40 protein-coding genes and 2 pseudogenes (1 of these 42 only partly in view) are annotated in these 43,188 nt (G+C 55.8%); 20 read left to right on the top strand and 22 right to left on the bottom strand.

Translation table 11 applies throughout. The annotated features are described in order from the left end of the window. Nucleotides 1-190 precede the first annotated feature (190 nt). On the bottom strand, nucleotides 191-442 hold the full coding sequence (locus MELB17_RS25640; protein ID WP_007350673.1) for a hypothetical protein: 252 nt from the start codon (nucleotides 440-442) through the stop codon (nucleotides 191-193). Here MELB17_RS25640 and MELB17_RS23830 point away from each other — a divergent pair. Beyond that, nucleotides 403-834: an energy transducer TonB gene (locus tag MELB17_RS23830; protein WP_050774928.1), complete on the top strand. Its 432-nt coding sequence runs from the start codon at nucleotides 403-405 to the stop codon at nucleotides 832-834. The genes MELB17_RS25640 and MELB17_RS23830 overlap by 40 nt on opposite strands. 118 nt (nucleotides 835-952) lie before the next feature. Beyond that, the gene (locus MELB17_RS12795) at nucleotides 953-3,148 is read left to right on the top strand and encodes a TonB-dependent receptor family protein (protein ID WP_007350671.1); all 2,196 of its coding nucleotides are present in this window, start codon (nucleotides 953-955) and stop codon (nucleotides 3,146-3,148) included. Between the two features lie 390 nt (nucleotides 3,149-3,538). On the opposite strand, the pseudogene rimO reads toward MELB17_RS12795, so the two are convergent. Further along, nucleotides 3,539-3,883: pseudogene (gene rimO, locus MELB17_RS23825) on the bottom strand (30S ribosomal protein S12 methylthiotransferase RimO); the annotation flags it as partial. A 237-nt stretch (nucleotides 3,884-4,120) separates the two neighbouring features. On the opposite strand from rimO, the gene MELB17_RS12785 reads away from it, so the two are divergent. The 9 genes from MELB17_RS12785 to lnt all read left to right on the top strand — a co-directional run bounded on the left by MELB17_RS12785 (nucleotide 4,121) and on the right by lnt (nucleotide 13,219). Continuing rightward, nucleotides 4,121-4,528, top strand: a complete 408-nt coding sequence (locus MELB17_RS12785; protein ID WP_083796386.1) for a PilZ domain-containing protein — start codon at nucleotides 4,121-4,123, stop codon at nucleotides 4,526-4,528. A 99-nt stretch (nucleotides 4,529-4,627) separates the two neighbouring features. After that, nucleotides 4,628-5,659 carry a nucleoid-associated protein gene (locus MELB17_RS12780; RefSeq protein ID WP_007350668.1) on the top strand — a complete coding sequence of 344 codons (1,032 nt, stop codon included), beginning with the start codon at nucleotides 4,628-4,630 and terminating at the stop codon, nucleotides 5,657-5,659. A 193-nt stretch (nucleotides 5,660-5,852) separates the two neighbouring features. Continuing rightward, entirely contained in the window at nucleotides 5,853-6,131 is a 279-nt protein-coding gene (locus MELB17_RS12775) for a hypothetical protein (RefSeq protein ID WP_007350667.1), read from the top strand. Then, a complete protein-coding gene (locus tag MELB17_RS12770) occupies nucleotides 6,128-7,744 on the top strand; it encodes an NAD(P)/FAD-dependent oxidoreductase (RefSeq protein WP_007350666.1) in 1,617 nt (538 codons plus the stop codon). Before MELB17_RS12775 ends, MELB17_RS12770 begins: the two co-directional genes overlap by 4 nt. 170 nt (nucleotides 7,745-7,914) lie before the next feature. Continuing rightward, the gene (gene miaB, locus MELB17_RS12765) at nucleotides 7,915-9,261 is read left to right on the top strand and encodes a tRNA (N6-isopentenyl adenosine(37)-C2)-methylthiotransferase MiaB (protein ID WP_007350665.1); all 1,347 of its coding nucleotides are present in this window, start codon (nucleotides 7,915-7,917) and stop codon (nucleotides 9,259-9,261) included. Nucleotides 9,262-9,339: 78 nt separating this feature from the next. Beyond that, nucleotides 9,340-10,335 carry a PhoH family protein gene (locus MELB17_RS12760; protein WP_007350664.1) on the top strand — a complete coding sequence of 332 codons (996 nt, stop codon included), beginning with the start codon at nucleotides 9,340-9,342 and terminating at the stop codon, nucleotides 10,333-10,335. Next, nucleotides 10,332-10,808: an rRNA maturation RNase YbeY gene (ybeY, locus tag MELB17_RS12755; protein WP_007350663.1), complete on the top strand. Its 477-nt coding sequence runs from the start codon at nucleotides 10,332-10,334 to the stop codon at nucleotides 10,806-10,808. The genes MELB17_RS12760 and ybeY overlap by 4 nt, the downstream gene beginning before the upstream one ends. Continuing rightward, the gene (locus MELB17_RS12750; RefSeq protein WP_007350662.1) at nucleotides 10,805-11,656 is read left to right on the top strand and encodes an HlyC/CorC family transporter; all 852 of its coding nucleotides are present in this window, start codon (nucleotides 10,805-10,807) and stop codon (nucleotides 11,654-11,656) included. Before ybeY ends, MELB17_RS12750 begins: the two co-directional genes overlap by 4 nt. Next, nucleotides 11,657-13,219 (top strand): apolipoprotein N-acyltransferase, encoded by a 1,563-nt coding sequence (gene lnt / locus MELB17_RS12745; protein ID WP_007350661.1) that lies wholly within the window; start codon nucleotides 11,657-11,659, stop codon nucleotides 13,217-13,219. An 11-nt stretch (nucleotides 13,220-13,230) separates the two neighbouring features. On the opposite strand, the gene MELB17_RS12740 is transcribed toward lnt, so the two are convergent. After that, nucleotides 13,231-13,779 carry a zinc ribbon-containing protein gene (locus MELB17_RS12740; RefSeq protein WP_036184684.1) on the bottom strand — a complete coding sequence of 183 codons (549 nt, stop codon included), beginning with the start codon at nucleotides 13,777-13,779 and terminating at the stop codon, nucleotides 13,231-13,233. Nucleotides 13,780-14,080: 301 nt separating this feature from the next. Here MELB17_RS12740 and leuS point away from each other — a divergent pair, with 301 nt between their 5' ends. The 4 genes from leuS (at nucleotide 14,081) to MELB17_RS12720 (ending at nucleotide 18,683) form a co-directional block, all read left to right on the top strand. Then, complete coding sequence (gene leuS / locus MELB17_RS12735; protein WP_007350659.1) at nucleotides 14,081-16,669, top strand: leucine--tRNA ligase; 2,589 nt, start codon at nucleotides 14,081-14,083, stop codon at nucleotides 16,667-16,669. Nucleotide 16,670: 1 nt separating this feature from the next. Further along, the gene (gene lptE / locus MELB17_RS12730; protein ID WP_007350658.1) at nucleotides 16,671-17,309 is read left to right on the top strand and encodes an LPS assembly lipoprotein LptE; all 639 of its coding nucleotides are present in this window, start codon (nucleotides 16,671-16,673) and stop codon (nucleotides 17,307-17,309) included. Then, a complete protein-coding gene (holA, locus tag MELB17_RS12725) occupies nucleotides 17,306-18,310 on the top strand; it encodes a DNA polymerase III subunit delta (protein WP_007350657.1) in 1,005 nt (334 codons plus the stop codon). The genes lptE and holA overlap by 4 nt, the downstream gene beginning before the upstream one ends. Before the next feature lie 109 nt (nucleotides 18,311-18,419). Continuing rightward, the gene (locus tag MELB17_RS12720) at nucleotides 18,420-18,683 is read left to right on the top strand and encodes a hypothetical protein (RefSeq protein WP_007350656.1); all 264 of its coding nucleotides are present in this window, start codon (nucleotides 18,420-18,422) and stop codon (nucleotides 18,681-18,683) included. Between the two features lie 85 nt (nucleotides 18,684-18,768). Here MELB17_RS12720 and MELB17_RS12715 read toward each other — a convergent pair whose 3' ends face one another. The 9 genes from MELB17_RS12715 to bioB all read right to left on the bottom strand — a co-directional run bounded on the left by MELB17_RS12715 (nucleotide 18,769) and on the right by bioB (nucleotide 28,341). After that, nucleotides 18,769-20,565, bottom strand: coding sequence for an acyl-CoA dehydrogenase C-terminal domain-containing protein (locus tag MELB17_RS12715; protein WP_007350655.1), 1,797 nt, complete (start codon nucleotides 20,563-20,565; stop codon nucleotides 18,769-18,771). A 210-nt stretch (nucleotides 20,566-20,775) separates the two neighbouring features. Continuing rightward, entirely contained in the window at nucleotides 20,776-22,575 is a 1,800-nt protein-coding gene (locus tag MELB17_RS12710) for an acyl-CoA dehydrogenase C-terminal domain-containing protein (protein WP_007350654.1), read from the bottom strand. 316 nt (nucleotides 22,576-22,891) lie between these two features. Further along, nucleotides 22,892-23,419 carry a putative metalloprotease CJM1_0395 family protein gene (locus MELB17_RS12705; protein WP_007350653.1) on the bottom strand — a complete coding sequence of 176 codons (528 nt, stop codon included), beginning with the start codon at nucleotides 23,417-23,419 and terminating at the stop codon, nucleotides 22,892-22,894. A 38-nt stretch (nucleotides 23,420-23,457) separates the two neighbouring features. After that, nucleotides 23,458-23,718, bottom strand: coding sequence for a hypothetical protein (locus tag MELB17_RS12700; RefSeq protein WP_007350652.1), 261 nt, complete (start codon nucleotides 23,716-23,718; stop codon nucleotides 23,458-23,460). A 50-nt stretch (nucleotides 23,719-23,768) separates the two neighbouring features. After that, entirely contained in the window at nucleotides 23,769-24,461 is a 693-nt protein-coding gene (gene bioD / locus MELB17_RS12695; protein WP_007350651.1) for a dethiobiotin synthase, read from the bottom strand. A 26-nt stretch (nucleotides 24,462-24,487) separates the two neighbouring features. Further along, nucleotides 24,488-25,336, bottom strand: a complete 849-nt coding sequence (gene bioC / locus MELB17_RS12690) for a malonyl-ACP O-methyltransferase BioC (RefSeq protein ID WP_007350650.1) — start codon at nucleotides 25,334-25,336, stop codon at nucleotides 24,488-24,490. Next, nucleotides 25,323-26,063, bottom strand: a complete 741-nt coding sequence (locus MELB17_RS12685) for an alpha/beta fold hydrolase (protein ID WP_007350649.1) — start codon at nucleotides 26,061-26,063, stop codon at nucleotides 25,323-25,325. The genes bioC and MELB17_RS12685 overlap by 14 nt, the downstream gene beginning before the upstream one ends. Further along, nucleotides 26,063-27,259, bottom strand: a complete 1,197-nt coding sequence (gene bioF / locus MELB17_RS12680; RefSeq protein ID WP_007350648.1) for an 8-amino-7-oxononanoate synthase — start codon at nucleotides 27,257-27,259, stop codon at nucleotides 26,063-26,065. The genes MELB17_RS12685 and bioF overlap by 1 nt, the downstream gene beginning before the upstream one ends. A gap of 17 nt (nucleotides 27,260-27,276) precedes the next feature. Continuing rightward, nucleotides 27,277-28,341 carry a biotin synthase BioB gene (bioB, locus tag MELB17_RS12675; RefSeq protein ID WP_007350647.1) on the bottom strand — a complete coding sequence of 355 codons (1,065 nt, stop codon included), beginning with the start codon at nucleotides 28,339-28,341 and terminating at the stop codon, nucleotides 27,277-27,279. Between the two features lie 49 nt (nucleotides 28,342-28,390). Here bioB and MELB17_RS12670 point away from each other — a divergent pair, with 49 nt between their 5' ends. Continuing rightward, the gene (locus MELB17_RS12670) at nucleotides 28,391-29,149 is read left to right on the top strand and encodes a ComF family protein (protein WP_007350646.1); all 759 of its coding nucleotides are present in this window, start codon (nucleotides 28,391-28,393) and stop codon (nucleotides 29,147-29,149) included. On the opposite strand, the pseudogene MELB17_RS12665 reads toward MELB17_RS12670, so the two are convergent. Continuing rightward, nucleotides 29,146-29,676, bottom strand: a pseudogene (locus MELB17_RS12665) (NAD(P)/FAD-dependent oxidoreductase); the annotation flags it as partial. The gene MELB17_RS12670 and the pseudogene MELB17_RS12665 sit on opposite strands and share 4 nt — an antisense overlap. Before the next feature lie 5 nt (nucleotides 29,677-29,681). Between MELB17_RS12665 and MELB17_RS12660 the strand changes: the two are divergent. The 4 genes from MELB17_RS12660 to cmoB are packed head-to-tail and all read left to right on the top strand — an operon-like array spanning nucleotide 29,682 to nucleotide 32,954. Then, complete coding sequence (locus MELB17_RS12660) at nucleotides 29,682-30,779, top strand: serine/threonine protein kinase (RefSeq protein WP_007350644.1); 1,098 nt, start codon at nucleotides 29,682-29,684, stop codon at nucleotides 30,777-30,779. Nucleotides 30,780-30,833: 54 nt separating this feature from the next. Further along, nucleotides 30,834-31,214, top strand: a complete 381-nt coding sequence (locus MELB17_RS12655; protein ID WP_007350643.1) for a hypothetical protein — start codon at nucleotides 30,834-30,836, stop codon at nucleotides 31,212-31,214. Next, entirely contained in the window at nucleotides 31,207-31,962 is a 756-nt protein-coding gene (gene cmoA, locus MELB17_RS12650) for a carboxy-S-adenosyl-L-methionine synthase CmoA (protein ID WP_007350642.1), read from the top strand. The genes MELB17_RS12655 and cmoA overlap by 8 nt, the downstream gene beginning before the upstream one ends. Then, on the top strand, nucleotides 31,959-32,954 hold the full coding sequence (cmoB, locus tag MELB17_RS12645; RefSeq protein ID WP_007350641.1) for a tRNA 5-methoxyuridine(34)/uridine 5-oxyacetic acid(34) synthase CmoB: 996 nt from the start codon (nucleotides 31,959-31,961) through the stop codon (nucleotides 32,952-32,954). Before cmoA ends, cmoB begins: the two co-directional genes overlap by 4 nt. 44 nt (nucleotides 32,955-32,998) lie before the next feature. Here cmoB and MELB17_RS12640 read toward each other — a convergent pair whose 3' ends face one another. The 9 genes from MELB17_RS12640 to MELB17_RS12600 all read right to left on the bottom strand — a co-directional run. Further along, on the bottom strand, nucleotides 32,999-34,294 hold the full coding sequence (locus tag MELB17_RS12640) for an adenylosuccinate synthase (RefSeq protein WP_007350640.1): 1,296 nt from the start codon (nucleotides 34,292-34,294) through the stop codon (nucleotides 32,999-33,001). Between the two features lie 86 nt (nucleotides 34,295-34,380). After that, entirely contained in the window at nucleotides 34,381-35,562 is a 1,182-nt protein-coding gene (locus MELB17_RS12635) for an ATP phosphoribosyltransferase regulatory subunit (protein ID WP_007350639.1), read from the bottom strand. Nucleotides 35,563-35,692: 130 nt separating this feature from the next. After that, the gene (gene hflC, locus MELB17_RS12630; RefSeq protein WP_007350638.1) at nucleotides 35,693-36,568 is read right to left on the bottom strand and encodes a protease modulator HflC; all 876 of its coding nucleotides are present in this window, start codon (nucleotides 36,566-36,568) and stop codon (nucleotides 35,693-35,695) included. A gap of 2 nt (nucleotides 36,569-36,570) precedes the next feature. Continuing rightward, nucleotides 36,571-37,758 (bottom strand): FtsH protease activity modulator HflK, encoded by a 1,188-nt coding sequence (gene hflK, locus MELB17_RS12625; protein ID WP_007350637.1) that lies wholly within the window; start codon nucleotides 37,756-37,758, stop codon nucleotides 36,571-36,573. Nucleotides 37,759-37,836: 78 nt separating this feature from the next. Then, the gene (hflX, locus tag MELB17_RS12620) at nucleotides 37,837-39,135 is read right to left on the bottom strand and encodes a ribosome rescue GTPase HflX (protein WP_007350636.1); all 1,299 of its coding nucleotides are present in this window, start codon (nucleotides 39,133-39,135) and stop codon (nucleotides 37,837-37,839) included. Nucleotides 39,136-39,266: 131 nt separating this feature from the next. Beyond that, a complete protein-coding gene (gene hfq, locus MELB17_RS12615; protein ID WP_007350635.1) occupies nucleotides 39,267-39,524 on the bottom strand; it encodes an RNA chaperone Hfq in 258 nt (85 codons plus the stop codon). 36 nt (nucleotides 39,525-39,560) lie between these two features. Further along, nucleotides 39,561-40,619, bottom strand: coding sequence for a tRNA (adenosine(37)-N6)-dimethylallyltransferase MiaA (miaA, locus tag MELB17_RS12610; RefSeq protein ID WP_007350634.1), 1,059 nt, complete (start codon nucleotides 40,617-40,619; stop codon nucleotides 39,561-39,563). Then, the gene (gene mutL, locus MELB17_RS12605; protein WP_007350633.1) at nucleotides 40,619-42,511 is read right to left on the bottom strand and encodes a DNA mismatch repair endonuclease MutL; all 1,893 of its coding nucleotides are present in this window, start codon (nucleotides 42,509-42,511) and stop codon (nucleotides 40,619-40,621) included. Before mutL ends, miaA begins: the two co-directional genes overlap by 1 nt. Before the next feature lie 44 nt (nucleotides 42,512-42,555). Further along, a protein-coding gene (locus tag MELB17_RS12600; protein ID WP_007350632.1) for an N-acetylmuramoyl-L-alanine amidase crosses the window boundary here: on the bottom strand, nucleotides 42,556-43,188 show its 3' portion. 738 nt of this gene lie beyond the right edge of the window; the window shows 633 of its 1,371 coding nt (coding positions 739-1,371); its start codon lies off the right edge, out of view; the stop codon is at nucleotides 42,556-42,558.

The following is a 43,188-nucleotide window of genomic DNA, read 5'->3' as shown; positions in this document are numbered from 1 at the left end:
GGTACAACCGCTGATCATGCTCCCGAAGGCAAAGACCCAGCCAACCAGACGCGCTCGATTCGCATTTCACTGGCCGACCAGGCACCCGAACCGGAATCGGCCGCGCAACCAGTCGGCAAACCGGCTCCAAGGCCAGAACCGAAACAACAGCCCGAACCTTCACCCAAAAAACCGGCGCCTACACCAAACGCTAAACCCGACCCGATGCCAGAGCCAGAGCCAGAGCCAGAGCCAGAGCCAGAGCCAGAGCCAGAGCCAGAGCCAGAGCCAGAGCCAGAGCCAGAGCCAGAGCCAGAGCCAGAGCCAGAGCCAGAGCCAGAGCCAGAGCCAGAGCCAGAGCCAGAGCCAGAGCCAGAGCCAGAGCCAGAGCCAGAGCCAGAGCCAGAGCCAGAGCCAGAAAGCGTGGCGACTGCGGCGGATAATGCAAGTAAACCAATTGCACAAACCAGCGCCAGAACAGATCAAGAAGCGGTTACTTCCCAACCCGAAAAAGCGGCAACGTCAGCCAAATCCACAAAGAAACAGCTCCGCGCGGGGGCCTCGCAGAAGACGGACAATTACCTCTCAAAACTGATGCGCCACCTGAGCGCCTACCGGGACTATCCGCGCCGTGCCCGACGACTGGGCCTGCAGGGAACGCCCGTGGTGATGTTCGAGTTTGATCGGGCAGGTCAACTCCTGAGCTATCGCCTGTTAGAAGGCTCACCCCACCGCATATTGGATGACGCAGCCCTGAATATGCTAAAACAAGCGTCGCCGTTTCCGCCAGTACCGGATGATATGACCAGCGAGACTTTTCGTTTTCAATTGCCGGTCGCATTCCAGCTCCGTTAAACACATCGTAAAAAAACTGCACTCCCCAAGCCAATAAATGATAATTATTACTTGTTGTTTATGATTATCATTTGTATAGTTGCCCCCTGAAATAAACCCGTTGTAACTGGAGAGCAACATGCCTACCCGATTTGCCCGAAACCTACTGGCACTGGCGGTCATTTCCGTCTCTGTGCCGGCCATGGCTCAAGAGCAGAGGCTCAACGAACTGGTCATCATCGGCGACGAAGCTTCGGCTTCCGAACTGCCCGGTTCGGCCCACGTGGTTTCCAACGAAAAGCTGGAAGAAATGAAATACACCGACGTCCAGCGTGCGCTGCGGCAGGTGCCAGGTATCTATATACAAGAAGAAGAAGGTTACGGTCTGCGCCCGAATATTGGTATTCGTGGTTCCGGAGCCGGTCGCAGTGACAAAATTACGCTCATGGAGGACAGCGTGCTGATGGCACCGGCTCCCTACGCCGGCCCCGCAGCGTACTACTTCCCGTCCTTTGGCCGGATACACGGTATTGAAGTGCTGAAAGGTCCAGATCTGCTACGCTACGGCCCAGCAACCGTGGGTGGTGCTCTGAATCTTCGCTCAACGCCGATTCCGGCCAAAGCCAGTGGCCAAGTGACCGCTGAAATCGGCGAAGACAGCAGCAAACGCATCCATGCCTGGTACGGTGCCAGCAGCGAACAAGCCGGATGGTTGATCGAGACCCATCAATTGGAGAACGATGGTTTCAAGGATATTCGGGACTCGGATCGTGAAAGCGGTGTCGACAAACAGGATTTCGTCGCCAAACTCCGCCTGAACAGCCCTCTGAGCGCAGAGATTTATCACCAGTTGGACCTCAAGGTCGATTACAGCGAAGAGTTGAGTAACGAAACCTACCTTGGCCTCACCGACGAAGATTTCGCAAACGATCCCAACCAGCGTTATTTCTCCTCGGAACGGGACAACATGGATACCCAGCGTACCGGCTTCATGGCGCGGCACCTGGTTGAGCTGAACCCGGACCTGACACTGACCACGACTGCCTACTACAACACCTTTAAACGTAACTGGTTCAAGGTCGACCAGATGGGCGGTACCAGCATCGCCAACCTGATCGAGAATGCCAACAATGGCGATGCCACCGCCATTGCACAGCTTCGGGGTGAAACTGCAGCGGACCTGACACTGAAAAACAACAACCGTGAATACTTCTCACGAGGCATTGACTTCAAGACGGACTGGTCCACCAATTTTGCCGACATGGCGCACAACGTTACTTTCGGGCTGCGTTATCACGAAGACGAAGTTGACCGCTTCCAGCCCGTCGATAATTTTACTCAGTCTATTGGCAGCGGAGGGCGCCCCACTCTCGAATTCGTCAGCACCACTCAGCCTACAGGCGGTAACAACCGGGTAGAAGAAGCCGAGGCCTGGAGCGCCTTTATGGCTGACCGTGTGGCAGTGACCGACCGCCTGGAGATTACTGGTTTGCTACGTTATGAGGATTTCGACACTCAGGCCACCCGCTTTGCTGACGTGGATCGCACTACCGAACAGACAGGCGCTGGGGCCCGCAACAGCACCACGGAATTGTTGCCCGGCATTGGCGCAACCTACGACCTTGGCCGGGGAGTTACCCTGCTCGGTGGCGTTCACCGTGGTCTGAGCCCCGCTGGTGCCAGTGACACAGATGTCGACCCGGAAATCAGCGTTAACTACGAAATTGGTGCTCGTCTGCGTCGCGGCGCCCTCTACGGCGAGGCCATCGCGTTCTTCAGCGACTTCAGCAACACGGTACAGAACTGCTCTATTGCCAATCCCTGCGACGGCTCCCAGACATCAGGGTCGGTGAGCAAGGGCGAATCCCGCATCGCTGGCCTTGAGACCCTGGTGGGCTACGAAATACCGCTGGCTGCTGGCCTCACCCTGCCGGTTTCCGCCACCTGGACTTACACCGATGCAGAAATCACTGAAGACAGTGATGACGGTTCAGTACTCAACGGTGACAACCTGGCGTACCTGCCAGAGCATGTATTCAACGTTCGCGCCGGTGTGAAAAACGGCAATCTGTGGGACGTCTATCTGAACGTGGCCTACGTTGAGGACATGTGCATCGACAATGAGTGCGAGCGCAGCGGTGACAATACTTTCCGCAAAACCGAGCAGTACACCGTGGCCGACCTCTCCGGCAGCTATCGTGTTGCAGAAGGCGCACGAGTTTTCGCCCGAGTGGACAACTTGTTTGACGATCAGAAAATCGTCGCCCGCTCACCGGCCGGCGCACGCCCCAACCTGCCCCGGACGGCCTTCGTGGGTATGAGCGTCGATTTCTGATGTCTCAGGGGGATAAATCCCGTCTTTTGGTGGGTTAAATCAGCAATCATTCGACCCGGTCCTTGACCGGGTTTTTTTGGAACCCTTCACACCATTCCAGCCTCCAGACTGGCGGCCATCGACAGACCAGGTTCCTCACATTGGTCAATGAAGGCAATCTGATAGACAGGCACACATGACCCTACTTTAACGATCAAGACCCGGGCCGCTGTGCTGAGCAGCCTAGGGCGCAGTCGACTTACTTCACGTCACAAAGAGGCCGTAGCAGGCCCGGCCAGACCTTGCGCTGTTTCATGCTGTCGTCTTCGACCAGTTCGACTCCACTCGCAATTGACTCAGCGCCTGCATTTTGGTTTTAGTCAGGCGCTCTTGCCAGAAACCGGTGCACCGCACCACTTCTTCACACGCATGAAGGTTCGATACCACCAGCACGCCGGGATGGGTTTCGCGAATTTTGTCCGCTTCAAGGCCCATACACCCGGTGACAATGACTTTGCCATTTTCACTGATAGCTTCACCAATGGCGTCCAGAGATTCCTGTTTCGCCGCATCAATAAAACCGCAAGTGTTCACCACCACAATATCGGCGTCTTTGTAGGTTGGCACTACGTCATATCCGTCCAACCTCAGCTGGGTCAGAATACGCTCGGAGTCTACCAAGGCCTTGGGGCAACCCAGACTGATAAAACCAACTTTGCCGTTACTGGCCTTTGTGTTTTCGGTCTTTTCTATCATAGAGCGGTTCGTAATTCCTGGTGCCGGGCGTATCAGCGCAAATAAATGGAAGCGGTATTTTACACCAGTCGGGCGCGCCGCTACAGCAAAAGCCGAAACCTGTTCCATCTACAATGGATCATTTCAAGTGAAAATTTGTGAACATCCATCCGGAAAAAAGCAAATAATCTGCCACACTGTAAAACAAACGAATTCCAACCATATAATCATCAGACTGATTGAGCCCGACCACTGCCTATGAAATCCACATCTGCACAGCCGAGTCTACGCGATCAACAACGGGTTGACGTTACGGCCGATATCGTTCTTGAAAGACCAGATGGTTGCCAGTGCAATTGCACAACGGCAAACCTGTCGCGTTCAGGTGTGATGGTATCGTGCGATCAATCGACGGCGAACTTGCTGGCCCAAGGCAACCGGGCACTGACGCCGGGAAACCCCATGCCGGTGAAAGCCCGTTTTTCCGTGCCCATGCAACCGGCACAGCCGGTCATTATCGCCGCAGGTAATATTGTGCATTTTCGACGAATTGCCCAAGACCGGTTTCAGGTTGGCATTCAATTTGAAGAATTTGAAGGCGGTGGATGCGCTTGTGTTGACCAGTATGTACGCAGTCTTCTCAATGAACGCGGCAAATCTGCCTGAAAGCCCCGAACTCCCCGCCAAAACCATTACAATACCTTGCCGCCTGAGCTGCAATCAGACTCGGCATTATTCGTTCAACCATCAGGGAGCCGCTATTCCATGGCAATCAAATATCTTCGCACCGCTTTCGCCAGCCAATATCAGCCGGGGCAACCTGCACGCTTGCGCAGCGGCGAAGCTCTGGAAGAGCCCGGTGGGGATTACGAAGCCCTGCACAAACAGATGAAGCGTCTGTTCAACGCCAAACCCGGAAAGAAATTCGGCCGTTTCTCTGACGATATCAGCGAAAGCCCTTTCAGTAGCTGGCTGAAAGATTACCTGGAAGGCAAACAGGGCTTTGCGGCCATGAGCAGCCGGCTGTTCGATCAATGGCAGGAACTGCTCAGCGGCTGTCAGGAAGAGCATCACGGCCATTTGATGCTGGTGCACGAGGCCCTAGCGGATACAGAGGTTGCGTACTTGCTGGTTGTAGAGGCCGACAGCGCCATGCGATTTGATGGCAACCAGGCGTTAGACGCTACCGACATTCTCAGCCTTTCACGGTTGAGCCTGGCGCTGCGAATCGAGCTTACCGACTGGCAGCGTGATGGCGGTGCCAGCAGCGACAGCGACAGCAACTATCTGACGCTGGTACACGCCCGCGGCACCGCTGAGCCGGGTGAGCTGTTTATTCGTCTTTGCGGTTTTACCAATCAGGTAGATGTAGAAAAAGAGACCCTGACGTTTCTGGACGCGGTGGAAGCTTTCGCAAAAAACGAGCAGCCAGATAAAGCCGGCGAAGTGCGCAGCCGCGCCTATGAGTTTTGCAAGGAGCAGCACGCTCTGGGGGAGCCGGTGGCCATCGAGGCGTTATCGGGTTATCTCGATGAAGACCAACCTGAGCGTTTTCGCGAGTTCGCCAGTAAAACGGCTGAGTTGCCCGCAAGCGGCGTGCTGCATCCGGATCATCGTAAGGTGAAGAAGCTGGTGCGAATTGGGGGATCGGGTGGTGGTATGAGCGTGTCCTTTTCGTCGGATTTGATGAATCAGGCGGTTTATTATGACCGCGACAAGGATTCTTTGACGATTACTCGTTTGCCTAAGGTTTTGCGGGAGCAGTTGCAGCGTTATCTTGATACTCGCGCGGAGTAAATTGGCTTGGGTTGGGTGGCTAAATCTCGGGACTGAGCTTTGGTGGGTGGCCACGCGGCCGACATGACTTTGTGGTTGCGGCCTAATGTTTTTTTAGAATAGGTCTGTTCGATTTTTTCTTTTTTAGGAAGTAGGCCTGTTTCATTTATACTTGTTTTACTTTTTTTGAGCTGTTTATTAGCGGGCTTTTATTATGAATATCGATAAGGCAAAAAAGCGGATCGCGAAGCTGGTAAAGAAGGGCTTTGATGGCTATCCGTTGATTTCGTTGGAATACTTTGGAGAAACGCCGGATTCCGCTACGAAAGTTGTTATTTCATTTGTTGCGGAGGAAAACGCAGAGCCTCAGAAGCAGGCATTTTCGAGCGATACTGACGCCCGGAAAAACGATGCGATTCAATCGACTCTGGTGAAGATTATTGAGCGATCTGACGTTAGAACGGTGGTTGAAGTTGAGGGTGTTTCAAAATGATACGGCTGACGAATATTCAACTGGTGCTTGATCACGATGATCAGGCGATGACCAGCGCTGTATTGGATCGTTTATCAATCACGGCCGAAGATCTGGTCAGCATTCACGTGCATAAGCGCGGATACGATGCCCGTAAAAAAACCAATATCATGCTTATTTACACGCTCGATGTTGAGACGACCCATAACGAATCCCTGATCGAAAAATTTGCTGAACATCAGTTGATTAAGGCAACTCCGGATATGAGCTATCAGTTCGTAGCGAACGCCCCGGCAGATTGTCAGGAACGCCCGGTTGTCATCGGTTTTGGGCCCTGTGGTCTGTTGGCCGGACTGGTGCTGGCGCAGATGGGTTATAAGCCCATTATTCTGGATCGCGGCAAAGAGGTGCGTGAGCGTACGAAAGACACCTTTGGTTTTTGGCGCAAGAAAATCCTTAATACCGAATCCAATGTGCAGTTTGGGGAAGGCGGCGCCGGAACATTCTCTGACGGTAAGCTTTACAGCCAGGTGAAAGACCCGAATCACTACGGTCGTAAGGTATTAACCGAATTTGTGGCGTCCGGAGCGCCGGACGAGATCATGTTTGTCAGCAAGCCGCATATAGGTACTTTTCGGCTGGTAACTATGGTTGAGCAGATGCGTGCGAAAATCATCGAACTGGGGGGCGATATACGTTTCAGCGCCCGCGTTGACGGTGTGCAAATCGACAACGGCCAGATTACCGGTGTGGTATTAGCCGATGGCGAAGTGATCAATTCCAGACACATCGCGTTGGCGATTGGTCACAGTGCCCGCGATACTTTCCAGATGCTCTACGATAACAAGGTGTATATCGAGGCCAAGCCGTTTTCTGTTGGTTTCCGCATCGAGCACCCACAATCCGTCATTGATAAAGCGCGTTTTGGCAAAAATGTGGGCAACCCGATTCTGGGTGCCGCCGACTATAAGCTGGTTCATCACTGTAAAAGTGGGCGCTCTGTATACAGCTTTTGTATGTGCCCGGGTGGCACTGTAGTGGCTGCCGCCTCGGAGGAGCATGGCGTGGTGACCAATGGTATGAGCCAGTATTCCCGTGCCGAGCGTAATGCCAACAGTGCGATTGTAGTGGGTATTGATCCGTCAGATTACCCTGGCAATCCATTGGCAGGGATCGATTTCCAGCGAGCACTCGAACGTAATGCCTACGTGTTAGGTGGCTCCAACTACGATGCTCCGGCGCAGAAAGTCGGTAGCTTTTTAAAGGGAACGCCCTCCGAGACGGTCGGCAGTGTCGTGCCCTCTTTCCAACCCGGCATCAAACTGACCGACTTGTCGAAAGCTCTGCCTGATTTTTGCATCGAGGCTATCCGCGAAGCCATTCCGGTTTTCAACAGAAAAATTAAAGGCTTTGCTTTGGAAGATGCGCTATTGACCGGTGTGGAAACCCGAACGTCTGCACCTATCTGTATAAAGCGCGGTAAAGATTTTCAGAGCATCAACACCCAAGGCTTGTACCCCGCCGGTGAAGGCGCGGGCTATGCCGGTGGCATTCTGTCGGCGGCCATAGACGGCATTAAAGTCGCCGAAGCTATGGCGCTCAGTATCAACAGAAGGCATGAGAAGTCCGCATAAAAACGCCGGAGCCACACCATTGCAAATCTGGCAGATTACCGAGACAACGCTGGTTGCGGAATGATCGCGCCGTTATAATGTACAGTTGATCTTTTCAAAATGTTTCCGAAAGCTTCTTGCCCGAAAATCCTGACTGCGGGCACCCAATACATCCAGTTGCGTTGAGACCCATGGCCAAAAAGTTATTCATCAAAACCCACGGCTGCCAGATGAACGAATACGATTCATCTCGCATGGCTGATCTGTTAAAAGTCGGTGAAGCGGTTGAAATGACCGACAGCCCGGAAGACGCCGATATTCTATTGCTGAATACCTGCTCCATTCGCGAAAAAGCCCAGGAAAAGGTGTTTCACCAATTGGGTCGCTGGAAAAATCTGAAAAAGAACAAACCGGGGCTGATCATCGGCGTTGGCGGTTGCGTGGCCAGTCAGGAAGGCCAGGCGATTATTGACCGTGCGCCCTTTGTAGATATGGTCTTCGGCCCGCAAACCCTGCACCGTTTGCCGGCCATGATTACCGAGGTACGGGCGAAGGGTAACGGCGTTGGCGTGGTCGATGTCAGCTTCCCGGAAATTGAAAAATTCGACAACCTGCCAGAACCCGGCGCCGATGGCCCGTCTGCATTTGTGTCGATTATGGAAGGCTGCAGCAAGTACTGCACATTCTGCGTGGTGCCCTACACCCGCGGTGAAGAAGTCAGCCGACCGGCGGACGATGTGATTGCGGAAGTGGCTCATCTGGCCTCACAGAACGTGCGCGAAATTAACCTTCTGGGCCAGAACGTGAACGCCTACCGTGGCGACACTCACGATGGCGATGTGATGGACTTGGCGGAGCTGATCACGCTGATTGCTACCATTGATGGCATCGACCGCATTCGCTACACCACCTCACACCCGGTGGAATTCACCGATGCGTTGATTGATGTGTACGAGCAGGTACCAGAACTGGTTAGCCACCTGCACCTGCCGGTGCAAAGCGGCTCTGATCGCATACTCTCAGCCATGAAGCGCGGCCATACGGCTTTGGAGTACAAATCCAAACTTCGCCGCCTGCGCAAGATTCGACCGGACATCAGTTTTTCATCGGACTTCATCATTGGTTTCCCCGGTGAAACCGAGAAAGATTTTGAAGACACTATGAAGCTGATCAACGACATTGGTTTCGATATGTCGTTCAGCTTCATTTACAGCGCACGCCCCGGCACTCCGGCGTCAGATTTGCCAGATGATACGGAGATGGCGGTGAAGAAGCAGCGTCTGAAGATTCTGCAGGATCGTATCAACCAAACGGTTATGGACATCAGCCGCAAAATGGTGGGCACCACGCAGCGCATTTTGGTGACCGGTCTTTCCAAAAAGGATCCGGGCGAGTTTTCAGGCCGCACGGAGAACAACCGCATCGTCAATTTCCGCCATGAGAATTCAGCGGCTATCGGGCATTTTATAGATGTTGAGATTGTAGAGGCTTATTCGAATTCCTTGCGTGGTTTGCCGGTGGATTCGGAATTGTATTAAAAGAATTCACCCATCACCGATAGCAACAAAATCAAAAAATGCTCCCTAAAAGAACCACGGGAGTAAAACGGAGAAAACTTGGACACCAACGATTCCAGACAATTTGATTTGTACCCGATTGATCAGCGCCGTTTAACGACCCTTTGCGGCCAGTTTGATGAAAATCTGAAACAGGTTGAGCGTCGCTTGCAGGTTTCTATCAGCCGCCGCGGGCATCACTTCCGCGTTCAGGGTGCGACCGAAAATGTGGCAGCCGCCACTGAGGTTGTGCGGCACATGTATCGGGAAACAGAAGCCACCGAGGATCTGACGCCAGACACCGTGCATCTGTATATTCGCGAAACCGGTTTTGAACGGTTGCCGGAAGAGGTACCGTTTGACGGTGCCGTAACCATTATCAAAACCCCGAAGCTAACCGCCAAACCTCGTGGTGCCAACCAGCAGCGATATGTGCACAATATTCGCACCCACGACATAAACTTTGGCATTGGGCCAGCGGGTACGGGTAAAACCTGGCTAGCGGTTGCCTGCGCAGTGGAAGCATTAAAAGACGAGCAAGTTAAACGCATACTGCTGGTGCGCCCGGCGGTGGAAGCGGGTGAAAAACTGGGTTTCCTGCCCGGCGACCTGGCGCAGAAGGTCGACCCATACCTGCGCCCGCTGTACGACGCTCTTTACGAGATGCTGGGTTTTGAACACGTAACGCGTTTGATTGAAAAAAGCGTGATCGAGATTGCACCGCTGGCGTTCATGCGCGGGCGCACACTGAACAACTCGTTCATCATTCTGGACGAAAGCCAAAACACCACCCGCGAGCAGATGAAGATGTTCCTGACCCGCATCGGCTTTGGCTCTACCGCGGTAATTACCGGGGACACGACTCAGATTGACCTACCCCGCGGCCAGAATTCAGGGCTAATTCACGCCGCCACGGTGCTGAATAATGTCGCCGGGATAAGTTTTATTCGTTTTGAATCCAAAGACGTGGTTCGCCACCCGCTGGTTCAGCGTATCGTTGAAGCTTACGGTGCTATTAACGATGGCAACGATCGCAACGACAGCAACGAGCGGTGAACTTCGTTACGCTGGACTTACAGTTAGTCAGCGACGCGGCGAACATCCCGTCGGAAGACCAATTCCGGCAGTGGTCGCAGTTGGCCTGGCAGGGCGATGAGCCAACCGAAGTGACCATTCGTATCGTTGACGAATCTGAAATGCAGGCCTTGAATTTCCAGTACCGCGGAAAAGACAAACCGACGAACGTCTTGTCATTTCCATTTGAAGCGCCCGCCGGTATACAGATTCTATTAGCGGGTGATCTGGTTATTTGTGCTCCAATAGTTGCACAAGAAGCCCGGGAACAGTACAAAGACACTCACGCCCATTGGGCGCATATGATTATTCATGGCATGCTGCATCTGCAGAGCTACGACCACATCGACGATAACGAGGCAGAGGAAATGGAAGGCCTCGAAATACGTCTGCTGGCGCAGATCGGCATTACCAATCCTTACGACCACGCAGAGGTAACCGAAAAAGACTCATGAGCGATGATCACTCGAGTCACAGCCAGGGTAGCAGTAACAAATCTTGGCTGGAGCGTATATCACAGGCCTTTTCCAGCGGGCCAGAGTCTGTAGAAGACGTGCTGGAAATTCTGCGCGATGCCGAAGCCCAAGAAATCATCGACACCGATGCCATGAGCATCATCGAAGGTGCGATGCAGGTTCTGGACATGCGCGTTGAAGAAATCATGATTCCTCGCTCGCAAATGATTACGGTAAAAGCGAACCAGGACCCCCGTGAATTCCTTGGTGAAATCATCTCCTCCGCCCACAGCCGTTTTCCGGTGATTGGCGATAACCCGGATGACGTCATTGGCGTGCTGCTGGCCAAAGACCTGTTGCCACTGGCGATGGATGGCGAGCTGGACTGGAATCATATCCGCGAAATTCTGCGACCGCCCAATTTTGTGCCCGAGAGCAAGCGCTTGAACCAGCTGCTCAAGGAATTTAAAGAAAATCGTAACCATATGGCGATGGTGGTTGACGAGTACGGCGGTACCGCCGGGCTGGTCACCATCGAGGACGTCTTGGAGCAGATTGTGGGCGAGATCGAAGACGAGCACGATTTCGACGAAGAAACCCACATCAAAACCCACGGCGATGATAGCTGGGCGGTGAAAGCCGTGACCCCCATTGATGACTTTAATGAAGCCTTCAGCGCCAGTTTTGACGAAGAAGAATTCGACACCATTGGCGGCCTGGTTCTCAAGGAATTCGGACACCTGCCAAGGCGCGGTGAAACGGTTGAATTCGGTGGCTTGCGTTTTACCATTGCCAACGCCGACAACCGTGTTATTCGCTTATTACAGGTTACCCGCAGTGAGTTGTAAGTGAATAACATTAGCAACCAACACCCCGCCAGCATTCCCTCTGCCGTCACCCGCTCCCTGTCAGCCAACCGCTGGTTAGGAGCCGCGCTGCTGTTGATTGCCGGCGGGCTGCAAACCCTGACCTTTGCGCCCTACTATTTATGGTGGCTGGGTCCTGTTTCCATATTGCTGATTCTGTTGGTGTGCGTGCCTCTGGCGTCCAGCCAGCTGTTCCGCGCCGGTTGGCTTACCGGCTTTGGACTATTCGCCAGCGGCGCCAGCTGGGTATACGTCAGCATCAGCCAGTACGGCAATACCAGTCAGTGGATCGCCATTGTGCTGACCGCGCTGTTTGTGGCTGGCCTGGCTCTGTTTCATGCCCTGGCGTTCTGGTTCTGGGGCAAGCTCGCGCGTTCCAGCGCGGTGCGCCGGCTGTTGCTATTCCCGGCTATATGGCTTTTGGGCGACTGGCTACGGGGATGGGTGCTCACAGGCTTTCCCTGGCTGTATCTGGGCACCGCGCACACCGACGGGCCGCTGGCTGGGTTAGCGCCCCTAGGCGGAGTGCATCTGGTCACTCTCGCCATAATAACGACCGCCGTTGCCGCCTATGGCGCGCTCTGGCTGATACTACAAACGCGGCACACTTTTGCTGCCACCGTGGTGGTCGCGGGGCTACTCCCCTGGTTGATCGCCCCTGCCCTGAATCGCACTGACTGGACGACTCTGGCACAAGAGCCCACATCAGTGGCCGCCATGCAGGGCAATATTCCCCAACAGATCAAGTGGGATCCGGAGTTTCTGAAAGACCAGATTGTGGCGTATCTGGGCATGACCGAAGACTACTGGAACACCGACATTATTCTTTGGCCGGAAACCGCCATTCCTATCCCCCAGGATAAAGCCGGCAAAATCATTGACCATATCAACGAACGTCTGGGCGAGAACAGCACACTGATTACGGGCATACCCTGGTACGGCTTCAGTGAGCGCTCGGAAGGCTTTACCTACCACAACAGCATTACCGCACTGGGCGCCGGCGAAGGCATTTATCACAAACAGAAACTGGTGCCATTTGGTGAGTACGTGCCGCTGGAGAAATATCTGCGGGGACTGATCGGTTTTTTTGATTTGCCCATGTCTAGTTTCACGCCAGGCCCGAAAAACCAATCGGCTCTGACTGCGAATGGGCTGCGGGTAATGCCGTTTATCTGCTACGAAGTGGCCTATCCGGATTTTTTGGCACGCAACGCGTTGAACACGGATCTGCTGCTGACTATCAGCAATGACGGCTGGTTTGGTGATTCCATCGGGCCGTTGCAGCACCTGCAACTGGCCCGAATGCGAGCTTTGGAAACCGGACGCTACATGCTGCGCGGCACCAATAACGGCGTCACCGCGATCATCAACAATAAAGGCCAGATAACCGAACGCATTCCGCAGTTCGAACGTGCTGTTATGACCGGCGAGATCTACGGCGCCAGCGGCAGCACGCCTTATATGGTGACGTCATCTTGGCCGGTACTGACGTTTGCGCTCATCCTGATTGTGTTTGTCCGCGAGCGGGTTATACCGAAGCTCTAACAGGCCACAAATCAACTTACCTTAATTGGCCAGCGACTGGTCACCCGCTCGTAATAGTGCGACCCGCAGGCTTCGCAGGGCTGCAGATGGCTGGTGGAGGTAAGGCATAACATGTGCTCGCAGTTCAGGCAGCGGAACATGCCTGCGGTGGCCACTTCACCGGAGATATACTGCCCGGCCTCGTGGCTTTCCAGCTTCTGGCGCAGTGCCAGCGTATCAACCATCGTTTGATCAGCAACCGACAACAGGCGTTCGGTCAGCCGTTGCTCCAGTAACGACAGATCCAGTTGCAGCCATTCCGCCAGGCCTTCTCCGGTCTCTCCCACAAAGTCCAGTAAATGCTCCAGATCCCGCTGCAGGTAAGCCCCCAACAAGCTCAGCTCATCTCGAGTCATTTCCTGCAGTTCATGTTCGGCTTCGATCGCTTTGTCGATCTCCTCTTCCAAGGTTTCCATCGAGGTTTCCTGCACCGTACGAAGGCGGCTCTGCACCTGCTCAAGCATGCGATCGTAGGCCTCAAGGGCTTTTCCAGATAGCTGATTACGTTCGGGGTCGGTCATGGGCGTTTCCTTCCGGTTTGCTAATAACTTTTTGGGGGGGGCAAGGCACTTCAAAACACACCGAAAATGCAACATTGCCGCCAGTTTCGGTGTTAAATCACTGCCGGTTAATTCCATCATGGCACACATTATTAAAGTTGGCGCGCCTCCCGCAGTAACGGCAGGTCGCCCAAATGCGACACCACCAAAGCCATAGCGGGCGCGGAACTCAAGCAGACTACCTGTTACCGCTCGTGTGCGTTAGAATAACCGCCCGCTGCGAACATCATATTGATATAGGGTAACTTTGGTAATGGCAGGTATGGACGAGCAATACAATCCCCGTGACGTAGAACAGACCGCCCGCGATTTCTGGGCTGATAACAACACGTTTACGGTGAAGGAAGAACCGGGCAAACCAAAGTACTACTGCCTGTCCATGTTCCCCTACCCCAGCGGCAAACTGCACATGGGCCACGTTCGCAACTACACCATCGGCGACGTAATCTCCCGCTACCAGCGCATGCTGGGGAAAAACGTCATGCAGCCTATGGGCTGGGACGCCTTCGGCCTGCCTGCGGAAAACGCCGCTATTGCCAACAAGACTGCGCCCGCCAAGTGGACTTATTCCAATATTGAATACATGAAGAACCAGCTCAAACAGCTGGGCTTCGGCTACGACTGGAGCCGCGAGCTGGCCACCTGCAAGCCGGATTACTACCGCTGGGAACAGTGGTTCTTTGCCCGTCTGTATGAAAAAGGCCTGGTGTACAAAAAGATGTCCACCGTGAACTGGGACCCGGTCGACCAGACCGTGCTGGCTAACGAGCAAGTTGTTGATGGTCGCGGCTGGCGCTCCGGCGCGCTGGTGGAAAAGAAAGCCATACCCCAGTGGTTTATCCGCATTACCAATTATGCCGAACAACTGTTGAACGACATGGACGATATGGATGGCTGGCCGGAACAGGTCAAGACCATGCAGCGCAACTGGATTGGCAAATCCGTGGGTACCGAACTCACCTTCCCGCTGAAAAACAGCGAAGACGGCCTGACGGTTTATACCACCCGCCCGGACACTCTGATGGGCGTTACCTACATGGCAATCGCGGCAGAACATCCATTAGCCAAAGCGTCCGCCGAGCGCCATCCAGGCGTTGCCCGTTTTGTAGATGAGTGCCGCAACAGCAAAACCGCGGAAGCCGACGTGGCGAAAATGGAGAAAAAAGGCATTGATACCGGTTTCAAAGTCGTGCACCCGCTGACCCAGGAAGACATTCCGGTATGGATCGCCAACTTTGTACTGACCGACTACGGCACCGGCGCTCTGATGGCCGTTCCCGGCCACGATGAGCGCGACCACGAATTCGCCTTGAAGTACCGCCTGCCGATCAGACAGGTGATCTCCGCCAGCGACAAGCCTGATATAGACGTGCAAGAAAAAGCCTTCACTGAAAAAGGCGTTCTGGTGTCGTCTGGCAAATACAGTGGCATGACCAGCGATGAAGCCTTTGAGTCCATCGCCGACCATCTGGAACACGAAGGTATTGGCAAACGCACCATAAACTATCGCCTGCGCGACTGGGGCGTATCGCGCCAGCGCTACTGGGGCGCGCCGATTCCGATGATGACTCTGGAAGACGGCAGCCAACGCCCGGTTCCAGACGACCAGCTTCCGGTATTGTTGCCCGAAAACGTCGAAATGACCGGCGTACAGTCCCCGATTAAAGCGGACTTAGAGTGGGCCAAAACCACTTTTGAGGGCCAACCTGCCACCCGCGAAACTGACACCTTTGACACGTTCATGGAGTCGTCCTGGTACTACGCGCGCTTCTGCAGCCCCAACTACGACAAAGGAATGCTAGACCCGGCCGCCGCCAATTACTGGCTGCCGGTAGACCAGTACATCGGCGGCATTGAACACGCCATACTGCACTTGTTGTATGCCCGCTTCTTCCATAAGCTGCTGCGCGACGTGGGCCTGGTCACCAGCTCCGAGCCGTTCAAGCAACTACTGACCCAGGGCATGGTGCTGGCAGAAACCTATTCCCGCGAAAACGCCAAAGGCGGCATCGTTTGGATTCCACCCACCGACGTGATCGCCGAACGCGATGACAAAGGCCAGGTAACCGGCTACGTCCATAAAGACGACGGCCAACCGGTGCAGGCCGGTGGCGTTACCAAAATGTCAAAGTCGAAAAACAACGGCATTGACCCGCAATCGATCATCGACGCCCACGGCGCCGATACCGTGCGCCTGTTTATGATGTTTGCGGCACCCCCAGAGCAGTCTCTGGAGTGGTCAGACAGCGGTGTTGAAGGCGCCCACCGCTTTCTTAAGCGCCTGTGGCGCCTGGTGAATGAGCAAGTTACCAGCGCCGACACAGTGCCTGCTATAGACGTCCCGGCGCTGAATGATGGCCAGAAGAACCTGCGCCGCAAAACTCACGAAACCATTGCCAAGGTCAGTGACGACATCAGCCGCCGGCTGACTTTCAATACCGCCATTGCCGCGGTGATGGAGCTGCTGAACGAAGTCAGCAAGCTCAATGACAGCGAACCCCAGACCCGCGCCGTACGCCAGGAAGCCCTGGAAACCGCAGTGATGATGCTGTCGCCGATTGTGCCCCACGTCTGCCACAGCCTGTGGCAATCGCTGGGCCACAACGAGCCGGTAGTCGATGCACGCTGGCCGGTGGCAGACGAAAGCGCCATGGTGCGCAGTGAAATCCAGATTGTGCTGCAGGTGAACGGTAAAGTGCGTTCCAAGGTAGACGTGCCGGCAAGCATCAGCAAAGCCGACCTGGAGAAGCTGGCCCTGCAAAACGACAACGTGGTGCGCTTCACCGAAGGCAATACCGTGCGCAAGGTGATTGTTGTTCCCGGCAAACTGGTTAACGTGGTGGCTAACTGATATGACCCAACGGCAGCCTGCATCACAACGGACACCGGCCTTAGCGCGAAGCGTTCTTCTAACCCTTGGTCTGTTGGCAACAGCCAGCGGCTGCGGTTTTCAGCTTCGCGGTGCGGCACCGGTTTCTGCTGCGCTACAACCACTGGCTTTGCAGTGCGCCAGTGATGTACCGATAAACCTGTGTCAGTCGGTTCGTCAACAGCTGACTCTGGGCGACGTGGATCTTCGTGAAACCAACGCCGCCGATTATATACTTGTAGTGGGCCAGTACACCGAAGACCGCCGCGCCAGTGCCATTACGATTAACGCAGGTGCGGCCGAATACACCCTGCGCCAGTCGGTCAGCATCAACCTGATCAGTCGCGATAAGGTGCCCTTGATTGCAGACACCCGCCTGAATGCCAGTGAAAGCTATCGCTATGATGAAACCAACGTGCTGGCCAAGCAGCGGGAAGAAAAGACTTTGCAAAAACAGCTGCAAGAGAGACTGGCCCAGCAAATTATTTTCCGTCTGGCACCCCTGACCCAAGCGCGTATTGATGCCCTTCGCGAACAATATCAGGATGCTACCGGCAACCCTGTGGAAAGCCCCGAAGCGGGAACAGAACCGGCGGCCAAGGCGCCTGTTCCAGCCCCATGAAAACCACACCGGCGCAACTGCCCCAAAGCCTTAAGAAAGGCCTGGCGCCGGTATACCTGGTATCCGGTGACGAGCCGCTTCTGGTGCAAGAATGCTGCGATCAGATCCGTAAAGTCGCCCGCGACCAAGGCTTTCTGGACCGGCTAACCTTTCACGCCGACAACCATTTTGACTGGAACATCGTGGCCGATGAATTCAGCGCCATGTCGTTGTTCGCCGAAAAACGCCGCATCGAAGTCCACTTACCAACAGGTAAGCTAGGTGACGGCCGCGCCGTGATGGAACGGATACTGGCGCAACCTGCCGACGACATTGTGTTGCTGCTGATCAGCGCCCGTCTGGATGCGGCTGAAACCCGCCGTAAATGGTACAAAGACCTACAAGGCAAAGGCCTGCACGTGCCGGTATGGCCGGTAGACGCTGACAAGTTTCCCGGCTGGTTACAACAGCGCGCCGCCAGTCGCGGTCTGACTCTAACCCGCGACGCTTTGGCAATACTGGCGGAGCGGCTGGAAGGCAATCTGCTGGCCGCCAGCCAGGAACTGGAGCGCCTGGTGCTATTCAGCAAGGGCGCAACTATTGACGAAGGCCTGGTGGAACAGGCTGTGCAGGACAGCTCGCGTTTTAACGGCTTTGAACTGGTCAGCGAACTGCTGACGGGGAATGCGTCGCACGCCTGCAAAATGATCGGCATATTACAACAGGAAGGCGAAAACCCGCTTGGCTTGCTCACCGTGTTGGCGCGGGACATTCATCTGCTGCTGGAACTGAAAGCCTCAGGGCAAAACACCGCGCCTGCTGCTTTTTTCAAAAAACGCGGAGTCTTCCAGCCACAGCGGGCAAAGGCCCTGGAGCAGGCGGCAAAGCGCCTCAACCGTTCACAACTGAATAACGCCATTCACCTGTGCAGCGAAGTGGATCGCGCCGCCAAAGGCTTCGACCCACTAGGCCCCTGGCACTATTTAAGAGACATGTCAGCGTTGCTTGCCAACAGATCCTGACGTAGATCAAACCGGCTCTAAGCAGGCTCGCGACAGTGCCTCAGACGCTTGAAACTTCCCACCATCCGGCGCATTGTTTAGTCATCACCAATGTAAAGGGGAGTGAAATATGGGACTTCAGGAAGAACTAAAAACGCTGCCAGAAAAAATCAGACAATACCGCGACGAAGCACGCTTACAGCTCCATCTGGCACGTCAAGATGTCAAAGACGAGTTTGATAATCTGGAACAGGAGTGGGACCGATTCAAAGGCAAGTTTGATCACGCACTGGATGACGCCACCGAGGTTTCCACCGAAGCGTTGTTAACGGTGCAAATTATGGGTGAAGATCTGAAGAAGGGATATCAGAACCTTCGCGACAAGATCAAGTGACACTTAACAGAGTCTAGCCGTCGGATAATCCAAAAAAAAGCAGGCTTGATAGCCTGCTTTTTTGTTTAACATCGACAGAAACTGTTCAGAACTCTTCAGCCGTTAACGCCATCATCGAATCACTGCCGCTGCGAATGCCTTCCGCCAGCGACACAGTCTTTGGCAACAGGCGATCATAGTAGAAGCGCGCCGTTTTCAGCTTGCCGGTATAAAAACCAGAGGTGTCACCCTCGGCTTTCGCTGCAGCCGCTTTCACCATGCGGGCCCACATATAAGCCAATGCGGTCAGACCGAACAGATCCAGATAATCCACTGAGGCCGCGCCTACAGCATCAGGGGTTTCTGATGCCTGATTGATTACGTGCTCGGTTACGTCTGACAGGCGCTCAAGAGCTGCTGCCAATAGCTCCAGATACGGGCGCAGGCTTTGTTCGTCGCTGTTTTCCTCAATGAACGCCGCTACGTCTTGGGCAAACAGCTCGTAAAGCTTGCCCTGGCTGCCCACAACCTTACGGCCCATCAGGTCTAGCGCCTGAATGCCGTTGGTGCCTTCGTAAATTTGGGTAATGCGACAGTCGCGTACTAACTGCTCTTGGCCCCATTCGCGGATAAAGCCATGGCCACCCAATACCTGTTGACCAATAATGCAGACGTCCAGGCCACGGTCGGTCAGAAAAGCCTTAGCCACCGGCGTCAGCAACGACACCATGCCTTCAGCGTGGATGCGACGCTCCTGTTCGCTGTCGTCGGCGTATTTGGCGATATCCAGCCACTGCGCGACGTAGGTAGAGAAAGCACGACCGCCTTCCACATAGCCTTTCATGGTTAGCAGCATGCGGCGAACGTCCGGGTGCACCAGAATCGGGTCAGCGGCTTTTTCTGGCTGCTGCGCGCCAGAGGGCGCGCGGCTTTGAATACGGTCTTTGGCGTATTCACGGGCACTCTGCAGTGACGCTTCAGCCGCGCCCAAACCCTGCACTCCAACGCCCAGGCGCTCATAGTTCATCATAGTGAACATGGCGTTCAGGCCTTTATTTTCTTCCCCTACCAGCCAGCCTCTGGCTGCATCGTAGTTCATCACGCAAGTAGCTGAACCTTTGATACCCATTTTCTTTTCGATGGAGCCGCAGGTTACCGGGTTGCGATCGCCCAGGGAGCCGTCGTCTTTCACCAGAAACTTTGGCACCAAGAACATGGAAATGCCCTTGGGGCCTTTAGGTGCGCCCGGAAGCTTGGCCAGCACCAGGTGAACAATGTTCTCCGCCATGTCATGCTCGCCCCAAGTAATGAATATCTTGGTGCCAGTGACGGCGAAGGAGCCGTCATCGTTGGGCTCGGCTTTGGTGCGGATGATGCCCAGATCGGTGCCGGCGTGGGGCTCGGTCAAATCCATCGCGCCACTCCAAACACCGGAGTACATTTTCGGCAAATACGTTTCTTTCAGTTCATTACTGCCGTGAGCATCGAGCGCCAGGCAGGCACCGGCGGTGAGCATAGGCGCCAGACCGAACGCCATGTTGGCACCCTGCAGCATTTCCTCAAACTGGGATACCAGAGTTTTTGGCATGCCCATGCCACCCTGTTCCGGGTTGCCACCCAGAGCATTCCAGCCGCCGTCCACGATGGTCTGGTAGGCTTCTTTGAAACCTTCCGGGCTAGTGACACCCTCGGCCGTCCATTTGCAGCCCTGCTCATCGCCTTCGCGGTTCAACGGCGCCAGCACGCCACTGGTGATTTTGCCGGCTTCTTCCAAAATGGCATCGGCGGTGTCGGGGTCTACGTTTTCTGCCACTTTTGGCAGCGACGCCCACAGTGCGGGGGCATCGAACACTTCATTCAAAACAAAACGCATTTCACGTAAGGGTGCCTGATAATCGGCCATTAACACTCTCCAACATTCAGTAACAGTCTGTCTGGTCAGGACGCGATCCGGTAGAAAAAAGCCGGTGCCCTGTCTGTACGTGTGTCCGCGATTATTATTTTTTTACTGCGCAGAGTTTACCGCAATCCCGTCACTAACTCATGAAAAAAGGCCCGTCCCAGATCGAGACGGGCCTTTTACGGCGTTAGCAATGAATCAAACGCCTCAGCGTTAGATGATAAACGCCTCTTCCGGCATATCCAGCAGGGTGTCTGCCCCCGCCAGCATGGTTACTGCATGGGCCTTGGTGCGCGGCAGCATGCGGGTGAAGTAGAAGCGTGCAGTCTGCAACTTGGCGTTGTAGAACAACTCTTCCGTGCTGCCTTGTGCCAACTTGTCTTGAGCAACTTTTGCCATCTGCGCCCATAGATACGCAAATACCGCGTAACCGGAGTACATCAGGTAGTCCACAGACGCGGCGCCAATCTCTTCGCGGTTTTTCATAGCGCTCACGCCCAGCTTCATGGTCAGCTCGCCCCATTCTTTGTTGATCGCCGCTAACGGTTCAACAAACGGCTTCATTTGTTCGTTGTCGGTATTTTCCTTACAGAAAGTGTGCACCAGCTTCGTAAAGCCTTTCAACGATTCGCCTTGAGTCATCAGCACCTTACGACCCAACAGGTCCAGCGCCTGAATGCCGGTGGTGCCTTCATAGATCATGCCGATACGGGCGTCACGCACGTTCTGCTCCATGCCCCACTCGGAAACATAGCCGTGGCCACCGAATACCTGCATTCCCAAGCTGGCTGATTCGTATCCAATTTCAGTCAGGAACGCTTTGGCAATGGGCGTCAAAAAGCCCAACAATTCGTCAGCGGCTTTGCGCTCTTCTTCGGTTTTACCACTCTGAACAATATCGGCTTTCTGTGCGGTCATGTAAATTAGCGCACGGGCGCCTTCAGCGATGGCTTTCTGGGTCAGCAGCATGCGGCGAACATCCGGATGCACAATGATCGGGTCTGCATAGCTGTCCGGATTTTTTGCACCACTTAACGCACGCATGGCCAGGCGGTCTTTGGCATAGGCCACTGAACCCTGAAGACCCAGCTCTGCAGCACCCAGACCCTGAATAGCGGTGCCAATACGCGCGACGTTCATAAAGGTGAACATGGCGTTCAGGCCTTTGTTTTCGGCGCCAATCAACCAGCCTTTGGCGCCGTCGAAGTTCATCAAGCAGGTGGCGTTCGCGTGGATGCCCATTTTGTGTTCAATAGAACCGCAAGACAGCGCATTACGCTCGCCAGCTGAACCGTCCTGCGCGGGCAGGCACTTGGGCACCACAAACAGGGAAATACCCTTGGTGCCTTCCGGTGCGCCAGGCAAACGGGCCAGCACAATGTGAACGATGTTGTCGGTCAGGTCATGCTCGCCTGCCGAAATAAAGATCTTGGTGCCGGTGATGCTGTACGAGCCGTCCATATTGGGTTCGGCTTTGGTGCGCAGGGTTCCCAGATCCGACCCACAGTGTGCTTCGGTCAGGCACATGGTTCCAGTCCACTCGCCGCTGATCATCTTGGTCAGGTACGTCTGCTTCTGCTCTTCCGTACCGTGTTCTTCCAAAGTGTTGATAGCGCCGTGGCTCAAACCCGGGTACATGCCCCAAGACCAGTTGGCGGTGCCGTTCATTTCGCTCATCACGATGCCCAGGGAGCTAGGCAAGCCCTGCCCACCGTGACTAGGGTCAGCCGCCAAAGACGGCCAGCCGCCCTCAACAAACTTGCTGTAGGCTTCTTTGAAACCGGCCGGTGTTTTAACGCCGCTTTCACTCCAGGTACAACCTTCACGGTCGCCGCTCTGGTTCAATGGCGAAAGTACCTGTTCTGCAAATTTTGCACCTTCCTGAATGATCGCATCGATCATATCCGGCGTTGCGTCTTCGGCGCCTTCCAGATTGGCGTAGTGGCTGTCGCTGTTCAGCAGCTCACTCATTACAAATTTGATGTCGCGCAGGGGTGCTTTGTAGTCAGGCATGTAATCGACCTCGGTTTTCAGTGATGGCCGCCTTAAATTGTGGCAGCTGGAAACCCGATGCAGCCGGACGGATTCCGGTGACGTGCTTCGAGTTTTTTAAACGATTGTTTGAAACATACGTTTCGAGGCACAGAATTGTCAATAGTCGTGTCAAATAACTTGTTCTGCGTCAACTCCCTCCCACGTGAATCCGGCATCCCCCAGCCATTAAAACCGTGAAATTAGCGCTTACCATTAGCTTACTAAGATTAAGGTGCGATGAGTCGCGCAAAAGGGTTTAACGGGTGTCATACGAACGCGAAGAATAGAGAAATTTTCAGACAGAGACGTTCAGAAAACCTGTTGCGCGAGGACTGTTGTCGTCGCCAAAGGCGGACACCCTTGCGTAAGCGTCGCGGGCCAGGCGAGCGCCCAGCGGCTCTTTCACGGCTGGGTCTGCCAACTCTACCTGAGCTTGCAGCAGGGTTTGCATGGCTTGGGCAGCCACGGCGAGATCTGCTGATGAAGGCTGGGCCGGTGCCATTGCGGCCGCGCGCACGGTGCGCATTTTTTCAACAGTGGCTTTGGGGTCACCTGAAACCGCCGATACGCTGATAGGCACTTCACCGCCCACCGCGTATTGCACGCCGTCTGGCCCTTGCTCATAGGTTAACGCCATTGCACCAGCGTGCTGCCCACCCGCGGCCTGGTGGGCAGCCTCATGGGCACGCACCTCTCGGTCACGGGCTTTTAGCTGTGTCAGCAGTTTTAAATCGGATTCAGTCAGGCGCGGCGACTGCCCGCTGGCAGGCGACGGGCGCAGAATTGCAGCTGATGTTTGAGGAGCAGCGGACGAAATATTCATGGTGTCAGAATATAACCCTACCTATCAGGGCGAGGGCCTTAAGCCATGATATCGAGGAGCGACCCCAGGGTTTCGTCCGCGGTTTTTACCACCTGAGCGGACGCTTCAACGCTGCGTTTGTACAACTGTAAATCCACTATGGGCTCGATCATCCCACTTGCAGTTGGGCCACCACTGCCCTGGGGGCCATCCACACCACCGCGGGCGATACGGCGGGCAGCATCGTCCATGCCGGCAACACCGCTCTGTATGCCTTGCATACCGCTATTGAGCGCACTGGGAAGAGTACTGTTGATCATGGTTACCTACCAGAGGACAAAGTCACTGACTTAGTAAGCCACAATGCTGCTCAATTTTCAATCAACGGCGTCACATTCAGGAATTTAGCCAAAGCCTGTGGCCGGGGCTCACTCAACCAGGGCATAACACCCAGGCAAGGGCAGCCCAAGTGCTGTTGCAGATACGCCAGGGTATCGGTTTCACAGCTCATCACAGCTTCCCGCGGCCGGTTAGCCACCCAGCCGGCCAATACCAACCCATCGCGGCGAATGGCTTCCGCGCTCAGCAACGCGTGGTTGATGCACCCAAGCTCCAAACTGACCACCAGAATCACCGGGATATTCAATCGCTGCGCCAAGGCACTGTAGGTTTCGCGATCGTTTAAAGGCACCCGCCAGCCACCTGCCCCCTCGATCAGTAACAGGTCTGCCGGGCGCAGTTGTATGCCGCGACAAAAACCGGCCAACCGATCGGCGCTCAGGTTACGCCCGGCCTGCAAAGCCGCCACGTGGGGTGCAATCGCTGGCTCCAGAGCGACCGGATTGATCACGTTATAAGGCAGCTGTTCAGTCATCGCGTTCTGCAGAATAAGCGCGTCACTGTTACGCAAGCCATCTGGCGTTTGCACGCAGCCAGAGGCAACCGGTTTCATCGCCAGGGTACGTTTACCCGCCAGCTTCGCGGCCTCCAGCAACGCCGCAGTAACCACGGTCTTGCCCACGTCGGTATTGGTGCCGGTCACAAAATAGGTCTTTTTGGCCATTGAAAATGCCCTGGCAGGGTGAGTGTTTAATCGCAGGTTAATGGTGTTAACAGCGGTTTCCGCCATTCCAACCAGCCCGCATGATAGCTGGCAACTATGCCCCCACAGGGCTGCTGCGGATAGTTCTGGCACATCTGTTTTAATCGCCCGGGTGCAGTGGCGGTCTTGCGCCGCTGAATGTCTTTATAACCCGCCCCCAGTTGCCTGAGCTCGTTCATCAACGCCATGGGCGTTGGATAATCCAGAGTGATCATCTGCGAGCGCCATTGTGCCGCTGGCAAAATCTCAACGGTGGTGGCCGCGAAATCCACGGCAGAAATAAACCCGTTTACATGCTTCTGATGTGGGTCGGCCAGGGTCCACGCCTGTTGCAGCTCCTGCAGTGTACCCAGCAAAAGCGTTGACACCCGCAATTGACCACCCGGGCGCAACACCCGCAGGCATTCCCGCAATACGCCTTGTGGATTATGGCACCACTGGATCATCAGATTGCTGTAAATCAGATCCACACTCTGGTCGGCCAATGGCAACCGCTCCGCATCTGCCTCTAACCATTGGATAGTTTCAGGGCGTAGTGCTTTTGAGAGTGCTTTTGAGGGTGCTTTGGACAGCGCTTTTGATTGTGCTTTTGCAAATGCCAGCATACCGGGCGCCAGGTCTACACCGACGGTATACGCACCAAAGCGCTGCGCCAACTGGCGCGTATATAAGCCAGTACCGCAGCCCAAATCAACAACCGTGGCGCTCTGCGGTACCGGCTGGGCAATCGTTGCCAACATGGCATCGCCCATTTGCCGTTGCAGCCGCGCCGCACCTTCATAGCTGGCGCTGGCGCAGCCAAAATCGGAGGCGACCGCCTGTTTAGTGGCAAACATCGTGTGAACTCGTTAGAAAATCGTGAATGGCTTGCCAGCATTCGGGGCCGTAGAACTCCCCGGGCCAATGGCCCATGCCGTCGATGGTAAGCGCCCGGCTGTGAACGGGCATAGCCAGATGCTGGGCCCAAGGCGGAACCACTGCATCGCAGCTGCCCCGCAGATGTAATGTTGGCACCGGGCACTGCTGCCAGGTGTGCAACTGGCAGCAGTGCCGCAACCAGCGCACGCCTTTTGCCAATGGCTCGATCGGCTCGGGCAAGCCCTGCTTCAACCAAGCTTTTATCGCGCGCACCTGTTCTGCCTGGTGTTCGCTGCCATCAATCATCTGAGCGAAAAAAGACGCCCGGCAGGCCTGTGGCTCACGCTCAAAATATCGTTCAAAACGCCGAAAAATAGCGGGCGAAACGCCCCAAGGCCAGTTTTGCGACGCCACAAATTGCGGAAAACCACCCAGGGTCACAACCTTATTAACCGAGTGCGGATTGGCCTGAGCCGCAGCCATGGCGACTTGTGCGCCCAACGACCATCCAAGCCACACCGCTGGCTGGGGGTAACGCTGGAGGAGAATCGCGGCCGCGTGTGCGGGGCTGTTGCAGGAACTTAACCCGTCGTCGGTTAATGAAACGACTTGCACCACGCCTTGCCAATACCGATACACCGGTTCCAGCATGGCCGCCGACACACCCCAACCGCCTATCACCACAAGTGAACTGGTGCGTGCCATCAAACATTCTCTACACAGGGTTCACTAAACACGGGGCTTACAACACACTCGGGGCGACATTGCACCAGCGCCCGCAACAGGCGGTTCAGATCGTCAAAGCTATGGGCAGCGCTGAGGGTGATGCGCAAACGGGCCTGGCCGTCGGGCACAGTGGGCGGGCGAATGGCCGTCACCAGCAGGCCGCGGCTCTGTAACTCAGCGCTGAGCGCCAGCGTCGCTTCGTTAGAGCCCACGACAATCGGCTGAATGGGCGTGGCCGAGGGCATCAGGTGATAGCCCATAAGCGTAACCTGATCGCGAAACCGATCAATCAGCGCCGCCAGGTGCGCGCGCTGTGGATCAAAGCTTTCGATCAGGCTCAAGCTATTGCAGCTGGCCTGAGCCAGAGCAGGAGGCATGGCCGTGGTGTAAATGTAGGTACGCGCTTTTTGCACCAGATATTCGGTTAACCACGCAGGGCCTGCTACAAAGGCGCCGCTGGTGCCTGCGGCCTTGCCCAGAGTGCCCATCAGCACCGGCACCTGTTCTTCATTTAACCCAGCCGCCGCAACGCTGCCACGCCCTTGGGGACCCAGCACGCCAAAACCGTGGGCGTCGTCGATCATTAGCAGGGCATCGTGCTTTGTGCACAACTGCGCTAATGGCACCAACGCGGCCACATCGCCATCCATGCTGAACACGCCGTCGCTTACCACCAGTTTGTGGCCCGCGGTTTCTTCCAACATTCGCGCCAACGCCTCCAGATCGCCGTGGTGATAACGCCTGACCCTTGCCCCACTGAGTCTGCAGCCATCTACAATAGAAGCATGATTAAGGCGATCCGAAAAAATCGTATCGCCGCGACCTGCAAGCGCCGAGATGACACCCAGGTTGGCCATGTATCCGGTTGAAAACAGCAGCGCCGAGCTGCGCCTGGTAAAAGCCGCCAGTTGGTTTTCCAGCTGCTGATGAGCCCGGTGATGGCCACAAATCAGGTGGGAAGATGCACCGCCCAGGCCGTTCTCGTTAAGCGCCTCAGACAGCACTCTGCGGTTATCCGGATGATTGGCCAGCCCCAAGTAATCATTGCTACAAAACGACAACAATGGCTGGCCATTCACGGTTAACGCCGGCTGCTGGGGGCCCGAGATTTCCCGGCGCTGGCGATGCAGACCGGCCTCGCGGCGTTGCCGCAACTCAAGCTGGAAGTCACGCATGCTCGGTCACTCGCGGGTCAGGCCGACGCTGGTTCGCGGGCCGCATCGTAAAACAGATGGCGCGTTGCTTCCTGGTTGACGGCCTCTGTCAGCACCTCTTCGTGCTGTTGCTCTGTGCCGCACTGCTCGCGCTGCTCCGGGCGAATCCCCAAGCGGCGGAACAGGGCCATGTCGGCATCGGCTTCCGGGTTGGCGGTGGTGAGCAGTTTTTCACCATAAAATATGGAATTGGCACCGGCCATAAAGCACAAAGCCTGCATTTGCTCGTTCATATCCTCCCGGCCAGCGGAAAGGCGCACGTGGGAGGCAGGCATCATAATCCGCGCAACCGCAATCATGCGCACAAAATCAAACGGGTCCAGATCGGCCACGTTTTCCAATGGCGTACCCTTCACCTTCACCAGCATATTCACCGGAACACTTTCCGGATGCTGGGGCAGGTTGGCCAACTGCATCAGCAGGCCCATGCGGTCGTCATCGTCTTCACCCATGCCCAGAATACCGCCGCAGCAGACTTTCATGCCGGAGTTACGCACGTTGCTCAGGGTATCCAGGCGATCCTGATAGGTGCGCGTGGTAATGATATGGCTGTAGAATCTTTCCGAGGTGTCCAGGTTGTGGTTGTAATAATCCAGCCCGGCCGCTGCCAGCTCGTCGGCCTGCTCGGATTTGAGCATGCCCAGGGTCATGCAGGTTTCCATGCCCATTGATTTCACCTGTTTAACCATGTCCAACACATAAGGCATGTCTTTTTTGGACGGACTGCGCCAGGCAGCGCCCATGCAAAAGCGCGAAGCGCCCTTGGCCTTGGCCGCACGTGCCTCGGCGACGACTTTTTCAACGTCCAGCAGCTTTTCTTTTTTCAGCCCGGTGTTGTAATGGCCGCTCTGGGGGCAATACTTGCAGTCTTCCGGGCAAGCGCCGGTTTTTATCGACAGCAGGGTGCTAATTTGCACCTCGTTAGGATCGAAGTACTGGCGGTGTAAAGTCTGGGCACGAAACAGCAGGTCGCTGAATGGCAGCTCGAATAATGTCCGGGCCTGTTGCAGTGTCCAGTCGTGACGGAGTTCATTGGCGCTCATAGAAGTTCCTGTTAACCTTTTAAGGATTCTTGGTTTACGGAGAAGCCAAATGATAAAGCCATCGGCGTGGCTGTCAACCCTAAACACACTTTTGGTTAACAGCAGAAGCGGTTTTTTGGTTAACAAAGAAGGCCGAGCCGGGCGCTGTGTCGGCTGTTTAAACCCGGTTGCCCGCAACGGTCTGTGTCAGGGCTGTTACAACGACCTGCCGTGGAATCGCTGGCATTGCCGATGTTGCGCCCTGCCCTTGCCGTTTCCGGCAGCCGATCATCTGTGCGGCGAGTGCCTTCAGCGACCACCGGCGTTTGACTTAACGTTGGCGCCCCTGCGCTATCAGTTTCCGGTGGCGGCAATGATCGGCCGTTACAAATACCAGGGCCAAAGAGCCTATGCCCGCCCGCTGACCGCCGCACTGGCGGAATTGGCCCACGAAAGTCTGCTGCGCCAGCCGCATCTGCGGCCGGATGTATTGATACCCGCGCCCATGCATCCCCAGCGCAGGCGCCAGCGCGGTTTTAATCAGGCCAGGGATATTGCGGAACAGCTAGGCACGCGGCTGGATATTCCGCTGGCAGGCAATTTGGTGCAGCGTCAACGCACCGTTCAAGCGCAACGCACGTTGAGCCGTGCACAACGGTTAGCCAATCTGCAAGGCGTGTTTCAAACCACCGGCACGCCTCCACCAAGAATTGCGATTATCGATGACGTTGTGACCACCGGCGCCACCGCGCGCTTGCTGGCGCATGTGCTGCAGCAGGCCGGGGCCGAACATATCCAGATCTGGGCGTTGGCGCGGACTCCAGGCTAGCGCAGGCGCTCGGCGACCTCATCGGCAATGGCCAGGCAAGCGGTTAACCCCGGCGATTCTATGCCGAACAGATTCACCAGCCCGGCCACGCCATGCTGGGGCGGGCCATCAATGCGAAAATCACGAAATCCGCTGTCTGGCCCTGCCAGTTTTGGCCGAATACCGGCGTAGGCAGGCTGTAACTTTTCCGGATTCAGCCGGGGCCACCATCGGCGAATGGCGTCGACAAAGGCGGCCTTGCGTTCCAGTTGCACGCTGTAATCTTCACGTTCAATCCACTCCAAATCCGGGCCAAAACGAATCTGGCCTGCCAGATCCAGAGTCAAATGAACGCCCAGACCGCCGGGTTCCGGCAGCGGATACACCAACTGACGAAACGAATGCTGGCCGCTGTAGCTAAAATACACGCCGCGGGCGTACCACTGCTGCGGCTTCTGGCTAGCGGGCAACCACTGCCAGTTGCGGGTTAGCGCGACCGCACCCAGCCCTGCCGCGTTGATCAGGTTGTCTACTTCCAACACGCAAGGCATAGGTGCGCTGTCAAGATTACGCCAGCGACGATACCGGTTATACTGGCCGGCAAATTCATGGCGGCAGCGAATTCATGACTGAACATTCTGACAATGTGATTTCCGGGCACCCATACGATGCCCTGAAGCCAGACGCGCTTTTAGATGCGATGGAAGACGCAGGCTTTGCGGTCAGCGGCCGCCTGTTTGCGCTTAACAGCTATGAAAACCGGGTGTATCAGATCGGGCTAGACGAAGGCCCGCCAGTGATTGCAAAATTTTATCGCCCGGGACGCTGGACCGAAGCCTCGATTCGCGAAGAGCACAGTTTCACCAAAGAACTGGAGGCCGCGGATATTCCCGTGGTTGCACCACTTACCCTACCCAATGGCGATACCTTGGGCCAGAGTGGACCTTTCCGGTTCGCCGTATTTCCCCAGCGCGGTGGCCAGGCGCCGGATGTCAGCGTAGAAGACACCCTGTACCGGCTGGGCCAATGGCTGGGCCAGATTCACAATGTTGGCGCTGCCCGAAAATTCAGCCATCGCCCCGACCTGTCGGTGGCGTCAATACCAACCGGCATTGAGCAAAATAACGAACTGCTTCTGAAGGGTAACTGGGTGCCGCGGGACCTGCGCCCGGCTTGGGACAGCCTGATGGTAGATCTGCTGCGTTTATGTCGTACCCGTATTAACGACGCAGGCAACATCAATGCGTTGCGCCTGCACGGCGACTGTCACGCCGGCAATATTTTATGCCGTGAGGAAAGGATGCTGTTTGTCGATCTGGACGATTGCCGCAGCGGGCCCGCTATTCAGGATATGTGGCTGTTGTTGAACGGTGAAGACAGCGAGCGCGGAGCGCAACTGGGCGAAATATTGGAAGGTTATGAAATGTTCCGGCCTTTTGAGCGCCGCGAACGCCACCTGATTGAGCCACTACGCTGCTATCGCCAGGTCAGCCACTGCGCCTGGCTGGCGAAGCGCTGGGACGACCCGGCCTTTCCCCGGTTTTTCCCTTGGTTCGGCCAGCCGCGCTTCTGGTCAGATCAGATACTGTCGCTGCGCGAGCAACTTTCAGCCCTCCAGGCACCGGCGATTTCGCTGCCCGGTCAATACTGAGCCTTTTCCGTATTTGTGATTAAATTCTTTCAGACATTTTACAGAGACCATTATATGAGTCAGGGTTCGAAACTCTATACCACCCGCAGTTTGATTCTCACCGCCATCGCCGCCATCGCCGGCTCGGTACTGGTGCTGGAGATGACCGGAAAAATTGATCATTCTGACAATAAAGAGAACCTCCCCATCGCTGAATTTACGGCCATTCAGGTCGCCCCCGGGGAATCCTTCAACATGTCATCAAAAGCCTCTGAACTGCACGCGAGATGTGAGAACGGCTACCTGGCCATTGCGGCCGATATCGACCCTTCCTATCTCGGCGTTCTGGTGGATTACAAGAATCGTGGCGTGCGCTGTTCGCGTCCCTCACCGACCGGACCGTCGGCCCTGCCGGAGCCGGAAAGCCCGGGGCAACGGGACCAGAGCGATGACTGAACGCCCTAAACCGGTGGCGCCGCAGCAACTCACTGACCGGCTGTTTGCCACCGAGCGCAACCCGGAAGATTTCCGCTTTGACGCCGCAGTAGCGCGAGTGTTTCCGGATATGATCCGGCGTTCAGTACCGGGCTATACCACTATCATCCCAATGATTCAGGTAATCACCGAGCAGTACATTCAGCCCGGCACCAACGCCTATGATCTGGGTTGTTCGCTGGGTGCGTCTACCCTGGCCATGCGCCATGGCATCCCATACCGCGACTGCCAACTCATCGGTGTCGACAACTCAGTGGCGATGATCGAACGCTGCCAGCACTACGTTGCCCTGGATGACCACCCATTGCCGGTCAGCCTGCGCTGTGACGACATACTGGACACCGACATGCGCAACGCCTCGGTGACCACCCTCAATTTCACCCTGCAGTTTGTGCCGCTCTCTGATCGCGCAGATCTGCTGACGCGCATTGCCCAGGCCACGCGCCCGGGTGGCGCGCTGATTCTGTCGGAAAAACTGCGCTTTGACAACGACACCGATCAGGAAATACAAACTCGCCTACATCACGAATTTAAACGTGCCAACGGCTATTCAGATCTGGAAATCAGCCAGAAACGCAGCGCCATAGAGCACGTAATGATTCCGGAAACTCTGGAAGTCCATCGCCAACGCCTTTTAAACGCCGGCTTTGAAAGGGCGCTGGTGTGGTATCAGTGCTTCAATTTCGTCTCGATTCTGGCCATTAAATGAGCTATTTCAACTGGCAGACCTGTTACAACGACCTGTTCGAACACCTTGAGCAGCAGAATCACGGCGCCTGGGCCACGCAGATTCGCCAGCAGTTGACTCAACGCTTTGATGAAACGCCTCACGGCGACGTTCCACGCTGGCAGAGTGCGTTGAATTTACTGCCGCCGCTGCCGAATGTGCAAGCCAGACTGGATGCGCCCGCCGTGACCCTGCGCGCCGGCCAAACCCTGACCCGGGAACAATCTGCAGATCTGGAAACGGGATTGCGGGGCTTGATGCCCTGGCGCAAAGGCCCGTTTGATTTTTTTGGCACCGCGATTGATACCGAGTGGCGCTCAGACTGGAAATGGAACCGAGTGGCGCCGTTTCTGGCTGACCTGCACGGGCGCCAGGTGTTGGACGTTGGCTGCGGCTCTGGCTACCACTGTTGGCGCATGCACGGCGCCGGCGCCGCGCGGGTGATTGGTATTGATCCGGGACTGTTATTTCTATTCCAGTTTCTAGCGGTAAAAAACTATCTAAGCGATGTGCCGGTGGACCTGCTGCCACTTCGCATTGAGGACTTGCCGCCAAAACTCCAAGCCTTTGATACCACTTTTTCTATGGGCATTTTGTATCACCGACGCTCGCCACTGGACCATCTGCTGGAACTTAAAGACACCCTGCGCAATGGTGGTGAGTTGGTGCTAGAAACCCTGGTAATAGAAGGCCCGGAAGGCGCCAGCATGATGCCGGAAGATCGCTACGGCCAAATGCGCAACGTCTGGTTTCTGCCCAGTTGCGCTACTCTGCTGCGCTGGATCGACCGTTGTGGCTTTGTCAATGCACGGGTGGTGGATGTGACGGCTACCAGCACCGAAGAACAACGCAGTACCGACTGGATGCGGTTCAATTCGTTACAGGATTTTCTTGATCCCGATGACCCCAAGCGCACCATTGAGGGTTATCCTGGCCCGCTACGGGCGACCCTGATTGCAAACAAACCCAACTAGAAAATCCGGGGACAGATTTGAAATCTGTCCCTGTACCTGGCGCACTACTCACCAAACGGATGGCGCAGAACAATCGTTTCAACCCGGTCAGGGCCGGTAGAAATGATGTCAATCGGCGCTTCAATCTGTTCTTCCAGGAAGCGGATATAGGCTCGAGCATTTTCGGGAAGCTGGTCGAGACGGGTCAGCCCTTCAGTGCTTTCATGCCAGCCCGGCAGATCCACATAGATCGGCTCGATGTCTTTGTAAGTGTCGCAGCCAATGGGCGGGCGGGTAATTTCACCATTCGGCGTTTTATAGCCGATGCACACCTTAACCACGTCCATGCCGTCCAGAACATCGAGCTTGGTCAGGCAAATACCCGATACGCTGTTAATCTGAATGGCGTGGCGCAAAGCAACCGCGTCAAACCAGCCACAGCGACGTGCACGGCCGGTGGTGGTGCCTACTTCATTACCTTTCACCGACAGGTACTTACCCATTTCATCAAACAGCTCGGTGGGGAACGGACCAGCGCCAACACGAGTGGTGTAGGCCTTAGTGATACCCAGCACATAATCAAGAAATAACGGGCCAAAACCAGACCCGGTAGCGGTGCCGCCAGCCGTAGTATTAGAAGAAGTCACGTACGGATAGGTGCCCAAATCAATGTCCAGCAAAGACCCCTGAGCGCCTTCGAACATAATGTGTTCGCCCCGCTTGCGGTAATCGTGCAGCAAATCGGTGACATCCGCAGCCATCGGCAGAATCTCTTCACCCATCTGGCGCAACTCGGTCAGAGCCGCATCCACGTCTTCGGCTTCTTCTTTGAAGTACTCGGTCAGCACAAAGTTGTGATAGCTCATGATTTCGCGCAGCTTGACTTCAAAATTAGCCATATTGCACAAATCGCCCACCCGCAGGCCTCTACGTGACACTTTGTCTTCGTAAGCGGGGCCGATGCCACGGCCGGTGGTGCCGATTTTATCGTTACCACGGGCGTGTTCACGGGCCACATCGATGCGCACGTGGGTACGCAGGATCAATGGGCAGGCCAGGCTGATTTTGAGACGTTCACGGACCGCAACGCCGTTGCTTTCCAACTCCCGTACTTCTTTCAACAGCGCTTCCGGCGAGAGCACCACGCCGTTACCAATCAAGCACTGAACATCCCGACGCAAAATACCGGACGGGATCAGGTGCAAGGCGGTTTTCTTGCCCTCAATCACCAGCGTATGACCAGCGTTGTGGCCACCCTGGAAGCGCACGACTGCGGCCACCTTTTCGGTTAACAGGTCTACAATCTTACCCTTACCCTCGTCACCCCATTGGGTACCCAGCACAACAACGTTTTTGCCCATGATTCTCTCTCTGTGCGGCCGGCCAACAATGAACGGCCCGCAAGTTTGACTATTAAAAGTGCAATAAATACCGACGCGGTGCCGCATCAGCCGAGTTTTTCAACAATCCACTGGCCTTGGTACTTCACCAGCTGGCGGTCGCAGCCGCGAGCGCCAGGGTCACAATTGTGGTCTTCCGGCAGTGCGCGGATAACCGTATCGCTGTGTCGTAATTCCGTAATGGCCACGGCCAGTGTAGGATCAGGGTTCACCGGAGCCCAGATTGCGCCTTGCGCAGGCACCGTGCTGCTGCCCAAAGCCACCAGCGCGCGAATGTCCAGACTGAAACCGGTTGCCGGCCGTGAACGGCCAAAGTCACTGCCAATGGCATCGTAACGGCCACCTTTGGCAACTGCGTCGCCATGGCCGGGCACGTAAGCGGCAAACACCAGACCGGTGTGGTAGTTATAACCACGCAATTCACAGAAGTCGAAGCCCAGGCGAAGGCCTGGAAACTGTTGACTAAGAGTATCGGCCACCCGGCCCAGTTGATCCAGCGCCGCGTCCAGCTCGGCCGAAGCACCCTGAACAATATCACGGGCCTGATCCAGCGCCTCACGACCGCCGCTGACGGCGGCCAGCCGGCGCAGGCGCCCACCGGCGCTGTCCGCTGCTTCGTCACCCAACAAAACGTTCAGTTCGGGCAGGGACTTACGGCCCATGGCGTCAAACACTGCGGCTTCGGTATCGCGGTCAAAACCGGCATCGGCGATCAGGTTCTGATAGATGGCCACGTGGGCCAGGTCCATGTGGATAGCCGGCAAACCGGCAACACTCAACGCTTCCAGCGCCAGACTGATGATTTCCATGTCGGCGCTTTCAGAGCTGCTACCAAACAGTTCGCAGCCGGCCTGAATAGGCGTACGGCCTGTCAGCATGTGCCGGGGACGGGTGTGTAACACGTGCCCGACGTAACACAGCCGGGTAATACCTTCCTCCGCCAGAGTATGGGCGTCAATGCGCGCAGCCTGAGGCGTCATGTCGGCGCGCACACCCATCATTCGGCCCGTCAGCTGGTCCGTCAACTTGAACGTTTGTAACTCCAGATCATGCCCTGTGCCGGTAAACAGTGACTCCAGGTACTCTATCAGCGGAGGAATCACCAGTTGGTAACCCCAATGCTGACATACGTCCATAATGTTGCGGCGCAAGGATTCAATCTGACCCGCCAGGGGCGGCAGAATATCCTCAACACCGTCTGGCAAAAGCCAGCGATCAGATACTGTCATGAGATTCCGTTATCTGTTTTAGCCACGCCGGGAGCATCCCGGAGCCCAAACCGGTCAGAGTTTACACTCTCGGCAGACACAAAAAAACCGGAGTACCTAAGTATTCCGGTTTTTCGTTTTCTACCCGGGTTTAATTAGCGCCCTGGGGGTCCTTCAAGAACTTAAGAAAAGCGCTGTTGGCGTCGATCACCATCAGGTCGTCCTTGTTCGCAAAAGTATTACGGTAAGCTTCCAGGCTTCGATAGAAGCTGTAGAAGTCTGGGTTCGCGCCATAGGCGTCGGCATAAGTTCTTGCCGCCTGGCCGTCGCCTTCACCCCGAGTCGTTTCCGAGCGCGCGAACGCCTCTGCCAGAACGACGGTACGCTGGCGGTCGGCGTCAGCACGAATGCCTTCTCCCAATTCGCGACCGCGGGAGCGGAATTCCTGAGCCAGTTTCATCCGTTCTGTCGCCATACGGCGGAAAACGTTCTCACTAACCTGACCAGGAAATTCTATACCTTTCACCCGTATATCCCGCACTTCGATGCCAAACTCACTAACGGAGGTTTGGTTGACCAGGTCGATCAGGTTCATCATCAGCTCGTCGCGCTCACCGGAAACCACCTCCACCATGGTGCGAACACCGAACTCGTCGCGCAGGCCGTTGTCGACCCGTGACAGCAGCAGCGACTGAGCACGAAACTCGTCGCCACCGGTGGCACGATAGAACTGATCGACGTCACGAATCTTCCAGGCGATATAAGAATCGACATCTAGCGGTTTCTTTTCAACCGTCAGGTACTGCCGCGTTGGCAGGTCCATGGTCAAAATACGGATGTCGAACTCACGCACTTGGTCAATCACCGGCACTTTAAAGTGAATGCCAGCCTGAATATCGGTCTGCACCAGCTCACCAAAACGCAGTTTTACGCCGCGGTGAGTCTCCGGAATAATAAACACGCTCGACAATACCAGCAGGACAACAATCAGGGCGCCTGCAAGACCAACAATACTTTTAGGTCCCATGATTATCTGCTCCTTCGGGCGTTGGTGTCTTGACGAGTGTTCATTTCCTGGATCACCTGATTGGTGACATCCTGAATATCTGCCCGAGAAGCGCTGTCGCTATTACCTCTGAGTGATGCCGCCGCGCCTTGGGTCAACCGATCCAGAGGCAACAACATCATATTACCGCTGCTTTCGGTATCAACCAACACTTTGCTGCTGTTTGAAAACACGGTCTCCATGGTCTGCAGATACATCCGCTCGCGGGTAACGACCGGCGCCAGCTGGTAGACCGCAAGCAGCTCCAAGAAGCGAGCCGTTTCACCGTTGGCACGTTCGGTTACCTGCGCTTTATAAGCATTGGCTTCTTCAATCATGCGCTGGGCTTCACCGCGGGCTTCAGGAACCACCTTGTTACGGTAGGTTTCCGCTTCTTCTTTCACCCGCTGCTCGTCTTCACGGGCGCGCTGTACTTCGCGGAACGCGTCCTGCACCGCGGGTGGCGGCTGAGTGCTTTCCAAGTTGACTCGTACAATTTCCAGGCCCGTTCCGTAATCGACCAGAAATTTCTGCAGGCGCTGTTCAACCATCACGCCGAGCTGAGCACGACCTTCGGTCAGAACCTCATCCAGCGTGGCGCTGCCTACTTCGTGGCGCAGCGCACTGTCGGTGGCAAACGCCAAAGCCTGGTTGGAGTCACGCACGTTCAGAACGTAAGATTTGGCATCGCCTACCCGATACTGAACCTGCAATTCAACGGTTACCAGGTTTTCATCTTGAGTCAACATCTGGCCGCTCGTCTGCGCGGTGCGCACGTTGGTTACGCCCACTTTTGTGACGTCGTCAATGAGCGGCACTTTAAATTGCAAGCCCGGGGTTTCGGTACGATCATACTCACCGAAACGCAGAACTACAGCACGTTCCTGCTCGTCAACCGTGTAGAACGACTGAAAAACAACGTAGCCGACCACAAGTATGCCCGCCAGTGCCAGAACGGCACCAACGCCACCGGACTTGCCGCCGATGCCCATGTTGCCACCGCCGCCGGAGTTGCTGCCTTTGCCTTTACCGCCCAGAAGGCTGCTAAGCTTATCAAGACCCCTTTTCAGCGCTTCGTCGAGATCTGGTGGTCCCTGATCTTTGCCGCCACGACCACCGTTGCCCCAAGGGTCGTTATCGTTGCGGTTTCCACCCGGTTCATTCCAGGCCATAATACTCTCCGTTCCTAACATGTCGAATGGCTGCAAATACTAGGGATTTATTGGCTTACGGGCAATAGGCGATGGTTGTCACTCGCTGCCTGCCCGGAACACCAGTTCATCCTCCCGCACTCCCGCCCGGCTCAGTAGCTGATGCCAGTCGCGGTTTTGCAATCGCACTTCCAGTATGGTTTCACCGGTTTCCCGGCTGGACTCGCTCAATACCGAACCCGCTTCATGAAGCAGCGCACGGAACTTGCCATCGGCCGGTCCCAGCACAACAAAATGATGCACAACGTCTTGTGCCAGGCGCTCTACAACGGCATCAAAAAGCCCCTGTAAACCGTCCCCGGTCACGGCCGATACCCAGGCCCTCACCGGCACGCCTTCTTGATTGCGATCCACTCGCGGAACAAAATCGTCTAGCAGATCCGTCTTGTTAAACACTTGCAGGACCGGCACTTCGTCAGCTCCGATTTCCGCCAGCACATTTTCTACCTGAGCTATATTGTCATCGCGACGTTCGTCGTGACAATCAATCACGTGCAACAGCAGCGCGGCTTCGTTCGTTTCTTCCAGTGTGGCGCGAAACGATTCTACCAGTTTGTGTGGCAAGTGACGGATGAAGCCCACAGTATCCGCCAAAATGACCGCACCGATATCCGGAAGTTCCAGGCGCCGCATAGTTGGGTCGAGCGTCGCGAACAACTGGTCAGCAGTGTATACGTCGGAACTGGTGATTCGGTTGAATAGTGTAGACTTTCCAGCATTGGTATAGCCAACCAGCGACACCGTGGGCAAATCTGCCCGCACCCGCGCCCGACGCCCTTGGTCGCGCTGTCTGCGCACTTTTTCAAGGCGCTTGTTGATCGACTTGATGCGCTCGCGCAGCAACCGGCGATCTGTTTCAAGCTGGGTCTCGCCGGGGCCACGCAGGCCAATACCGCCTTTTTGACGTTCCAGGTGAGTCCAGCCCCGCACCAGACGCGTTGACATATGTTGGAGCTGTGCAAGCTCTACCTGCAACTTACCTTCGTGAGTGCGGGCACGCTGTGCAAAAATATCCAGAATAACCCCAGTGCGGTCCAACACCCGGCACTGCAGTTCGCGCTCAATGTTCCGCTCCTGGCTGGGGCTTAGGGAATGATTGAACAGCACCACGTCGGCCTCTGCGGCGGCTACTGCAGCGCGAATTTCCTCAAGCTTGCCATCACCCACAAAAAAGCGCGGGCTCGGCTGCTTACGCGACCCGGTGACTGTATCCACAGGCTCTACACCGGCAGAAATGACCAGCTCGCGAAACTCGCCAGGGTCTTCATTGCCATCGTGCGCGGTAAAATCAATATTGACCAGAACCGCGCGCTCACCAACGTCAGGACGCTCAAACAATGGGCAGTTTCTCCGGGTTACTCAATCAAAAAATCAAATTCAAATAAACAAACACCCGCGCCAGTGTGGAGCCCTGGGATTCCACACTGGCGCGGGTGTACCACCGGAACCAGCACAGTAGGGCGGAAGAATCAGTCTTCAGACTCGCCCTCATCCTCGTCTGCCGGGTTCTGCGGCGGAATGCGAACATTTCTTGCCGGCACAACGGTAGATATAGCGTGCTTATAGACCATCTGACTGACGGTGTTTTTCAGCAAAATAACGAATTGGTCGAAAGATTCGATCTGGCCCTGCAATTTGATGCCATTGACCAAAAAAATAGAAACGGGAATGCGCTCTTTTCGCAGCGCATTCAGGTAAGGGTCTTGTAAAGAATGCCCTTTTGACATGTGTATTCTCCTGTTTGAGTAAGTCAGATCGTCAATTCAAGTATTCAATGTGGTGTTAAGACCGGCTTTTTTCAATGCGTCCGCAACGATATCTTTGTTATCACTGTCCAGCCAAAGCGCATCTGGCCATTTTCGCAGCCAGGTTAGCTGTCGCTTGGCCAATTGACGGGTGGCGGCAACGCCTTTGTCCACAAAGGCTGTGTGGTCGCACTGGCCAGACAAGTACTCCCATGCCTGGCGATAACCGACACAGCGCATAGATGGCATAGATGGCTCAAGATCACCGCGAGCCATCAAGCCTTCGACTTCACTCAGGAGACCTGCATCCAGCATAGCCAGAAAACGCTGGTAAATACGATCATGCAGTATCTGGCGCTGCAGCGGCGCAACAACCAACTGACTGATAGTATACGGAAGGCTAGAGCCTGCGTCTGCCTGCCAACCGGTGAAATAAGTGTAATTCTCGTTATCAGCAGGCTTGGTATCCGGCGTGTTGGCGATCACTGCAGGCGGTGCTTGCCAAAATGACGAAATCGGCTGCCCGGTCAAGCGCAGCACTTCCAACGCGCGGATCAGCCGCTGCCGGTTATTAGGATGAATAAGGCGAGCCGCAACCGGATCCGCCGCCGCTAACTCCTGGTGCAGCGCGTCCCAACCCTGCAATTGAGCCTCCTGCACCAACTGCTTGCGCACTCGCGGATTTGCCGACGGCAAATCTGACATACCGTGAAGCAACGCTTTGAAATACATCATGGTGCCACCCACTAACAGCGGAATGCGACCCGCTGCCGTGATTTTAGCCATCTCGGCCAGCGCATCGCTGCGGAAGTTAGCCGCAGAATAGGTGTCAGCAGGGTCACAGATATCAATAAGGCGGTGGGGCGCCTGCGCCAGCTCGGCTGCACTGGGCTTGGCCGTACCGATATCCATACCGCGATAAATCATCGCCGAATCCACGCTGATGATATCGCAGGGTAAGTGCTGGCAAAGCTGAAGAGCCAGGTCAGTTTTACCGGAGGCGGTAGGGCCCATAATAAAAATAGCAGGCGGCAATGCTGTCGCCGCGGGTTGATCGGCAAAACCGACAGCGTTCATCAACGCCCCCGTAGAAACAGTTTGTCCAACTCGGCCAGCGTCATCACTGTCCAGGTTGGGCGACCGTGGTTGCATTGACCGCTACGTTCGGTGGCCTCCATGTCTCTCAGCAGCGAGTTCATTTCCGGAATGGTTAACTGGCGGTTGGCCCGCACCGAGCCGTGGCACGCCATGGTGCCCAATAATTCCTGAGTGACCGCCTGAACCCTGTCACTCTGGCCATGTTCAATCAAATCAGACAGCACATCACGCACCAGCTGTTCACCATCGGCACCGCGCAACAACGCCGGAATTTGTCGCACCGCCAGCGTCTCTGGCCCAATGCGCTCTATCACCAGGCCCAACTGCTGCAGTTCATCGCCGTGGGTTTCAACCAGTCCGGCCTCTTTTTGACTGACTGCCAGCGATAGCGGCACCAACAAAGGCTGGCTTTTCAGATCCTGCTGAGCCAACGCCTGTTTCATGCGCTCATATGTAATACGCTCGTGCGCCGCGTGCATATCCACCATAATTAATCCGGTGCGGCTCTGTGCCAGAATATAAATACCGTGCAATTGGGCAATGGCATAGCCCAAGGGCGGCTCTTGTTCGCTGTCTTCGAGCATTTGCGGAGGGTGAGCGGCAACGCTTGCCTGGCGGCCCGCAGACACACCGCCCCCGGCATTCAGGGCCTGATAAAAACCGAGCTGGTCACTGGCCTGCCACTGATGTTGCGGATCTGAATGTGTAACTTGGCCAGGCGTCCGCTCGATGCCGCCCGGGTAGCCCAAAGCCGATTCACTCGCGGCCGAACCTGGCGACGGGAGCCCTTCAGCAGAACCCGTGACGGCTGCAAACGCGTTTTCGCGGCCCAGAGACTGCGCTACCGCACCACGCAAATGGTCGTCCGGGCGCACGTCTGCAAGCGCCTTGTGCAGAGTACGAAACAGAAAATCGTGGACCAGACGGCCATCGCGGAAGCGCACCTCGTGTTTGGTGGGGTGCACATTGACATCCACCGATCCCGGGTCTACTTCCAGATACAGCACAAAAGCGGCGTGGCGATTGTTATAAAGCACATCACGGTAGGCCTGGCGTACAGCATGCGCCACCAGACGGTCACGAATAACACGACCGTTGACGAAAAAGTACTGAAGGTCAGTCTGGCTGCGGGAAAAGGTGGGCAGAGCAACCCAGCCCCAAAGTTTCAAACCGGTGGCTTCGGCGCTAATGACCACTGCATTGTCGATAAACTGCTGACCACACAGCGACGCAATCCGCCGTTCTTTATCCAGCTCTGACAAGGCCGGTCGCAGGCTTTGCACGGCACGCTGGTTATGGCGCAGATTGAAGCCGGTATCGAAGCAACTTAGAGCCTGGCGCCGGACGCATTCTTCCACGTGGCCAAATTCAGTTTTTTCAGTACGCAAAAACTTGCGCCTCGCCGGCGTGTTAAAAAACAGATCGCGAACCTCTACCGTGGACCCCACCGGGTGCGCCGCCGGCGATACGTGCGCGTCCATATCGCGACCTTCCACTTCGACTTTGCTTGCGGCTTCCTGATTTTCGGTGCGCGAGGTCAGGCTCAGGCGGGATACGGAACTAATACTGGCCAGTGCCTCACCACGAAAACCCAGCGACGTGACTGCTTCAAGGTCATCCAGACTGGTAATCTTGCTGGTGGCGTGGCGGCTCAGGGCCAGGGACAGGTCTTCAGCGGCGATACCACAGCCGTCGTCGCGCACTCGGATCAGCTTGACGCCGCCCTGTTCTATGTCCACATCCACCCGACTGGCACCCGCATCCAAAGCGTTTTCTATCAATTCTTTGACCACGGACGCCGGCCGCTCCACCACCTCACCGGCGGCAATCTGGTTCGCGAGCCGGGGGGGCAGCAAATGTATGTGGGGCATGGCTGGCGCGGACCTCTTTTTCAACGAATTGTTTAGCTAATCGCTCAGCTGGCAGGAATGGTAATGGTTTGACCTACCATAACACGGTCGCTCTGCATGCCGTTAAGGTGCATAAGCTCACGCACGGACAGCTGATTTTCCCGCGCCAGATCAGACAGAGTGTCACCTCGCTGGATGCGGTAGCGGCTCACGCGGTTCTGCATCTGGCCGTTCTGCTTCTGCCACGCCAGCAGCGTACCCGGTGGCGGTGTTTTGCGGAAATAGCCGTCAATACCGGTCATAATCGCAGCAGATAAGCGCTTACGATAGAGCTCAGTGGACAAGTTCTTCTCTTCCTGAGGGTTTGAGATAAAGCCGGCTTCCACCAATATAGACGGTATATCCGGCGACTTGAGCACCACAAAAGATGCCTGCTCTACGCCGGGCTTGTGAAGTTCGGTCACCCCCCCCAGCTGCCCCAGTATTGCGCTACCCACGCCCAGGCTGGCGTTAATGCTGGCGGTCATAGACAAGTCCAGAAGAACCCCGGCAAGGGTGTCATCGCGGCCTTCCAGCGAGACCCCTGAGCCGCCAATCAGGTCAGAGCGGTTTTCGCTTTGCGCCAACCAACGAGCGGTCTCACTGGTCGCTCCCCGTTGCGACAGAGCAAATACCGATGCCCCTTTTGGCTGTGGCGT

The sequence above is a fragment of the Marinobacter sp. ELB17 genome, from assembly GCF_000169375.1.
GTDB lineage: Bacteria > Pseudomonadota > Gammaproteobacteria > Pseudomonadales > Oleiphilaceae > Marinobacter.
The sequence above is the reverse complement of the archived record's forward strand: the minus strand, read 5'-3'. Positions and strand labels throughout refer to the sequence as shown.

Coding starts and splice junctions, on each gene's coding strand:
- miaB (WP_007350665.1), top strand. CDS start 7,915: ATGGCCAAAAAGTTATTCATCAAAACCCACGGCTGCCAGATGAACGAA.
- MELB17_RS12775 (WP_007350667.1), top strand. CDS start 5,853: ATGAATATCGATAAGGCAAAAAAGCGGATCGCGAAGCTGGTAAAGAAG.
- MELB17_RS12785 (WP_083796386.1), top strand. CDS start 4,121: ATGAAATCCACATCTGCACAGCCGAGTCTACGCGATCAACAACGGGTT.
- hfq (WP_007350635.1), bottom strand. CDS start 39,524: ATGTCAAAAGGGCATTCTTTACAAGACCCTTACCTGAATGCGCTGCGA.
- MELB17_RS12700 (WP_007350652.1), bottom strand. CDS start 23,718: ATGATCAACAGTACTCTTCCCAGTGCGCTCAATAGCGGTATGCAAGGC.
- MELB17_RS12705 (WP_007350653.1), bottom strand. CDS start 23,419: ATGAATATTTCGTCCGCTGCTCCTCAAACATCAGCTGCAATTCTGCGC.
- cmoB (WP_007350641.1), top strand. CDS start 31,959: ATGAGCTATTTCAACTGGCAGACCTGTTACAACGACCTGTTCGAACAC.
- MELB17_RS12640 (WP_007350640.1), bottom strand. CDS start 34,294: ATGGGCAAAAACGTTGTTGTGCTGGGTACCCAATGGGGTGACGAGGGT.
- miaA (WP_007350634.1), bottom strand. CDS start 40,619: ATGAACGCTGTCGGTTTTGCCGATCAACCCGCGGCGACAGCATTGCCG.
- hflC (WP_007350638.1), bottom strand. CDS start 36,568: ATGGGACCTAAAAGTATTGTTGGTCTTGCAGGCGCCCTGATTGTTGTC.
- MELB17_RS12715 (WP_007350655.1), bottom strand. CDS start 20,565: ATGGCCGATTATCAGGCACCCTTACGTGAAATGCGTTTTGTTTTGAAT.
- hflK (WP_007350637.1), bottom strand. CDS start 37,758: ATGGCCTGGAATGAACCGGGTGGAAACCGCAACGATAACGACCCTTGG.
- bioD (WP_007350651.1), bottom strand. CDS start 24,461: ATGGCCAAAAAGACCTATTTTGTGACCGGCACCAATACCGACGTGGGC.
- bioB (WP_007350647.1), bottom strand. CDS start 28,341: ATGAGCGCCAATGAACTCCGTCACGACTGGACACTGCAACAGGCCCGG.
- MELB17_RS12780 (WP_007350668.1), top strand. CDS start 4,628: ATGGCAATCAAATATCTTCGCACCGCTTTCGCCAGCCAATATCAGCCG.
- MELB17_RS12670 (WP_007350646.1), top strand. CDS start 28,391: ATGATAAAGCCATCGGCGTGGCTGTCAACCCTAAACACACTTTTGGTT.
- MELB17_RS12720 (WP_007350656.1), top strand. CDS start 18,420: ATGGGACTTCAGGAAGAACTAAAAACGCTGCCAGAAAAAATCAGACAA.
- leuS (WP_007350659.1), top strand. CDS start 14,081: ATGGACGAGCAATACAATCCCCGTGACGTAGAACAGACCGCCCGCGAT.
- mutL (WP_007350633.1), bottom strand. CDS start 42,511: ATGCCCCACATACATTTGCTGCCCCCCCGGCTCGCGAACCAGATTGCC.
- lptE (WP_007350658.1), top strand. CDS start 16,671: ATGACCCAACGGCAGCCTGCATCACAACGGACACCGGCCTTAGCGCGA.
- MELB17_RS12685 (WP_007350649.1), bottom strand. CDS start 26,063: ATGGCACGCACCAGTTCACTTGTGGTGATAGGCGGTTGGGGTGTGTCG.
- MELB17_RS12795 (WP_007350671.1), top strand. CDS start 953: ATGCCTACCCGATTTGCCCGAAACCTACTGGCACTGGCGGTCATTTCC.
- holA (WP_007350657.1), top strand. CDS start 17,306: ATGAAAACCACACCGGCGCAACTGCCCCAAAGCCTTAAGAAAGGCCTG.
- MELB17_RS12740 (WP_036184684.1), bottom strand. CDS start 13,779: ATGACCGACCCCGAACGTAATCAGCTATCTGGAAAAGCCCTTGAGGCC.
- cmoA (WP_007350642.1), top strand. CDS start 31,207: ATGACTGAACGCCCTAAACCGGTGGCGCCGCAGCAACTCACTGACCGG.
- MELB17_RS12750 (WP_007350662.1), top strand. CDS start 10,805: ATGAGCGATGATCACTCGAGTCACAGCCAGGGTAGCAGTAACAAATCT.
- MELB17_RS12710 (WP_007350654.1), bottom strand. CDS start 22,575: ATGCCTGACTACAAAGCACCCCTGCGCGACATCAAATTTGTAATGAGT.
- MELB17_RS12655 (WP_007350643.1), top strand. CDS start 30,834: ATGAGTCAGGGTTCGAAACTCTATACCACCCGCAGTTTGATTCTCACC.
- MELB17_RS12770 (WP_007350666.1), top strand. CDS start 6,128: ATGATACGGCTGACGAATATTCAACTGGTGCTTGATCACGATGATCAG.
- MELB17_RS12635 (WP_007350639.1), bottom strand. CDS start 35,562: ATGACAGTATCTGATCGCTGGCTTTTGCCAGACGGTGTTGAGGATATT.
- bioC (WP_007350650.1), bottom strand. CDS start 25,336: ATGTTTGCCACTAAACAGGCGGTCGCCTCCGATTTTGGCTGCGCCAGC.
- bioF (WP_007350648.1), bottom strand. CDS start 27,259: ATGCGTGACTTCCAGCTTGAGTTGCGGCAACGCCGCGAGGCCGGTCTG.